Source organism: Pseudomonas sp. ASL9, from assembly GCF_056680335.1.
On sequence record NZ_CM155277.1, the window covers coordinates 3,875,295 to 3,931,559 of the forward strand.

At 57.7% G+C, this 56,265-nt stretch carries 56 protein-coding genes and 1 other RNA gene (2 of these 57 running past the window's edge); 45 read left to right on the forward strand and 12 right to left on the reverse strand.

The annotated features are described in order from the left end of the window. The 4 genes in view from lptA to AC1ME2_RS17960 are tightly spaced (at most 11 nt apart) and all read right to left on the reverse strand, a layout consistent with a single transcriptional unit that may run on beyond the window. Positions 1-90, reverse strand: the beginning of a protein-coding gene (gene lptA, locus AC1ME2_RS17945; protein WP_480435644.1) for a lipopolysaccharide transport periplasmic protein LptA. 453 nt of this gene lie to the left of the window's left edge; the window shows 90 of its 543 coding nt (coding positions 1-90); its start codon is at positions 88-90; its stop codon lies beyond the left edge, outside the window. Further along, entirely contained in the window at positions 77-649 is a 573-nt protein-coding gene (gene lptC / locus AC1ME2_RS17950; protein WP_480435645.1) for an LPS export ABC transporter periplasmic protein LptC, read from the reverse strand. Before lptC ends, lptA begins: the two co-directional genes overlap by 14 nt. Before the next feature lie 9 nt (positions 650-658). After that, on the reverse strand, positions 659-1,183 hold the full coding sequence (locus AC1ME2_RS17955) for a KdsC family phosphatase (protein WP_480442197.1): 525 nt from the start codon (positions 1,181-1,183) through the stop codon (positions 659-661). A gap of 11 nt (positions 1,184-1,194) precedes the next feature. Next, complete coding sequence (locus AC1ME2_RS17960) at positions 1,195-2,169, reverse strand: KpsF/GutQ family sugar-phosphate isomerase (RefSeq protein ID WP_480435647.1); 975 nt, start codon at positions 2,167-2,169, stop codon at positions 1,195-1,197. A gap of 316 nt (positions 2,170-2,485) precedes the next feature. Between AC1ME2_RS17960 and AC1ME2_RS17965 the strand changes: the two genes are divergently transcribed. The 10 genes from AC1ME2_RS17965 to hisC all read left to right on the forward strand — a co-directional run bounded on the left by AC1ME2_RS17965 (position 2,486) and on the right by hisC (position 10,430). Then, positions 2,486-3,295, forward strand: coding sequence for an ATP-binding cassette domain-containing protein (locus tag AC1ME2_RS17965; protein ID WP_480435648.1), 810 nt, complete (start codon positions 2,486-2,488; stop codon positions 3,293-3,295). Continuing rightward, positions 3,295-4,092, forward strand: a complete 798-nt coding sequence (gene mlaE / locus AC1ME2_RS17970) for a lipid asymmetry maintenance ABC transporter permease subunit MlaE (RefSeq protein ID WP_480442198.1) — start codon at positions 3,295-3,297, stop codon at positions 4,090-4,092. The genes AC1ME2_RS17965 and mlaE overlap by 1 nt, the downstream gene beginning before the upstream one ends. Further along, complete coding sequence (gene mlaD / locus AC1ME2_RS17975; RefSeq protein ID WP_480435650.1) at positions 4,092-4,559, forward strand: outer membrane lipid asymmetry maintenance protein MlaD; 468 nt, start codon at positions 4,092-4,094, stop codon at positions 4,557-4,559. The genes mlaE and mlaD overlap by 1 nt, the downstream gene beginning before the upstream one ends. An 11-nt stretch (positions 4,560-4,570) precedes the next feature. Next, positions 4,571-5,224 carry an MlaC/ttg2D family ABC transporter substrate-binding protein gene (locus AC1ME2_RS17980; RefSeq protein WP_480435652.1) on the forward strand — a complete coding sequence of 218 codons (654 nt, stop codon included), beginning with the start codon at positions 4,571-4,573 and terminating at the stop codon, positions 5,222-5,224. Then, positions 5,217-5,525: an STAS domain-containing protein gene (locus AC1ME2_RS17985; protein ID WP_480435653.1), complete on the forward strand. Its 309-nt coding sequence runs from the start codon at positions 5,217-5,219 to the stop codon at positions 5,523-5,525. Before AC1ME2_RS17980 ends, AC1ME2_RS17985 begins: the two co-directional genes overlap by 8 nt. A 109-nt stretch (positions 5,526-5,634) precedes the next feature. Beyond that, positions 5,635-5,874 (forward strand): BolA family protein, encoded by a 240-nt coding sequence (locus AC1ME2_RS17990; protein WP_480435654.1) that lies wholly within the window; start codon positions 5,635-5,637, stop codon positions 5,872-5,874. Between the two features lie 22 nt (positions 5,875-5,896). Next, on the forward strand, positions 5,897-7,162 hold the full coding sequence (murA, locus tag AC1ME2_RS17995; RefSeq protein WP_480435655.1) for a UDP-N-acetylglucosamine 1-carboxyvinyltransferase: 1,266 nt from the start codon (positions 5,897-5,899) through the stop codon (positions 7,160-7,162). A 107-nt stretch (positions 7,163-7,269) separates the two neighbouring features. After that, positions 7,270-7,905, forward strand: a complete 636-nt coding sequence (gene hisG / locus AC1ME2_RS18000) for an ATP phosphoribosyltransferase (RefSeq protein ID WP_480435657.1) — start codon at positions 7,270-7,272, stop codon at positions 7,903-7,905. A 141-nt stretch (positions 7,906-8,046) separates the two neighbouring features. Beyond that, complete coding sequence (gene hisD, locus AC1ME2_RS18005) at positions 8,047-9,381, forward strand: histidinol dehydrogenase (RefSeq protein WP_480435659.1); 1,335 nt, start codon at positions 8,047-8,049, stop codon at positions 9,379-9,381. Beyond that, entirely contained in the window at positions 9,378-10,430 is a 1,053-nt protein-coding gene (gene hisC / locus AC1ME2_RS18010) for a histidinol-phosphate transaminase (protein ID WP_480435660.1), read from the forward strand. The genes hisD and hisC overlap by 4 nt, the downstream gene beginning before the upstream one ends. 90 nt (positions 10,431-10,520) lie before the next feature. Here hisC and algW read toward each other — a convergent pair whose 3' ends face one another. Beyond that, a complete protein-coding gene (gene algW, locus AC1ME2_RS18015) occupies positions 10,521-11,678 on the reverse strand; it encodes a Do family serine endopeptidase AlgW (RefSeq protein WP_480435662.1) in 1,158 nt (385 codons plus the stop codon). Between the two features lie 114 nt (positions 11,679-11,792). On the opposite strand from algW, the gene AC1ME2_RS18020 reads away from it, so the two are divergent. From AC1ME2_RS18020 to cysN, 3 genes are all read left to right on the forward strand, one after another. After that, on the forward strand, positions 11,793-12,551 hold the full coding sequence (locus AC1ME2_RS18020) for a Nif3-like dinuclear metal center hexameric protein (protein WP_480435663.1): 759 nt from the start codon (positions 11,793-11,795) through the stop codon (positions 12,549-12,551). Between the two features lie 135 nt (positions 12,552-12,686). Further along, positions 12,687-13,604, forward strand: coding sequence for a sulfate adenylyltransferase subunit CysD (gene cysD, locus AC1ME2_RS18025; protein ID WP_480435664.1), 918 nt, complete (start codon positions 12,687-12,689; stop codon positions 13,602-13,604). A 14-nt stretch (positions 13,605-13,618) separates the two neighbouring features. Further along, positions 13,619-15,514, forward strand: coding sequence for a sulfate adenylyltransferase subunit CysN (gene cysN, locus AC1ME2_RS18030; RefSeq protein ID WP_480435665.1), 1,896 nt, complete (start codon positions 13,619-13,621; stop codon positions 15,512-15,514). Positions 15,515-15,828: 314 nt separating this feature from the next. Here the strand turns inward: cysN and AC1ME2_RS18035 are convergent, their stop codons facing one another. Then, positions 15,829-16,263, reverse strand: a complete 435-nt coding sequence (locus tag AC1ME2_RS18035; RefSeq protein WP_480435667.1) for a Z-ring associated ZapG family protein — start codon at positions 16,261-16,263, stop codon at positions 15,829-15,831. A gap of 139 nt (positions 16,264-16,402) precedes the next feature. On the opposite strand from AC1ME2_RS18035, the gene AC1ME2_RS18040 reads away from it, so the two are divergent. The 3 genes from AC1ME2_RS18040 (at position 16,403) to zapE (ending at position 19,598) form a co-directional block, all read left to right on the forward strand. Further along, entirely contained in the window at positions 16,403-17,038 is a 636-nt protein-coding gene (locus AC1ME2_RS18040; protein ID WP_480435668.1) for an alpha/beta hydrolase, read from the forward strand. A gap of 54 nt (positions 17,039-17,092) precedes the next feature. Further along, positions 17,093-18,436: a tryptophan--tRNA ligase gene (locus tag AC1ME2_RS18045; protein WP_480435670.1), complete on the forward strand. Its 1,344-nt coding sequence runs from the start codon at positions 17,093-17,095 to the stop codon at positions 18,434-18,436. 67 nt (positions 18,437-18,503) lie between these two features. After that, positions 18,504-19,598: a cell division protein ZapE gene (zapE, locus tag AC1ME2_RS18050; RefSeq protein ID WP_480435672.1), complete on the forward strand. Its 1,095-nt coding sequence runs from the start codon at positions 18,504-18,506 to the stop codon at positions 19,596-19,598. 86 nt (positions 19,599-19,684) lie between these two features. Here zapE and AC1ME2_RS18055 read toward each other — a convergent pair whose 3' ends face one another. Next, positions 19,685-20,605 (reverse strand): GlxA family transcriptional regulator, encoded by a 921-nt coding sequence (locus AC1ME2_RS18055; RefSeq protein ID WP_480442200.1) that lies wholly within the window; start codon positions 20,603-20,605, stop codon positions 19,685-19,687. Between the two features lie 220 nt (positions 20,606-20,825). Between AC1ME2_RS18055 and AC1ME2_RS18060 the strand changes: the two genes are divergently transcribed. Then, a complete protein-coding gene (locus AC1ME2_RS18060; RefSeq protein WP_480435673.1) occupies positions 20,826-21,962 on the forward strand; it encodes an acyl-CoA dehydrogenase family protein in 1,137 nt (378 codons plus the stop codon). 42 nt (positions 21,963-22,004) lie between these two features. Here AC1ME2_RS18060 and AC1ME2_RS18065 read toward each other — a convergent pair whose 3' ends face one another. Then, positions 22,005-23,042 (reverse strand): NADP(H)-dependent aldo-keto reductase, encoded by a 1,038-nt coding sequence (locus AC1ME2_RS18065; RefSeq protein WP_480435675.1) that lies wholly within the window; start codon positions 23,040-23,042, stop codon positions 22,005-22,007. A gap of 249 nt (positions 23,043-23,291) precedes the next feature. Between AC1ME2_RS18065 and rplM the strand changes: the two genes are divergently transcribed. From rplM to AC1ME2_RS18100, 7 genes are all read left to right on the forward strand, one after another. Continuing rightward, on the forward strand, positions 23,292-23,720 hold the full coding sequence (gene rplM, locus AC1ME2_RS18070) for a 50S ribosomal protein L13 (RefSeq protein ID WP_480435676.1): 429 nt from the start codon (positions 23,292-23,294) through the stop codon (positions 23,718-23,720). 14 nt (positions 23,721-23,734) lie between these two features. Next, complete coding sequence (gene rpsI / locus AC1ME2_RS18075; RefSeq protein ID WP_480435677.1) at positions 23,735-24,127, forward strand: 30S ribosomal protein S9; 393 nt, start codon at positions 23,735-23,737, stop codon at positions 24,125-24,127. 255 nt (positions 24,128-24,382) lie between these two features. Continuing rightward, complete coding sequence (gene petA, locus AC1ME2_RS18080; protein ID WP_480435678.1) at positions 24,383-24,979, forward strand: ubiquinol-cytochrome c reductase iron-sulfur subunit; 597 nt, start codon at positions 24,383-24,385, stop codon at positions 24,977-24,979. Beyond that, positions 24,976-26,187: a cytochrome b gene (locus tag AC1ME2_RS18085; protein ID WP_480435679.1), complete on the forward strand. Its 1,212-nt coding sequence runs from the start codon at positions 24,976-24,978 to the stop codon at positions 26,185-26,187. The genes petA and AC1ME2_RS18085 overlap by 4 nt, the downstream gene beginning before the upstream one ends. Next, positions 26,187-26,966, forward strand: coding sequence for a cytochrome c1 (locus tag AC1ME2_RS18090; protein ID WP_480435680.1), 780 nt, complete (start codon positions 26,187-26,189; stop codon positions 26,964-26,966). Before AC1ME2_RS18085 ends, AC1ME2_RS18090 begins: the two co-directional genes overlap by 1 nt. Positions 26,967-27,198: 232 nt before the next feature. Next, positions 27,199-27,816 carry a glutathione S-transferase N-terminal domain-containing protein gene (locus AC1ME2_RS18095; protein ID WP_480435681.1) on the forward strand — a complete coding sequence of 206 codons (618 nt, stop codon included), beginning with the start codon at positions 27,199-27,201 and terminating at the stop codon, positions 27,814-27,816. Positions 27,817-27,833: 17 nt separating this feature from the next. Next, a complete protein-coding gene (locus AC1ME2_RS18100) occupies positions 27,834-28,247 on the forward strand; it encodes a ClpXP protease specificity-enhancing factor (protein ID WP_480435682.1) in 414 nt (137 codons plus the stop codon). A gap of 316 nt (positions 28,248-28,563) precedes the next feature. Here AC1ME2_RS18100 and AC1ME2_RS18105 read toward each other — a convergent pair whose 3' ends face one another. The 4 genes from AC1ME2_RS18105 to AC1ME2_RS18120 form a co-directional block, all read right to left on the reverse strand. Further along, positions 28,564-29,142, reverse strand: coding sequence for a BON domain-containing protein (locus AC1ME2_RS18105; protein WP_480435683.1), 579 nt, complete (start codon positions 29,140-29,142; stop codon positions 28,564-28,566). Further along, positions 29,139-29,732: a phosphoheptose isomerase gene (locus tag AC1ME2_RS18110; protein ID WP_480435685.1), complete on the reverse strand. Its 594-nt coding sequence runs from the start codon at positions 29,730-29,732 to the stop codon at positions 29,139-29,141. The genes AC1ME2_RS18105 and AC1ME2_RS18110 overlap by 4 nt, the downstream gene beginning before the upstream one ends. Positions 29,733-29,894: 162 nt before the next feature. Continuing rightward, the gene (locus tag AC1ME2_RS18115; RefSeq protein WP_480435687.1) at positions 29,895-30,266 is read right to left on the reverse strand and encodes a YraN family protein; all 372 of its coding nucleotides are present in this window, start codon (positions 30,264-30,266) and stop codon (positions 29,895-29,897) included. Continuing rightward, a complete protein-coding gene (locus tag AC1ME2_RS18120; RefSeq protein WP_480435688.1) occupies positions 30,266-32,080 on the reverse strand; it encodes a penicillin-binding protein activator in 1,815 nt (604 codons plus the stop codon). Before AC1ME2_RS18120 ends, AC1ME2_RS18115 begins: the two co-directional genes overlap by 1 nt. 261 nt (positions 32,081-32,341) lie before the next feature. On the opposite strand from AC1ME2_RS18120, the gene rsmI reads away from it, so the two are divergent. From rsmI to AC1ME2_RS18225, 21 genes are all read left to right on the forward strand, one after another. Next, on the forward strand, positions 32,342-33,214 hold the full coding sequence (rsmI, locus tag AC1ME2_RS18125; protein ID WP_480435689.1) for a 16S rRNA (cytidine(1402)-2'-O)-methyltransferase: 873 nt from the start codon (positions 32,342-32,344) through the stop codon (positions 33,212-33,214). A gap of 86 nt (positions 33,215-33,300) precedes the next feature. Continuing rightward, an RNA gene (gene rnpB, locus AC1ME2_RS18130) (RNase P RNA component class A) lies at positions 33,301-33,658 on the forward strand. Positions 33,659-33,963: 305 nt separating this feature from the next. Next, the gene (gene mraZ, locus AC1ME2_RS18135; RefSeq protein WP_480435690.1) at positions 33,964-34,419 is read left to right on the forward strand and encodes a division/cell wall cluster transcriptional repressor MraZ; all 456 of its coding nucleotides are present in this window, start codon (positions 33,964-33,966) and stop codon (positions 34,417-34,419) included. Positions 34,420-34,421: 2 nt separating this feature from the next. Next, positions 34,422-35,363 carry a 16S rRNA (cytosine(1402)-N(4))-methyltransferase RsmH gene (rsmH, locus tag AC1ME2_RS18140; protein ID WP_480435691.1) on the forward strand — a complete coding sequence of 314 codons (942 nt, stop codon included), beginning with the start codon at positions 34,422-34,424 and terminating at the stop codon, positions 35,361-35,363. After that, positions 35,360-35,653 (forward strand): cell division protein FtsL, encoded by a 294-nt coding sequence (gene ftsL, locus AC1ME2_RS18145; RefSeq protein WP_480435692.1) that lies wholly within the window; start codon positions 35,360-35,362, stop codon positions 35,651-35,653. The genes rsmH and ftsL overlap by 4 nt, the downstream gene beginning before the upstream one ends. Next, positions 35,653-37,389 carry a peptidoglycan D,D-transpeptidase FtsI family protein gene (locus tag AC1ME2_RS18150; RefSeq protein ID WP_480442202.1) on the forward strand — a complete coding sequence of 579 codons (1,737 nt, stop codon included), beginning with the start codon at positions 35,653-35,655 and terminating at the stop codon, positions 37,387-37,389. The genes ftsL and AC1ME2_RS18150 overlap by 1 nt, the downstream gene beginning before the upstream one ends. Beyond that, the gene (locus AC1ME2_RS18155) at positions 37,389-38,852 is read left to right on the forward strand and encodes a UDP-N-acetylmuramoyl-L-alanyl-D-glutamate--2,6-diaminopimelate ligase (RefSeq protein ID WP_480435693.1); all 1,464 of its coding nucleotides are present in this window, start codon (positions 37,389-37,391) and stop codon (positions 38,850-38,852) included. The genes AC1ME2_RS18150 and AC1ME2_RS18155 overlap by 1 nt, the downstream gene beginning before the upstream one ends. Then, entirely contained in the window at positions 38,845-40,212 is a 1,368-nt protein-coding gene (locus AC1ME2_RS18160; protein ID WP_480435694.1) for a UDP-N-acetylmuramoyl-tripeptide--D-alanyl-D-alanine ligase, read from the forward strand. Before AC1ME2_RS18155 ends, AC1ME2_RS18160 begins: the two co-directional genes overlap by 8 nt. Further along, on the forward strand, positions 40,212-41,294 hold the full coding sequence (gene mraY, locus AC1ME2_RS18165) for a phospho-N-acetylmuramoyl-pentapeptide-transferase (protein ID WP_480435695.1): 1,083 nt from the start codon (positions 40,212-40,214) through the stop codon (positions 41,292-41,294). Before AC1ME2_RS18160 ends, mraY begins: the two co-directional genes overlap by 1 nt. A gap of 5 nt (positions 41,295-41,299) precedes the next feature. Next, positions 41,300-42,646 carry a UDP-N-acetylmuramoyl-L-alanine--D-glutamate ligase gene (gene murD / locus AC1ME2_RS18170; protein ID WP_480435697.1) on the forward strand — a complete coding sequence of 449 codons (1,347 nt, stop codon included), beginning with the start codon at positions 41,300-41,302 and terminating at the stop codon, positions 42,644-42,646. Next, the gene (ftsW, locus tag AC1ME2_RS18175) at positions 42,646-43,857 is read left to right on the forward strand and encodes a putative lipid II flippase FtsW (RefSeq protein WP_480442203.1); all 1,212 of its coding nucleotides are present in this window, start codon (positions 42,646-42,648) and stop codon (positions 43,855-43,857) included. The genes murD and ftsW overlap by 1 nt, the downstream gene beginning before the upstream one ends. Further along, complete coding sequence (murG, locus tag AC1ME2_RS18180) at positions 43,847-44,917, forward strand: undecaprenyldiphospho-muramoylpentapeptide beta-N-acetylglucosaminyltransferase (RefSeq protein ID WP_480435698.1); 1,071 nt, start codon at positions 43,847-43,849, stop codon at positions 44,915-44,917. Before ftsW ends, murG begins: the two co-directional genes overlap by 11 nt. After that, positions 44,910-46,370, forward strand: coding sequence for a UDP-N-acetylmuramate--L-alanine ligase (murC, locus tag AC1ME2_RS18185; RefSeq protein ID WP_480435699.1), 1,461 nt, complete (start codon positions 44,910-44,912; stop codon positions 46,368-46,370). Before murG ends, murC begins: the two co-directional genes overlap by 8 nt. Further along, complete coding sequence (locus AC1ME2_RS18190) at positions 46,367-47,326, forward strand: D-alanine--D-alanine ligase (protein WP_480435700.1); 960 nt, start codon at positions 46,367-46,369, stop codon at positions 47,324-47,326. Before murC ends, AC1ME2_RS18190 begins: the two co-directional genes overlap by 4 nt. A gap of 4 nt (positions 47,327-47,330) precedes the next feature. Further along, entirely contained in the window at positions 47,331-48,197 is an 867-nt protein-coding gene (locus AC1ME2_RS18195; RefSeq protein WP_480435702.1) for a cell division protein FtsQ/DivIB, read from the forward strand. 14 nt (positions 48,198-48,211) lie between these two features. Next, complete coding sequence (ftsA, locus tag AC1ME2_RS18200) at positions 48,212-49,465, forward strand: cell division protein FtsA (RefSeq protein ID WP_480435703.1); 1,254 nt, start codon at positions 48,212-48,214, stop codon at positions 49,463-49,465. A 66-nt stretch (positions 49,466-49,531) separates the two neighbouring features. Continuing rightward, on the forward strand, positions 49,532-50,719 hold the full coding sequence (gene ftsZ, locus AC1ME2_RS18205) for a cell division protein FtsZ (protein ID WP_480435705.1): 1,188 nt from the start codon (positions 49,532-49,534) through the stop codon (positions 50,717-50,719). A gap of 112 nt (positions 50,720-50,831) precedes the next feature. Beyond that, positions 50,832-51,743 carry a UDP-3-O-acyl-N-acetylglucosamine deacetylase gene (gene lpxC, locus AC1ME2_RS18210; protein WP_480435706.1) on the forward strand — a complete coding sequence of 304 codons (912 nt, stop codon included), beginning with the start codon at positions 50,832-50,834 and terminating at the stop codon, positions 51,741-51,743. 199 nt (positions 51,744-51,942) lie between these two features. Then, positions 51,943-53,955, forward strand: coding sequence for a type VI secretion system tip protein TssI/VgrG (gene tssI / locus AC1ME2_RS18215; RefSeq protein ID WP_480435708.1), 2,013 nt, complete (start codon positions 51,943-51,945; stop codon positions 53,953-53,955). Further along, complete coding sequence (locus AC1ME2_RS18220) at positions 53,952-54,845, forward strand: DUF4123 domain-containing protein (protein WP_480435709.1); 894 nt, start codon at positions 53,952-53,954, stop codon at positions 54,843-54,845. Before tssI ends, AC1ME2_RS18220 begins: the two co-directional genes overlap by 4 nt. Then, positions 54,842-56,265, forward strand: the 5' portion of a protein-coding gene (locus tag AC1ME2_RS18225; protein ID WP_480435710.1) for a toxin VasX. 1,543 nt of this gene lie beyond the right edge of the window; the window shows 1,424 of its 2,967 coding nt (coding positions 1-1,424); it begins with the start codon at positions 54,842-54,844; its stop codon lies beyond the right edge, outside the window. The genes AC1ME2_RS18220 and AC1ME2_RS18225 overlap by 4 nt, the downstream gene beginning before the upstream one ends.

Consider the following 56,265-nt stretch of genomic DNA (forward strand, 5'->3'; position numbering starts at 1 on the left):
ATCGCGATCCGTCGGCAAAGCCCAGGCGCTCAAGCTTCCCAGTGCGGCGCCCAAACCGAGCAAAAAAGGGAGGGTTTTAACGAGCCTCATACTGTCCTCTTACGTTGGACAGCAGGTGCATCCTGCCGTCGTTCAAATACGCTTTCATACCCGTACCAGTGGATACGCCGCCGAAACCGTCGATTCTAACGGCTTGCTCGGTCTGCGCATATTGCTTCTGTGGGAATACAGTCATTCGGCTGCTGGTAATAATGGTCGTCCGGTTCTTTTCGTCAGTACGCGCCACGCGCACCGAGTCGATCAGCTCAACCTGAGTGCCGCCGGGCGAGACTTCCCCCTTCTTGCTCTGGACGTGCCAGGGGAATAGGGCGCCACGATACAGTTGCAGGTCCGGATTGGTCAGCAACGTGATATCAGAGGTCTGAAGGTGCTCGACCTTATCGGCGGTCATGTCGTACTGAAGTTTGCCGTCCGGCAGGAACTGAAGGCTGTGGGCGTTCATCGCGTAAAAATCGATGGTGCCTGCGTCAACAGGGGCTACCCGTTGTTCCAGGAAGGTTTCAGGTTTGATATTCCAGTAGCCTGCCGCCGCCACCAGCAGCGCAAGCACACCCAGAATCAAAAAACGGCGAATTTTTTTGCTCAGCATAAATGACTTCTATAAGTAGGCGGCGTGGGCCGCTTCAAGGCTGCCTTGAGCGCTCATGATCAACTCGCAAAATTCGCGAGCTGCTCCTTCGCCACCGCGAGCCTGAGTAATGCCGTGGGCATGTTGCCGGACAAAACTGGCCGCATTAGCGACCGCCATGCCAAGTCCGACGCGCCGGATGACGGGCAAGTCTGGCAGATCGTCACCCAGATAGGCGACTTGTTCATAGCTTAAGTGGAGTTGAGCGAGTAATTCGTCGAGAACGACCAATTTGTCTTCGCGGCCCTGATACAGGTGCTGAATGCCCAGGTTGTGCGCGCGGCGCTCTACCACGGGGGTTCTGCGCCCGCTGATGATGGCGGTGTGCACGCCTGATGCGATCAGCATCTTGATGCCTTGCCCGTCGAGCGTATTAAATGTTTTGAACTCGCTGCCGTCTTCGAGAAAGTACAGGCGCCCGTCAGTCAGCACGCCATCGACGTCGAAGATGGCCAGTTTGATGTTCTTGCCGCGTTGCAGCAGATCCTTCGGCATCGCATTGTTCATTACATAACTCCCGCACGCAGCAGATCTTGCAGGTTAAAGGCGCCGATAGGGTGGTCGTTTTCGTCGACCACGATCAACGCACCAATTTTGTGATCCTCCATGATCTTCAATGCCTCGGCCGCGAGCATTTCAGGGCGGGCGGTCTTGCCGTGGAGTGTCATTACTTCGTCGATGGTCGCCTGGCGGATATCAATGTCGCGGTCCAGGGTCCGACGTAAATCGCCGTCGGTAAAGATCCCGGCCAAGCGGCCATCGGCCTCCAGAACGGCGGTCATGCCCAAGCCTTTGTGGGTCATTTCCATTAGCGAGTCGCGCAGTAGCGTGCCGCGCTGAACCTTGGGCAACTCTTCACCGGTGTGCATGACGTGTTCGACTTTAAGCAGCAAGCGTCGGCCGAGGGCGCCGCCCGGATGGGAGAAGGCAAAGTCTTCTGCTGTAAATCCACGCGCTTCGAGCAAGGCGACGGCCAGCGCGTCACCCATCACCAGGGCTGCGGTGGTCGAGGATGTCGGGGCCAGGTTCAGCGGACAAGCCTCTTGCTTGACATGGACATTGAGATTGATCTCTGCGGCCTTGGCCAGCGGGGAGTCAGGGTTGCCAGTCAGGCTGATCATCTTGATGCCCAAGCGCTTGATCAATGGCAGCAAGGTGACGATTTCGGCAGTCGAGCCCGAGTTGGAGATGGCCAGAATGATGTCGTCGCGGGTGATCATGCCCATATCACCATGGCTCGCTTCAGCCGGGTGGACAAAGAAGGCGGTGGTGCCAGTGCTTGCCAACGTTGCGGCAATCTTGTTGCCGATGTGCCCGGACTTGCCCATGCCGACCACTACAATCCGGCCTGTGCTGGCCAGAATCATCTCGCAAGCGCGTACAAAATCCGCGTCGATATGGGCAAGCAAGCCTTCTACGGCTTCTATTTCGAGGCGAATGGTGCGTTGTGCTGTTTGAATCAGGTCGCTGGATGGGCTCATGTCAGAAATGGGTCAGCCTGATGAAAAGGCGGCGATTATAGCGGTAATGACCAATTCCCTCACGCTTGATCGTCCGACTGTGTCTTGTGCCTAAAGTCGGTCTGGCACCCGCGGACAGATTGTGGGCCTTGTAGGACGTTTCCCAATTGCTCGAACTATCTGTCTCACGCCTTAACGAAAGAGGTTTATCCCGTGGGACGCGCGTGCTGGCAGTGGTATAGTTCGCCGCCAGTTTGGCCCCCCCGGGCAGTTACAGTGCGTGTCTTGCAGCATAGACGTGGCGTCTGAGTGTGGGGTTATATCGCAAGGAGTCTAGATGAGCGCCGATAACGCTTACGCGGTCGAGCTGAAGGGTGTCACCTTCAAGCGCGGTACGCGCAGCATCTTCAATAATGTTGATATTCGTATTCCGCGGGGCAAGGTCACCGGCATCATGGGGCCTTCCGGCAGCGGCAAGACTACATTGCTGCGTTTGATGGGTGCGCAACTGCGTCCCAGCAAAGGCGAAGTATGGGTCAACGGTCAGAACCTACCGACATTGTCGCGCAGTGACCTGTTCGATGCGCGCAAGCAAATGGGCGTGCTGTTTCAGAGCGGCGCTTTGTTCACGGATCTGGATGTATTCGAGAACGTGGCCTTTCCGCTTCGTGTGCACACCCAGTTACCGGATGAAATGATACGCGACATCGTTCTGCTCAAGTTGCAGGCGGTCGGGCTGCGTGGTGCCGTCGATTTGATGCCCGATGAGTTGTCTGGCGGCATGAAGCGCCGTGTGGCACTGGCTCGGGCAATTGCCCTCGATCCACAAATTCTTATGTATGACGAGCCTTTCGTTGGTCAGGACCCGATTGCCATGGGGGTACTGGTGCGCTTGATTCGGTTGCTCAACGATGCGCTGGGGATCACCAGTATTGTGGTTTCCCATGACTTGGCTGAAACAGCGAGTATCGCTGATTACCTGTATGTAGTGGGTGATGGTGAGGTATTGGGGCAGGGGACCCCCGAGGAGCTAATGAAATCGGACAACCCTCGCATTCACCAATTCATGACCGGCGAGCCTGATGGCCCCGTGCCATTTCACTATCCCGCACCGGATTATCGCGACGAACTATTGGGGAAGCGATGATGCGCAGAAAGTCACTACTGGAACGTATTCGTCTGTTCGGGCGCGGTGCGATAGACACCGTTGCACTGTTCGGGCGCTCAGGTCTGTTTCTGGTTCATGCCTTGTTCGGTCGCGGCGGTATTGGCGGCAGTTTTCAGTTGTTGGTTCGGCAATTGCACTCAATTGGCGTCATGTCCCTGCTGATTATTGTGGTCTCGGGGGGCTTCATCGGCATGGTGTTGGCGCTTCAAGGCTTCAACATCCTGACTAAGTATGGTTCGGAGCAGGCAGTCGGGCAGATGGTTGCGTTGACCCTGTTGCGTGAATTAGGGCCTGTGGTTGCTGCTCTGTTGTTCGCCGGGCGCGCAGGATCTGCGTTGACCGCTGAAATCGGCAACATGAAATCCACTGAGCAATTGTCCAGCCTGGAAATGATTGGCGTCGACCCGCTCAAGTACATTATCGCGCCGCGTTTGTGGGCCGGATTCATTTCGCTGCCGGTGCTGACGGTGATCTTCAGTGTGGTGGGGATTTGGGGCGGTTCTTGGGTCGCGATCGACTGGCTGGGCGTTTACGAAGGATCGTTCTGGGCAAACATGCAAAACAGCGTGTCCTTTAACGACGATGTGCTCAATGGTGTTATTAAAAGCGTAATCTTTGCTTTTGTGGTTACCTGGATCGCTGTTTTCCAGGGTTACGATTGTGAGCCCACTTCGGAAGGGATCAGTCGTGCCACCACTAAAACAGTGGTGTATGCCTCGTTGGCCGTATTAGGCCTGGACTTTATTCTGACTGCCTTGATGTTTGGAGATTTTTGATGCAAAACCGCACCCTGGAAACCGGTGTCGGCCTGTTCCTGCTGGCCGGGATCTTGGCTTTGCTGTTGCTGGCCTTGCGGGTCAGTGGTTTGAGCGTAAGCGCGGCCAACGACAGCTATAAACTTTATGCCTACTTCGACAATATTGCCGGTTTGACTGTCAGAGCCAAGGTGACCATGGCGGGTGTGGCCATCGGCAAGGTCACGGCAATCGATCTGGATCACGATAACTTTACCGGTCGGGTGACAATGGAAATTCAGAAACGGGTGGACAATCTGCCATCGGACTCCACTGCTTCCATCCTTACCGCCGGTTTGCTGGGCGAAAAATACATCGGCATCAGCGTGGGCGGGGAACAAGCCGTGCTCAAGGATGGCGGTACGATTCACGATACCCAGTCCTCGCTGGTGCTGGAGGATTTGATCGGCAAATTCCTGCTCAATACTGTAAGTAAAGACGCCAAATGAGGAGCTTATCCATGATCTCTATCTTGCGCCGTGGTCTGTTGATATTACTGGCTGCGCTTCCGTTGGTGGTCAACGCGGCGGGCCCGTCCGCCCATGATCTGGTGGATCGCACGACCAAAGAGCTGCTGAGTGATCTTGCGGCCAATAAAGAGCAATACAAAACCAACCCGAGCGCTTTTTACGACGCGTTGAACCGCATCGTTGGCCCGGTAGTGGATGCCGAGGGCATCTCGAAAAGCATCATGACGGTGAAGTACTCACGCAAAGCGACGCCCGAGCAGATGCTGCGCTTCCAGGACAACTTCAAGCGTAGCCTGATGCAGTTCTATGGCAACGCGCTGCTGGAGTACAACAATCAGGGGATTACAGTCGCCGCCGCCAAGGCTGAAGACGACACCCGTACCAGCGTCGATATGCAGGTCAAAGGCAACAACGGCGCCCTGTACCCTGTGACCTACACGCTCGAGAAGATCAACGGCGACTGGAAAGTACGCAACGTCATCATCAACGGGATCAACATTGGCAAGCTGTTCCGTGACCAGTTCGCTGACGCCATGCAGCAAAATGGCAATGACCTTGATAAGACCATCAATGGTTGGGCGGGCGAAGTTGCCAAGGTCAAGGGTGCTGTCGACCAAGCAGCCGAGAAGCCTGCCAATGAGTGAGTCAGGTGTTCGTCTTGGCGCTGCAGGTGAGTTGTACCTGAGTGGCGTGCTCGACTTCCGCACCGGGCCGGCCTTGCGCAAGCAAGGTCAGGCCCTGATCAAGGCCTGCGATGCGCCGGCCTTGATTTTGGACTGCTCCGCTGTGGAAAAATCCAGCAGCGTTGGCTTGGCGTTACTGCTAGCGTTCATGCGCGACGCCAAGGCGGCCAAAAAAAGTGTCAGTGTCCAGTCGCTGCCGGAGGATATGCGCCAAATCGCCCAAGTGTCCGGTGTGATTGAGTTGCTGGAGCAGCCTCAATAGTTATAAAACAGAGCTTTCCGTCCGAGTCTGGAAATCCGGGGTTCGCAGCGGGGGGGCTTTTTTGTATGATGGCCGACCCGCGCGCGTAGGGCGCCGATCGAGGTTAAGCATGCAGGCTGTAGAAGTTAAAAGCTTCCTTGAAGGAAAGCTGCCAGAAATCCAGGTGGAAGTTGAGGGTGAAGGCTGCAATTTTCAGCTGAATGTGATCAGTGATGAGTTGGCTACCCTTAGCCCGGTCAAGCGTCAGCAGCAGATTTATGCCCATTTGAACCCTTGGATCGCCGACGGCAGCATCCATGCGATCACTATGAAATTCTTCAGCCGCGCTGCATGGGCCGAGCGCACCTGAACCAATTGGCGTCGAGATTCTAATGGATAAACTGATTATTACTGGCGGCATTCGTCTTGATGGCGAAATCCGCATTTCCGGGGCGAAGAACTCTGCCCTGCCGATTCTTGCTGCAACGTTGCTGGCCGATGGGCCTGTGACGGTGTGCAACCTGCCTCACCTGCATGACATCACCACCATGATCGAGCTGTTCGGGCGCATGGGCATTGAGCCTGTGATCGACGAAAAGCTCAGCGTTGAAATTGACGCACGCACCATCAAGACCCTGATTGCCCCGTACGAATTGGTGAAAACCATGCGTGCATCGATCCTGGTGCTGGGTCCGATGGTTGCTCGTTTCGGTGAAGCGGAAGTTGCATTGCCTGGCGGTTGCGCCATCGGCTCACGTCCTGTCGATCTGCACATTCGTGGTCTTGAAGCCATGGGCGCGACCATTGACGTCGAAGGCGGCTACATCAAAGCCAAGGCGCCAGAAGGCGGCCTGCGTGGCGCGAACTTCTTCTTCGATACCGTGAGTGTGACCGGCACCGAAAACATCATGATGGCGGCGAGTCTGGCCAACGGCCGTAGCGTGTTGCAAAACGCTGCCCGTGAGCCGGAAGTGGTCGATCTGGCCAATTGCCTGATCGCCATGGGCGCGCAAATTACCGGCGCCGGCACTGACACCATCACCATCGATGGCGTTAAACGTTTGCACGGTGCCACCTATAAGGTGATGCCTGACCGTATCGAGACCGGCACTTACCTGGTGGCCGCAGCGGCTACAGGTGGTCGCGTCAAGCTCAAGGATACCGATCCGACTATCCTGGAAGCTGTTTTGCTCAAGCTTCAGGAAGCTGGCGCTGAAGTCACTACTGGCGCTGACTGGATCGAACTGAACATGCACGGCAAGCGGCCTAAAGCCGTGAACCTGCGCACCGCCCCGTACCCGGCGTTCCCGACCGATATGCAAGCGCAGTTCGTTGCGCTGAACGCTATCGCTGAAGGCACCGGTGCCGTGATTGAAACCGTGTTCGAAAACCGTTTCATGCACGTCTATGAGATGCAACGCATGGGCGCACAGATCCTGGTTGAAGGTAATACCGCTGTCGTGACCGGTGTTGATCTGCTCAAAGGCGCGCCAGTGATGGCGACTGACCTGCGTGCTTCGGCCAGCTTGGTGATCGCCGCACTGGTTGCCCATGGCGACACGTTGATCGATCGCATTTACCACATCGACCGTGGTTATGAATGCATCGAAGAAAAACTGCAGATGCTCGGCGCCAAGATCCGTCGCGTTCCGGGCTAGTGCCTGTGTAATGACCGTTCTGCACCAATGTCCTGGACCTGAATGGGTTCAGTACAGGACACGTGAGGCACACGGATGTGCCCGATTGCTAAGGACTTACGTTTCCCATGTTAACCATCGCATTGTCCAAGGGCCGCATCCTTGATGACACCCTGCCGCTTCTCGCTGAAGCAGGCATCGTGCCGACCGAGAATCCGGACAAGAGCCGCAAGCTGATTATCCCCACGACTCAGGCAGATGTACGCCTGCTGATCGTGCGCGCCACCGATGTGCCAACGTATGTCGAACATGGTGCCGCCGATTTGGGCGTTGCCGGTAAAGATGTGCTGATGGAATACGGCGGCCAGGGCCTGTACGAGCCACTGGACCTGCAAATTGCCCAGTGCCGCCTGATGACTGCCGGAGCCATTGGCGCGATCGAGCCAAAGGGCCGTCTGCGCGTGGCAACCAAGTTCGTCAACGTTGCCAAGCGTTACTACGCTGAGCAAGGCCGTCAGGTCGACATCATCAAGCTTTATGGCTCGATGGAGCTCGCACCCCTGATCGGTTTGGCCGACAAAATCATCGACGTGGTCGACACCGGCAACACGCTGCGTGCCAATGGCCTGGAAGCCCAGGAGCTGATTGCAACTATCAGTTCCCGTCTGGTTGTGAACAAGGCTTCGATGAAAATGCAGCACGCACGCATTCAGGCGCTGATCGATGCGCTGCGTAAAGCCGTTGAGTCGCGACACCGCAACTGACCCACCTGCGCGACGTTAAGTCGCGCCCATCTATCCGTGTCATAGCCAAATTTCTCAGGTGCCCGCGCGGATGGCTTGGTAGCTTAGGGCGATCACGCCCACCCGGCACCTGAGCAAATCGCCAATTATTGAGGCCTCGCTATGACCACTTCCACTGCAATACGCCGACTTGATGCCGCTGACTCAGACTTTGCACGGCATCTGGATCATCTGCTGAGCTGGGAAAGTGTGTCTGACGACTCGGTCAATGAACGCGTTCTCGACATTATCAAGGCGGTGCGTGAGCGCGGTGATGCGGCGCTGGTGGAGTTCACTCAGCGTTTCGACGGCCTTGAAGTCGCCTCCATGGCGGAGCTGATTCTGCCCCGCGAGCGCCTGGAACTGGCCCTGACCCGCATCACTGCGGCGCAACGCGAAGCGCTGGAAAAGGCCGCCCACCGGGTGCGTATCTACCACGAAAGGCAAAAACAGGACTCCTGGACCTACACCGAAGCCGACGGCACGGTGCTGGGCCAGAAGGTCACGCCCCTGGACCGTGCGGGTCTGTACGTGCCCGGTGGCAAGGCGTCTTATCCGTCTTCCGTGTTGATGAATGCGATTCCGGCCAAAGTGGCTGGCGTAGCTGAAGTGGTCATGGTTGTGCCAACGCCTCGTGGCGAACTGAATGAGCTGGTACTCGCGGCAGCGTGCATCGCGGGCGTCGATCGGGTGTTTACCATCGGCGGCGCTCAGGCAGTGGCCGCGCTGGCCTATGGCACCGAAAGCGTACCTAAGGTCGATAAAGTCGTCGGCCCCGGCAACATCTATGTCGCCACCGCCAAGCGTCATGTCTTCGGCCAGGTGGGTATCGACATGATCGCCGGCCCTTCGGAGATTCTGGTGGTATGCGATGGCCTGACCGATCCAGACTGGATTGCCATGGACCTGTTCTCCCAAGCCGAGCACGACGAAGACGCCCAGGCGATCCTGATCAGCCCGGACGCCGAGTTCCTCGACAAAGTGGCGGCGAGCATCGCGAGGTTAATGCCGACCATGGAGCGCGCCGAGATCATCAATACCTCGATCACCAGCCGTGGGGCCCTTATCAAAGTGGCCGACATGCAGCAAGCCATTGACGTGGCCAACCGCATTGCGCCTGAACACCTTGAGTTGTCGGTGGCCGACCCCGAAGCCTGGTTGCCGCAGATTCGCCACGCGGGTGCGATCTTCATGGGGCGTCACACCAGCGAAGCACTGGGCGATTATTGCGCCGGTCCGAACCACGTATTGCCAACCTCAGGCACTGCGCGGTTCTCGTCGCCATTGGGTGTCTACGACTTCCAGAAACGTTCGTCGATTATTTATTGCTCAGAGCAAGGTGCCTCCGAGTTGGGCAAGACTGCCTCGGTACTGGCGCGCGGTGAGTCACTGACCGCCCACGCCCGCAGCGCCGAATACCGGATTGCCGACAATAAAGAACAGGGAAAAAAAGCATGAGCAAATTCTGGAGTCCTTTCGTCGGCGATCTGGTGCCTTATGTGCCGGGCGAGCAGCCGAAGCTGACCAAGTTGGTCAAGCTCAACACCAATGAAAACCCTTACGGCCCTTCGCCAAAAGCATTGGCGGCGATGCGCGCCGAGCTGTGCGACGACCTGCGCCTGTACCCGGACCCGAACAGCGACCTGCTTAAGCAGGCGGTGGCCAAGTATTACGGCGTGCAGGGCAAACAAGTGTTTCTCGGCAATGGGTCTGATGAGGTGCTTGCTCACGCATTCAATGCGTTTTTCAAGCACGATCTACCGCTGCTGTTCCCGGACATCAGCTACAGCTTCTATCCGGTGTATTGCGGTTTGTACGGCATCGACTTCACCGTAGTGCCGCTGGACGAGCAGTTCCAGATCCGTATCGAAGATTACGCACGGCCTAACAGCGGCATCATCTTTCCTAATCCGAATGCACCGACCGGTTGCCTGTTGGCGCTGGACGTCATAGAGCAATTGCTCAAGGCCAATACCGAATCGGTGGTGGTGGTCGACGAGGCATACATCGACTTTGGCGGCGAAACCGCTATCAGTCTGGTGGATCGTTACCCGAACCTGCTGGTTACCCAAACCTTGTCCAAGTCGCGTTCGCTGGCGGGGCTGCGGGTGGGCTTGGCGGTGGGGCATCCTGACCTGATCGAGGCATTGGAGCGGGTCAAGAACAGCTTTAACTCTTATCCACTGGATCGTCTGGCGATTGTCGGCGCGACAGCGGCGTTTGAAGACCGTGAGTATTTCGAGACCACCTGCAAGGCAGTCATCGACAGCCGTGACGCGTTGGTCGAGCAGTTGAAGAGCAAAGGCTTCGATGTGTTGCCCTCGGCGGCTAACTTCATCTTCGCTCGCCACCCGCAGCATGATGCAGCGGATCTGGCAGCGAGGTTGAGGGAGCAGGGCGTCATCGTCAGGCACTTCAAGCAGGAGCGTATCGCGCAGTTCCTGCGGATCAGCATCGGTACGCCAGAGCAGAATCAGGCATTGCTGGATGGGTTAGGCGGTCTCTGATTTTAGAAAGAAACCGTGCAGCCGCTGTGGGAGCGAATTCATTCGCGAATGAATTTACTCCCACAGCATAGCTATAGCTGACCTATCAGATCATTGTTCTTCGACGGGTGTTGAGAGCGGCGGCGGACGCAAACCGACTTCTGCGGTGAGTTTGAGTTCTTTGCCGTTGCGCATGACATCGATCGCAATCTTGTCGCTCGGCTTGGTGCGCGCTACCTGGTTCATTGAGCGGCGACCATCGCCAGCCGGTTCGCCGTCGATGCTTAGAATCACGTCGCCCAGTTGCAGGCCGGCTTTTTGCGCGGGCCCATCGCGGAAAATACCGGCCACCACGATGCCAGGACGGTCTTTCAGGCCGAACGACTCAGCCAGTTCCTGGGTCAGCGGCTGAACTTCAATCCCCAGCCAGCCGCGAATCACTTGACCGTGCTCAATGATTGCCTTCATCACCTCAAGCGCCAGTTTGGTCGGGATCGCAAAGCCGATGCCTTGCGAGCCGCCGGACTTGGAGAAAATCGCCGTGTTGATCCCGGTCAGATTGCCGGCGGCATCCACCAGCGCACCGCCGGAGTTGCCAGGGTTGATCGCGGCATCGGTCTGAATGAAGTCTTCGTACGTATTGAGGCCCAACTGGTTACGCCCGGTGGCGCTGATAATGCCCATGGTCACGGTCTGGCCGACGCCAAACGGGTTGCCGATGGCCAGCGCTACGTCGCCGATGCGGATATTGTCTGAAAGGGCGATGGTGATCGCGGGCAGATTTTTCAGGTCGATTTTCAGGACCGCCAGATCGGTTTCTGGATCGCTACCGATTACCCGGGCCAATGTTTCACGGCCATCCTTGAGCGCCACAACGATTTGATCAGCACCGGCGGTCACGTGGTTGTTGGTTAGCAGGTAGCCTTCGGGGCTCATGATCACCGCTGAACCGAGGCTCGACTCCATCCGCTTTTGTTTGGGCAGGTTGTCGCCAAAGAAGCGCCGGAACTGAGGGTCTTCGAACAACGGATGGTTGGACTTGTTGACGACTTTGGTGGTGTACAGGTTGGCCACGGCGGGCGCGGCGATGATGACTGCATCGGCATAGGACACCGGGCCCGGCTGTACCGTGGACGACTGCGGCGCTTGTTGTAGATTGACGTCTTGGCTGGGCAACCCCACCCATTGCGGGTAGCGCTGAATAACCAGCAGAGCGATGAGCACACCAGCCAGCAAGGGCCAGCCGAAGAAACGCAGTGCCTTGAGCATTGAACAAAGTCCTGATGATTGCCAAACGCAGCAGCTTTTTGCCTGGGCTGCGCCATAATGGCGGGCATTATACGAGTACCGAGCAGCGCTGAACTGCATATTTAGGAGTCTTTTATGGCTGTTGCCCTGAGCACCCTGGTCGAGGAAGCGGACCGTTATCTGAGCAGTTCGCGGATCCAGGATTACTGCCCCAACGGTTTGCAGATAGAAGGCCGCCCGCAAGTGATGCGCATCGTCAGTGGCGTCACCGCCAGCCAGGCCTTGCTTGATGCTGCGGTCGAGGCTCAGGCGGATCTGATTCTTGTTCATCACGGCTATTTCTGGAAGGGTGAGAACCCTTGCATTACTGGCATAAAGCAGCGTCGTCTGAAGACCTTGCTCAAACATGACATCAGCCTGTTGGCTTACCACTTGCCGCTGGATCTGCACCCTGAGGTCGGTAATAACGTGCAACTGGCTCGCCAGTTGGACATCACCGTCGAAGGCCCGCTGGACCCGGATAATCTACGTGTCGTCGGGCTGGTCGGTTCGCTGGCCGAGCCCATGACGCCACGCGACTTTGCCCGGCGAGTGCAGGAGGCGCTGGGTCGGGAGCCGCTGTTGATCGAAGGCAGCAAGATGATTCGTCGCGTCGGGTGGTGCACCGGGGGTGGTCAGGGTTATATCGATCAAGGGGTGCTGGCCGGTGTCGATCTGTACCTCAGTGGCGAGGCATCGGAGCAAACGTTCCATAGCGCACGGGAAAACGACATCAGTTTTATCGCCGCGGGTCACCACGCGACCGAGCGCTATGGTGTTCAAGCGCTGGGTGATTATCTGGCGCGACGCTTTGCACTGGAGCATCTGTTCATAGATTGTCCTAATCCGATTTGAAGACCCAAACGAGGCGATCTATTCATATATCGTTTCGATCTAGCTGGCCCCCTGAATAGAAGCAGGCCCTGTGCTAGAGTGCCCGGCTCGAACACGGCCCGCTGGCCGTCCATCCGTACGTTTTCGTGAGTAGCTATGGTCGACAAACTGACGCATCTGAAACAGCTGGAGGCGGAAAGCATCCACATCATCCGCGAGGTCGCCGCCGAGTTTGATAACCCGGTGATGCTGTACTCCGTCGGTAAAGACTCCGCCGTCATGCTGCACTTGGCGCGCAAGGCGTTCTTCCCGGGCAAATTGCCGTTTCCGGTGATGCACGTCGATACCCGGTGGAAGTTCAAGGAGATGTATAGCTTTCGCGACCGCATGGTCGAAGAACTGGGTCTGGATCTGATCGTGCACGTCAACCCAGACGGCGTGGCGCAGGGGATCGGCCCGCTGACCCATGGCAGCTCCAAGCATACCGACATCATGAAGACCGAAGGCCTCAAGCAGGCCCTCGACAAGTACGGCTTCGATGCCGCGTTTGGTGGTGCTCGCCGCGATGAAGAGAAGTCCCGCGCCAAAGAGCGTGTGTATTCCTTTCGTGACAGCAAACACCGTTGGGACCCGAAGAATCAGCGTCCCGAGCTGTGGAACGTCTACAACGGCAAGGTCAACAAGGGCGAGTCGATCCGCGTGTTCCCGTTGTCGAACTGGACCGAGCTGGACATCTGGCAGTACATCTACCTCGAAGGCATCCCGATCGTACCGCTGTATTTCGCGGCCGAGCGTGATGTGATCGAGATGAATGGCACCCTGATCATGATCGACGACGAGCGCCTCTTGAATCACCTCAGCGATGAGGACAAGGCACGCATCGTCAAGAAGAAGGTGCGTTTCCGTACACTCGGCGACTACCCGTTAACGGGCGCGGTTGAGTCAGAGGCAACCAGCCTCACGGACATCATTCAGGAAATGCTCCTGACGCGAACGTCCGAGCGCCAGGGCCGAGTCATCGATCACGATGGCGCCGGTTCCATGGAAGACAAGAAACGTCAGGGCTATTTCTAAACAGGGTGTCTCACATGTCGCATCAATCAGAATTGATCAGCGAGGACATCCTCGCCTATCTGGGCCAGCACGAACGCAAGGAACTGCTGCGCTTTCTCACCTGCGGTAACGTCGACGACGGCAAAAGCACGCTGATCGGCCGCCTGCTGCATGACTCCAAGATGATCTACGAAGATCACCTGGAAGCCATTACCCGCGACTCGAAAAAAGTAGGCACCACTGGCGATGATATCGACCTGGCGTTGCTGGTAGACGGCCTGCAAGCCGAGCGGGAGCAGGGCATCACCATCGATGTCGCTTATCGCTATTTTTCCACCGCCAAACGCAAATTCATCATTGCCGATACCCCGGGCCATGAGCAGTACACTCGCAACATGGCCACCGGCGCTTCGACCTGTGACCTGGCGATCATTCTGGTGGACGCCCGTTATGGTGTGCAGACCCAGACCCGCCGCCACAGCTTCATCGCTTCGCTGTTGGGCATCAAACACATCGTCGTCGCCATCAACAAGATGGACCTGAAGAACTTCGATGAAGGCGTTTTCGAGTCGATCAAGGCAGATTACCAGAGCTTTGCCGATGGCATCGCGCTCAAGCCGACCACCATGCATTTCGTCCCGATGTCCGCGCTCAAAGGCGACAACGTGGTCAATCACAGCGAGCGCTCGCCGTGGTACACCGGCCAGACGTTGATGGAAATTCTCGAGACCGTAGAGTTTGCCGCCGATCGCAACTTCACCGACCTGCGTTTTCCGGTGCAGTACGTCAACCGTCCGAACCTGAACTTCCGTGGTTTCGCCGGTACCCTGGCCAGCGGCATCGTGCACAAAGGCGATGAGATCATCGTGTTGCCGTCCGGCAAGACCAGCCGGGTGAAGTCCATCGTCACCTTCGATGGCGAACTGGAACACGCCGGTCCAGGCCAGGCCGTGACCCTGACCATGGAAGACGAAGTCGACATCTCCCGTGGCGACCTGCTGGTGCATGCGGACAGCATTCCGCAGATCACCGACAGCTTCGACGCGATGATGGTGTGGATGGCTGAAGAGCCGATGCTGCCGGGCAAGAAATACGACATCAAGCGCGCTACCAGCTACGTGCAGGGCTCTGTTGCCAGCATCACCTACAGGGTCGACGTCAACACCTTGGCCGAAGGCCCGGCCAGCGCACTGCAGTTGAACGAAATCGGTCGGGTCAAGATCAGTCTCGACAGCGCGATTGCGCTGGATGGCTATGACAGCAACCGCACCACGGGCTCTTTCATCGTCATCGATCGTTTGACCAACGGCACCGTCGCCGCCGGTATGATCATCGCCCGCCCAGTCGTTATCGGTGGTAGCCACCACGACCACAAGGCTCACGTCGCCACTGAAGAGCGTGTGCGCCGTTTCGGTCAGCAGCCTGCCACGGTATTGTTCAGCGGCTTGTCCGGCGCTGGCAAAAGCACCCTGGCCTATGCCGTGGAGCGAAAACTGTTCGACATGGGCCGTGCGGTCTACGTGCTTGACGGCCAGAACCTGCGTCACGACCTGAACAAAGGTCTGCCGCAGGACCGTGCCGGGCGTACCGAAAACTGGCGACGTGCCGCGCACGTGGCGCGTCAGTTCAACGAAGCGGGCTTGCTGACACTGGCGGCATTCGTTGCGCCAGATGCCGAAGGTCGCGAGCAGGCTAAATCGCTGATTGGCGACGATCGCCTGATCACCGTTTACGTCCAGGCTTCGCCAGCGGTCTGCCGTGAGCGTGATCCTCAGGGCCTGTATGCCGCCAATGGCGACAACATCCCGGGTGAGTCCTTCCCGTATGACGTGCCATTGAATGCCGATCTGGTGATCGACACTCAGTCGCTGTCACTCGACGACAGCGTCAAGCAAGTCCTGGAACTGCTACGTAGCCGCGGCGCGATCTAATCGCTGTCCGCTGACAAAAACCCTGCGAAGGAGTGATTCTTCGCAGGGTTTTTTATTGCGTGTGAAAGATGCCGAAGCAGGCTCGGTCTCGATTCTGCCCGGAGGGCGTAGGAGCGAATTTATTCGCGATCGACTGCGCAGCGGTCGCGGCGCTGGCCTGGCTCGTCGCGGCGATCCTGCTGGTGACGTTCTGGATTTGGTTTCATGGGTAACGCCAGAACCCTGTAGCCGGCTTGCAACTGCGCGTCCCACCCAAACAAAAAAACCGCCGTTCAATCTGAACGGCGGGCTTTTTGTAGTGCGTGAAGCTCAGTTCATTTTTTCAAACCGTAATGCTCATCGAGCATGCCGGGGGCATTCGGGGTTTTGGGCGCGTAATCCTTAGGCGCTTCTGAGTTGCGAGGTGGTGTCAGGCGGTCGCGAGGCGCTTGTGCGGCATCGGAGTGCAGACTGGCCAGCAACCGTTGACGGGTCAGCTCATCCAGTGCCAGGCGGTTGGCGCCATCGGCGAGATGATCTTGTACTTCCTGGAAATTCTGCGAAAGCTTGTTCACCAGGGTCGCCGAGCTGTTGAAGTGGGTAACCACCTCGTTTTGGTAATTGTTGAAGCGCTCCTGAACATCATCCAGCTGGCGCTGGGTGCTGTTGGGGGCGGCGTTGGGCAGCAGACGTGCGACCAGGAAACCAATGACGACTCCGGCCACCAGGGCAAGCGTCGGCAACAACCAAACTAAGAGCGAGAGTTCCACGAGTCCTTCCTCTATAAACGGCTTTGCTTTACGTTAACGGCTCGAACCTGCGCTGTATACCGCGATACGCTCACGGATATGCAAGTCACAGACTATCAGCTAGACGAGTCGACCCATTTCGAGGTCACGGAGTTCATTCTTGCTCATCCGCGAAACCCCTGTATTGATTGATGGCCCGGTAGGCCAGCTTGAAGCCCTTTACCTCGATCTGGAGGACGCCCGCGGTATGGCACTGATCTGCCATCCTAACCCGGAGCAGGGTGGAACCATGCTCAATAAAGTTGTGTCGACGTTGCAGCGCACTGCACGCGACGCCGGCTTGATCACCCTGCGCTTCAATTACCGCGGGGTCGGCGCCAGCGCTGGTACGCACGATATGGGCTCCGGCGAAATCGACGATGCCGAGGCTGCAGCGCACTGGTTGCGTGAACAACATCCGGAACTGCCGATAACGTTGTTTGGGTTTTCCTTTGGTGGTTTTGTGGCTGCAAGCCTGGGCGGACGCCTAGAAGCCAAGGGTGAACAGCTGAGCCAGCTGTTCATGGTGGCGGTGGCGGTGGCGCGTCTTGGTGATCAGCATGTATTGCCGCAGAACTGCCCGCTGACCCTGATTCAGCCCGAAGCCGACGAAGTGATCGACCCGCAAGTCGTCTATGCCTGGTCCGACGCGCTTGAGCGTCCCCATGAGCTGCTGAAAGTGGCAGAATGTGGTCACTTTTTTCATGGCAAGCTGACCAACCTCAAAGAGCTGGTCCTGCCGCGCCTTTCGAATTGATTGCAGCCACAAGCGCCTGACTCCATAGGCGCCTAACCCTATAAGCGACTAGCCATGACCACTCGTATCCTGACCGGTATCACTACCTCCGGCACGCCACACCTTGGCAACTACGCCGGCGCCATCCGTCCGGCCATCGTCGCCAGCCGCCAGAGCGATGCCGATTCGTTCTATTTCCTGGCCGACTACCACGCGTTGATCAAATGCGATGACCCGCAGCGCATTCAACGCTCGCGCCTGGAAATCGCGGCAACCTGGCTGGCTGCTGGCCTGGACGTGAATCGGGTCACTTTTTATCGTCAGTCGGATATCCCGGAAATCCCGGAACTGACCTGGCTGTTGACCTGCGTCGCGGCCAAAGGCTTGCTCAACCGCGCCCATGCGTACAAGGCTTCGGTGGACAAAAACGTCGAAGCCGGTGAAGACCCGGACGCTGGCATCACCATGGGCTTGTACAGCTACCCGGTGCTGATGGCGGCCGACATCCTGATGTTCAACGCCCATAAAGTGCCGGTCGGTCGCGACCAGATTCAGCACGTCGAAATGGCGCGCGACATCGGTCAGCGTTTCAACCATCTGTTCGGCAAGGGCAGGGAGTTTTTTGTCATGCCCGAAGCCCTGATCGAGGAAAGCGTTGCCACGCTGCCCGGTCTGGATGGTCGCAAGATGTCTAAAAGTTACGACAACACCATCCCGTTGTTTAGTAATCCCAAGGACATGAAAGAGGCAATCTCGCGCATCGTCACTGACTCGCGAGCGCCGGGCGAAGCCAAGGATCCGGACAATTCGCATCTATTCACGCTCTATCAGGCCTTCGCAACGCCTGAGCAAGGCGCTGAGTTCCGTTCTGAGCTATTGCAGGGGTTGGGTTGGGGCGAAGCCAAGCAACGCCTATTCCAGCTGCTGGACGGCGAGCTGAGCGAGGCGCGTGAGCGCTATCACGGGTTTATGGCGCGGCCGGCCGATCTGGAAGACATTCTTCTGGTGGGCGCAGAAAAAGCGCGCAGTGTTGCGACGCCGTTCCTCGGCGAATTGCGTGAGGCGGTCGGCCTGCGTTCTTTCCGCAGCGTTGTACAAAGCGCGGACAGCGGTAAGAAAAAAGCAGCCAAAGGTGCGCGTTTCGTCAGTTTTCGTGAAGACGATGGCAGCTTCCGTTTCCGATTGTTGGCGGCCGATGGCGAGCAGTTGCTGTTGTCGCGCAACTTTGCCGATGGCAAGACGGCAGGTGCCGTCAGCAAGCAGCTACAGCAGGGTGGCGAGTTGGATCTGCGCAGCGAGAATGACGGTTTTAGCGTATGGCTTGAGGGTGCCTGTGTGGCGGACAGCCCGCAGTTCGCCGACAGCGCAGCACGTGACGCAGCCATCGAAAACCTGAAACTGGCGCTGACCCCGCAATAGGTCTGATTGCCATTTTCAAGGGCCGTCGCTACAGTGGCGGCCCGTTTTTGTTGCCTTGCTAGCGAATATGACTCCCCTAGAACGATATCAAGCTGATCTGAAACGCCCTGACTTCTTTCACGATGCTGCACAGGAAAACGCTGTGCGTCATTTGCAGCGCCTGTACGACGATTTGGTCGCCGCGCAGGAAAGCAAGCCGGGCATGTTCGGCAAACTGTTCGGCAAGAAAGAACAAGTGCCCGTCAAAGGCGTGTATTTCTGGGGTGGTGTTGGCCGGGGCAAGACGTACCTGGTTGATACCTTCTTCGAAGCGTTGCCATTCAAGGCCAAGGTCCGCACTCACTTCCACCGCTTCATGAAGCGCGTGCATGAAGAGATGAAAACCCTCAACGGCGAGAGAAATCCGCTGACCTTGATTGCCAAGCGCTTCTCCGATGAGGCGCGGGTGATCTGTTTCGATGAGTTTTTTGTGTCGGACATCACCGACGCGATGATTCTCGGGACCTTGATGGAAGAGCTGTTCAAAAACGGCGTAACCCTGGTCGCTACCTCGAACATCGTGCCAGACGGCCTGTACAAGGACGGTTTGCAGCGCGCACGCTTTTTGCCCGCCATCGCCCTGATCAAGCTGAACACCGAGATCGTCAATGTCGACAGCGGTGTGGATTATCGTCTGCGTCATTTGGAGCAGGCCGAGCTTTTCCATTTTCCGCTCGATGCCGCCGCCGAGGAGAGCTTGCGCAAAAGTTTCCGCGCCTTGACCCCGGAATGTGTCATGGCGACCGAAGGCGACGTGTTGATGATCGAGAACCGCGAAATTCGCGCGATGCTGACATGCGACGACGTGGCCTGGTTTGATTTTCGGGAGCTGTGCGATGGCCCTCGCAGCCAGAACGACTACATTGAGCTCGGTAAAATTTTCCATGCCGTGTTGGTCAGCGGCGTCATGCAGATGAGTGTCACCACCGACGATATCGCCAGGCGCTTTATCAGCATGGTCGACGAATTCTACGACCGCAACGTCAAGCTGATCATCTCCGCCGAGGTGGAGCTCAAGGACCTGTACGCCGGTGGTCGCCTGAACTTCGAGTTCCAGCGCACCCTCAGCCGCCTGCTGGAAATGCAGTCCCACGAGTTCCTGTCGCGACCGCACAAGCCCTAAAGCAACCGCTTCGCAGGCAAGCCTGCTCCCACAGTGGATCGCGGTCACCTGTGGGGGCAGGCTTGCCTGCGAATCGCTTCACGCGATCAAGCCGCTTGCAAAAACTGTTGTCGATACTGGTTCGGTGACAGTTCGGTGTGCTGGCGGAAGAGCCGGGCAAAGAAGCTGGCGTCGTCGTAGCCCACGTCGTAACTGATGGTCTTGATGCTTTTGCGGGTACCGGAGAGCAGGCCCTTGGCGGTTTCGATGCGCAGCCGTTGCAGGTAATGCAGGGGCTTGTCGCCAGTGGCGGTCTGGAAGCGGCGCATGAAGTTACGGATGCTCATGCCGTGTTCGCGGGCGACGTCCTCGAAGCGGAATTTGTCAGCGAAATGCTCTTCGAGCCACTGCTGAATCTGCAAAATGATCACATCCTGATGCAGTTTTTGCCCGCCGAAACCCATTCGCCCCGGCGAATAATTGCGTTGCACCTCGTAAAGAATGTCACGGGCTACCGCTTGGGCGACATTGGCCCCGCAGAAGCGCTCGATGAGGTAGATGTAAAGGTCGCAGGCAGAGATCGTGCCGCCGGCGCAATACACATTGTCAGCGTCGGTCAGGTGCTTCTCCTGATTGAGCAGTACCGCGGGGAAGCGCTCGCCGAACTCATTGAAGAAACGCCAGTAAGTGGTCGCCTCCTTGCCGTCAAGCAGGCCTGCCTGTGCCAACCAGAACACGCCGCTGGCTTCGCCGCACAACACGGCGCCCTTGGCGTGTTGCTCGCGCAGCCATGGCAGCACTTGTGGGTAACGCTGGCAGAGTGCATCGAAGTCATCCCAGAACGCGGGCAGGATGATTACCTCACTCTGCTCCAGCCCGCCATCCACAGGCAGAATCACGTCGCTGAAACTGCGGACCGGGAGCCCGTCCGGGCTGACGATGCGGGTTTCGAAGGTTGTCTTGAGGCCTTGGCCGAGCTGTTTTCCGTAACGCAGGCTGGCAAGGTGGAAAAAGTCTTTGGCTTGCATCAGGGTCGACGCGAACACCCCTTCAATGGCCAGGATGCTGACGCGCCGCAGCGGCGCGGAGGGTTGGATAGACATAATTCTTTTGTTCTTATATGGGAAAGTGGTCAAGCAACGGCTGGATCGTCTTATTTTTTGGCGGATGTGTCCAGTGTCCTCGCGCAGGTCATGGGCTTAGGCTCTGGAGGCCCATCCGGGCTTACCCAATTTTTGCAGGTGCCGCATGATTCCTAGAACCCTGTTCAGTTCCGAGCACGAACTCTTCCGTAGCAGCGTGCGTAAATTCCTCGAGCGGGAGGCCGTGCCTTTTCATGCGCAATGGGAAAAACAGGGTTACATCGACCGCACGCTCTGGAACAAGGCGGGGGAGCAGGGGATGTTGTGCTCGCATCTGCCGGAGGAATATGGCGGCATGGCGGCTGATTTTCTTTACAGCACCGTGGTGATCGAGGAAGTTGGTCGGCTGGGCTTGACCGGCATTGGTTTTTCCTTGCATTCGGACATCGTTGCGCCGTACATCCTGCATTACGGCAGCGAAGCGTTGAAGCTCAAGTACCTGCCCAAGCTGGTGTCGGGCGAGATGGTGACCGCGATCGCGATGACCGAGCCGGGTGCGGGGTCTGACCTGCAAGGTGTGAAAACAACCGCTGTGCTGGACGGTGATGGGTACGTGATCAACGGCTCGAAAACGTTTATCACCAACGGTTTTCTGGCTGATTTGATCATCGTGGTGGCCAAGACCGACCCCAAGGCGGGCGCCAAAGGCATCAGTTTGTTCCTGGTTGAGGCTGATACACCGGGCTTCGCCAAAGGTAAGCGTCTGGAAAAAGTCGGGATGAAGGCGCAGGACACGTCCGAGCTGTTCTTTCAGGACGTGCGTGTGCCCAAGGAGAACCTCTTGGGGCAGGCCGGTATGGGATTCGCCTACCTGATGCAGGAATTGCCGCAGGAACGTCTCACCGTCGCCATAGGGGCCCTGGCGTCGGCTGAGGCGGCATTGGAGTGGACGTTGGCATACACCCGCGAGCGCAAAGCGTTCGGCAAGGCGATTGCCGAGTTTCAAAACACCCGTTTCAAACTCGCCGAGATTGCGACAGAAGTGCAGATCGGCCGCGTGTTCGTTGATCGTTGTCTGGAGCTGCATCTGCAAGGCGCGCTGGACGTGCCGACAGCCGCGATGGCGAAATATTGGTGCACGGACCTGCAATGCAAGGTGCTCGACGAGTGCGTGCAACTGCATGGTGGTTACGGCTTCATGTGGGAATACCCGATTGCCCGGGCCTGGGCAGATGCCCGGGTGCAGCGGATTTACGCCGGGACCAACGAAATCATGAAAGAGATTATTGCCCGGGCGTTGTAGGGCCGCTGCGTCAAGCCATTCGCGGTGGATCAGGAGAGCGATTTACGGCGCCGGGTTCGGGTGATCCTTGTGGATCTCATCGATAGCCGCCAGCACTTCATCGGAAAGATTCAGTTCGGCACTGGCGATATTGCTGTCCAGCTGTTCGAGGGTGGTCGCGCCGATGATGTTGCTGGTGACAAACGATTGGCGAGTGACGAAGGCCAGGGCCATTTGCGCCGGGTCCAGACCGTGCTCGCGCGCCAGAGCAACGTAACGGCTGCACGTTGCTTCCGATTGCAGGTTGAAATAGCGGGTAAAGCGGCTGTAAAGACTCAGGCGGCTTTTGGGTGGTCGTGCGCCGTTTTCGTATTTGCCTGACAGCATGCCGAAGGCCAGTGGCGAGTACGCCAGCAGGCCGCATTGCTCGCGAATGGCGATTTCTGCAAGGCCAATTTCGAACGTGCGATTGAGCAGGTTGTAAGGGTTCTGGATCGACACCGCCCGTGGCAGGCCGAGGCTGTCAGCCAATTGCAGAAACTTCATCGTGCCCCACGGCGTTTCGTTGGACAGGCCTATGTGGCGGATTTTGCCCGCCTTGACCTGCTCGTCGAGTGCGTCGAGCGTTTCTTCCAGGGGCGTGAAGTCATCTTCCTTGTGCGTGTAGCCCAATTGCCCGAAAAAGTTGGTGCTGCGCTCGGGCCAGTGAAGCTGGTACAGGTCGATGTAGTCGGTCTGCAGGCGCTTGAGGCTGGCATCCACGGCGGCAACGATGTGCTCACGATTGTGTTTGAGGATGCCGTCACGGATGTAATCAATGCCGTTCCCGGGTCCGGCGATCTTGCTGGCCAGAATCCAGTCGGCGCGATCACCCCTGGTTTTGAAGTAGTTACCGATGAACCGCTCAGTGGTGGCGTAGGTGTCGGCTTTTGGCGGTACCGGGTACATTTCCGCCGTATCGATAAAGTTGATCCCGGCAGCTTTGGCCCTTTCGATCTGCGCAAAGGCCTCTGGCTCGCTGTTCTGCTCGCCCCAGGTCATGGTGCCCAGGCACAGGGTGCTGACGTTCAGGTCGGTTCGGCCGAGTCGGCGGTAATCCATATTTTTCTCCCTTAATTGAGGTGAATCATAAAAGCAGGTTGAAATTTTTTTCGCAATCTGCATAATTCCGCAGCTCTTTGCAGTGGAAGTGATGCGCCGTCTGCCGAAGAATCTTGCCGTATTACGGACGCGCCGACCCGAGCCCCCGACAGCGTCTGTTTCCGGCTGCCTTTGACCTTGTCAAAGTACGCACTATTCAGTAAGATCCGCCGTCTAATTTATCAGGGCGGCCCCTGAGGCTATTAAAGAATGAAGACTTTTACTGCTAAACCGGAAACAGTTCAGCGCGACTGGTTCGTCGTCGACGCTGCTGGTCAGACTCTGGGTCGTCTGGCGACCGAGATCGCGAGCCGTCTGCGTGGCAAGCACAAACCGGAATACACTCCGCACGTCGATACCGGCGATTACATCGTCGTTATCAACGCTGAGCAAATCCGCGTTACCGGTGCCAAAGCCACCGACAAGATCTACTACTCACACTCCGGTTTTCCGGGCGGGATCAAGTCGATCAACTTTGAAAAGCTGATCGCCAAAGCCCCTGAACGCGTGATCGAGACCGCGGTTAAAGGCATGCTGCCTAAAAACCCGCTGGGTCGCGACATGTATCGTAAGCTGAAAGTCTATGCGGGCGCTGTACACCCTCATACTGCTCAGCAGCCCCAAGAACTGAAGTTTTAACGGAATAGTTCATTATGTCGGCGACTCAAAATTACGGCACTGGCCGTCGCAAGACCGCAACCGCACGCGTTTTCCTGCGTCCAGGTACCGGTAATATCTCCATCAACAACCGTACCCTCGAAGGGTTCTTCGGTCGCGAAACTGCCCGTATGGTAGTTCGTCAGCCGTTGGAACTGACCGAGATGACCGAGAAGTTCGACATCTACGTCACCGTTATCGGTGGCGGTGTAAGTGGTCAAGCTGGCGCAATCCGCCACGGTATCACTCGCGCTCTGATGCAGTACGACGAAACCCTGCGCGGCGCTCTGCGCAAAGCAGGCTTCGTAACTCGCGATGCTCGTGAAGTTGAACGTAAGAAAGTGGGTCTGCGTAAAGCGCGTAAGCGTCCTCAGTACTCGAAGCGTTAATTCGCTGCTACGTTCAAGAGCGCCCAGCTTCCTTTCGGAACTGGGCGTTTTTTATGGGCGTTTATTTAAGGTGTGACAACTTGCCACATCAGTAGGCGCCGCGTGTTATAAGGCTTCAGCCCGTTTCAGGATGGTAATTACCTTGTCAATCTAGGGGCTTTTCATTACCATTCGGCAAAATTTTTACACAGTTCAGAATTTTACTTAGTAGATGCCTGATTAAACAGGCCACAGAGCTGATGGGAGAGGAACGGAATGAGCAATGACGGCGTGAATGCAGGCCGGCGTCGCTTCCTCGTAGCAGCCACGTCCGTCGTGGGTGCTGCAGGAGCGGTGGGGGCTGCGGTCCCGTTCGTGGGGTCATGGTTTCCTAGTGCCAAGGCGAAAGCCGCAGGTGCACCGGTAAAGGTGAATATCAGCAAGGTCGAAGCAGGTCAGCAGATGATTGCTGAGTGGCGAGGTCAGCCGGTATTTATCGTCCGTCGTACCGAAGAGATATTGGGAAACCTGAAGAAGATCGAGGGGCAACTGTCCGATCCAAACTCCAAGAACTCAGTACAACCGACCTATGTAGATCCAGAAATGCGTTCGATCAAGCCAGAGATTCTTCTGCTGGTCGGAATTTGTACGCACTTAGGTTGTTCGCCGACATTCCGTCCTGAAGTCGCACCCGCTGACTTGGGCAAGGATTGGGTGGGTGGTTATTTCTGTCCATGTCATGGCTCTCATTACGATCTGGCAGGGCGCGTCTACAAATCGCAACCAGCCCCTTTGAACTTGCCAGTGCCGCCGCATTCCTATGAGTCGGACAATATTATTGTCATTGGCATCGATCAGGAGAAAGCGTCATGAGTAAGTTCATGGACTGGGTAGATGCGCGCTTTCCCGCCACAAAAATGTGGGAAGACCATCTCAGCAAGTATTACGCGCCAAAAAACTTCAACTTTTTCTACTTTTTCGGCTCGCTGGCATTGCTGGTGTTGGTCAATCAGATCGTTACGGGTGTCTGGCTGACCATGAGCTACACGCCTTCTGCTGAAGAGGCGTTTGCTTCCGTCGAATACATCATGCGTGACGTGGAATACGGCTCGATCCTGCGCCTGCTTCACTCCACGGGCGCCTCTGCCTTCTTTATCGTGGTCTATCTGCACATGTTCCGTGGCTTGCTCTACGGTTCGTATCAGAAGCCTCGGGAGTTGGTATGGGTCTTCGGCATGCTGATCTACCTGGCGTTGATGGCTGAAGCCTTCATGGGTTATCTGTTGCCTTGGGGTCAGATGTCCTACTGGGGTGCCCAGGTGATTATCTCGCTGTTCGGTGCGATCCCTGTGATCGGCGGCGACCTGACTCAGTGGATTCGTGGTGACTACCTGATTTCCGGGATTACCCTGAACCGCTTCTTTGCCCTGCATGTGGTCGCTTTGCCGATCGTCATTCTGGGTCTGGTGGTGTTGCACGTCCTGGCGCTGCACGAAGTCGGTTCGAACAACCCGGATGGCGTCGACATCAAGAAACACAAAGACGAAAACGGTATACCGCTGGACGGCATTGCCTTCCATCCGTACTACACCGTGAAAGATATCGTCGGCGTTGTGGTGTTCCTGTTCATCTTCTGCTCGATCGTGTTCTTCTTCCCTGAGATGGGTGGCTACTTCCTCGAGAAGCCTAACTTCGAAGTGGCGAACGCCTTCAAGACCCCAGAGCACATTGCTCCGGTTTGGTACTTCACGCCGTTCTACGCGATCCTGCGTGCGATTCCAGACAAGCTGATGGGCGTTATCGCCATGGGTGGTGCGATTGCCGTACTGTTCGTGTTGCCGTGGCTCGACCGTAGCCCGGTCAAGTCCATGCGCTACAAAGGCTGGCTGAGCAAGATCTGGTTGGTGGTGTTCTGTGTGTCCTTCGTGATTCTGGGTGTGTTGGGTGTTCTGCCGCCAACCCCAGAGCGCACGTTGCTGTCGCAGGTCTGTACATTCCTGTACTTCGCCTACTTCATTCTGATGCCGTTCTATACCCGGCTCGAGAAGACCAAACCGGTTCCAGAAAGGGTGACTGGCTGATGAAAAAGCTATTTGCTGTATTGATGTTTGCTCTTCTGCCTACTTTGTCCTTCGCGGCCGAACACGGTCCTGAGTTGGAAAAAGTCAATATTGACGTGGCCGACAAGGCCGCGATGCAGGATGGGGCGCGTACCTTCGCCAACTACTGCATGGGCTGTCACAGTGCCAAATTCCAGCGCTATGAACGCGTTGCGGACGATCTGGGCATTCCTCACGAACTGATGCTGGAGAAGCTGGTTCTCACGGGTGCCAAAATTGGCGACCACATGAGTATCGGTATGCAGCCTGCTGATGCGAAAGCCTGGTTCGGTGCGGCACCGCCTGATCTGACCCTGGTTGCTCGTGTTCGTGGTACTGACTGGCTCTACGGCTACCTGCGTTCGTTCTACGAAGATCCGTCGCGTCCTTGGGGCGTGAACAACAAGGTTTTCCCGAACGTCGGCATGCCAAACGTTCTGGTGGGCCTGCAGGGTCGCCAGGTTGTCGGTTGCAAGCAAGTGCAAGTGGTCGATGGAGGCAAGAAGCAATACGATTCGCTCACTGGCACTCCGTTGACTCACGAAGCCTGTGATCAGCTGACTGTGTTGCCGAAAACCGGTACGCTGAACGAAGAGCAGTTCGATGAGAAGGTCAAGAACCTGGTGACCTTCCTCGCCTACTCGGCGAATCCGGTGAAGCTGGAACATCAGCGCATCGGTACGTATGTACTGCTTTACCTGGCCTTCTTCTTCGTATTCGCTTATCTGCTCAAACGCGAATACTGGAAAGATGTCCATTGATCAAGTTGTAATCCCTGCTGTTGACGATGCGCGCCCTAGGGCGCCTCTTAAAGATAACGAGCGAGGGGGCAGGTAGGGCGAGGGCGGTCAGGTTGGGTCATTCATGTTCAATGGATGAGTCGCCGGGCCGCCTTCAACGGCCACCTGTCCCTGCGTAGTCGATATCGGAGGTGCCCTTTGGGCGCGCTCGTTTTTCTGCTTCTGAAAACTTTAACAAGCGAGGAGGACCGCCATGGGCGTGACCAACCGGTTGGCCTGTTACTCCGACCCCGCCGACCACTATTCTCACCGGGTGCGCATTGTGCTCGCCGAGAAAGGCGTCAGCGCTGAGATCATTGATGTCGTAGCGGGTCGTCACCCGCCAAGACTGATCGAGGTGAATCCGTATGGCAGCGTGCCAACCCTGGTCGATCGTGACCTGGCGTTGTACGAGTCGACGGTGGTGATGGAATATCTGGATGAGCGTTATCCCCACCCACCTTTGTTGCCGGTCTATCCGGTGGCCCGTGCCAATAGCCGTCTGCTGATTCATCGCATTCAGCGTGATTGGTGTGGTCTGGTGGATTTGATTCTGGATTCGCGCAGCAAAGAACCCGCTCGTGTTCAGGCGCGTAAAGAGCTGCGAGAAAGCCTTACGGGCGTCTCTCCACTGTTCGCCGACAAACCTTTTTTCCTCAGCGAAGATCAAAGTCTGGTCGATTGCTGTCTATTACCCATACTCTGGCGTCTTCCAGTCTTGGGTATAGAATTGCCGCGGCAAGCCAAGCCGCTGCTTGATTACATGGAGCGCCAATTTGCACGTGAGGCTTTCCAGACAAGTCTGTCTGGTACTGAACGTGATATGCGCTAAGGCTTAAGGAGCCGTTGATGAACTCCAGTCGCCCCTATCTGGTTCGCGCTTTGTATGAGTGGATCGTGGATAACGATTGCACCCCGCATATGCTGGTCAATGCGGAATACCCGTCTGTGCAGGTCCCTCAGGGCTTCGCCAATGATGGTCAGATTGTGTTGAACGTGTCGCCCAGTGCAGTGCGTCATCTGCACATGGATAACGACGCTGTCAGTTTCGAAGGCCGCTTCGGTGGCGTGCCGCATACGCTGTACGTGCCTATAGCTGCGATCCTGGGTGTTTACGCTCGGGAGAATGGTCAAGGCATGGTTTTCGATCTGGAGCCTTCCCTGGAGGGCGAAGAAGTCACCGAGCCGGATGACGACGGTCCACCACCGGGTAGCGAGCCACCGCGACCTACCGGCAGGCCCAGCCTGAAAGTGGTCAAGTAATCTGGAGCAGTCTGCGCCCATGATCCGTGGGAGCTGGCTTGCCTGCGAATAGCTTGGCGCGGTGTATCTGATACAGCGCAAACAAAAACGCCGACAGCGATGTCGGCGTTTTTTTTTTAGATTGATAAAGTCATCTTCTGTCAGTTAATTCCCACTGTTATCTCGGAAAACCCCTTCAACTCCTGTCGATCTCAACTACTTCTCTTCCGGGGGGGGCCCCCTAGTTTCGAGGTTTATGTATCGAAAGGTAAGCAGTGAAGCCTGCTCCCACAGTAATTTTCGATCATGTGGCAGGCTTGCCTGCGAAGCTTTTTGATTAATCGATGTACTCAAACAGCTTGACGATCTTCTGCACGCCCGACACGCCCTGTACCAGGTTGGTTGCGCGGGTGGCTTCCTGTTGAGTCACCAGGCCCAGCAGGTAGACGATGCCATTTTCAGTCACGACTTTGATGCGCGAGCCTGGGATGGTGTTGTCAGTCAGCATTTGCGTCTTGATCTTGGTGGTCAGCCAGGCGTCGTTGTTACGAGCCAGGATCGAGGAGGGCGGCATGACTTGAAGTTCATTGTTGACCTTCTTGACGCGCTGCACAGAGCCCGCGGCTTGTTCGGCAAGGCTTTTCAGCTCTGCGCGTGGTGTCTGGCCAGCGAGCAATACAATGCCGTTAAAGCTGGTCACGATGATGTGTGAGCCTTCATCGAGATCGGGGTTGGCCTTGGCAACGTTGACCGCGACCTTGGTTTCGATCAGGGAATCATCAATCTTGCTGCCGAAAGTCCGAGTACCACGATCATCCTGGATCGGGGTGTCGCGGGTTGCAGTCAGGAACGAGCTGCATCCGCTGATGCTCAGGCATAGTGTCAGAGTCAGTAGGCTGAGGCGATTAGGGGTCATTCTTCACTCCCGAACAGTTGGCTGTCGATCAAGTCACAAAGGCAATGGATCGTCAGTAGGTGGACTTCTTGAATGCGTGCGGTGACTTTGGCCGGAACGCGGATCTCCACGTCCTCGGGCAGCAGCAACGAGGCCATGCCACCACCGTCGCGGCCGGTCAAGGCTATGACAATCATTTCACGATCATGTGCGGCCTGGATGGCCTGAATAATGTTTGCCGAGTTGCCGCTGGTGGAAATCGCCAGCAGGACATCGCCCGGTTGACCCAGTGCGCGGATCTGTTTGGAGAAGATCTCGTTGTAACTGTAGTCGTTGGCGATGGACGTAATGGTCGAGCTGTCGGTGGTCAGCGCAATCGCCGGCAGGCTTGGGCGTTCACGCTCGAAGCGATTGAGCAGCTCCGAGGAGAAATGCTGTGCGTCACCTGCCGAGCCGCCGTTGCCACAGGAAAGCATTTTGCCCTCGTTGAGCAGGGCGTTGACCATGACCTGGCTGGCTTGCTCGATATAGGGTGCAAGAACTTCCATCGCCTGCTGCTTGGTATCGATGCTGGCTTGGAAAAGCTGGCGAATTCGGGATTGCATGTCCATCAGTGTGACCTTAAGTAGGGCGGCTGGTCGGGCGCGGTCTGAGTAGTCTCAGAGGCTTCCCGGCACAAAAAATGTGCAGCCCGCAAAGCAAAGGGCAAAATCGGTGTGGGGTGATCCCTTTAAAACAGAGCGTTCAAAGGGCGACAAGTCCGGCCCTCGGAATCAACTATCAAATGCGTTCTTGAGCCAGTTCAACGAAGGCGCAGTGCCGGGATCGCCATTGATGGCGACCACATCGAAACGGCATGGAGAATCCGCCCAGTGCGACTCTTTTTGCAGAAAAAACTGCGCGGCGAGAATGAGTTTTTCGCGCTTGCGAAAATCCACGCTTTCCAGCGCTCCACCCCAGCCTGCGTGGCGTCGATAGCGAACTTCGACGAATACTACTGTATCGCCGTCGAGCATGACCAGATCAAGCTCGCCTCGTTTGCATAACCAGTTTTGCGTGATCAGACACAGGCCCTGTTGTTGCAGATGCCTCAGGGCGTAGGCTTCGGCCTCACGCCCTGCTTGTTGTCGAGGGTTGCTCGACATTAACGCGGGGTATCCGGCAGGCGCTGAATCTTGCCGCCGGTGAACTCGGCCCATGGCAATTGCCGCTCGATACGTTGGCCTGAACCCATGCTCAGGCTGCCGGTCAAGCCGTCGATGCGGCTGTCAGGCAGGGTTTTAAGCTGTGCCAGGCGCGGTGCCAGACGATAAGCGTCGATCCCCATGGCGTACAGCCGACCAAGACTGCCCGCTGCTTGTGGCCACTGCGCGGTGACTTGCTGGCGCAGTGGGTCGCTGGTGCTGAGCAACCACGGCGTTTCACAGAAGCGAATGCCTTCGAGGTCCAGATACTGTGCTTGATCGCCGCTGTTGGTGAACAAGTGCGACGTGGCGTACACCGGAACATCGCCTGCGTATTGGAATACCAGGGTTGGCTTGATCTGCTGCGCTTGCTGAGGTGTTGCTGCGAGGAAGATGAAGTCGATGTCCTGACGACGCGTCGGTTGTGCGGCTATTTTTGTGCCGACGGTGTTTTGCACGCTTTTGGCGCGGCCTTCACTGTTTCGCAGTTGGAACAAATCAGCAATTTGCTGGGCCAGGGCGACTGGCTGGTCAACATGCTCAGCACCGATAAACGTACCGCCGGCTGCTTGCCAGCTTTGGCGGAAAGCATCCAGAACGCGGTCGCCCCATTCGCCTTTAGGCACCATGGCTGCGGCACTGCGCTTGCCATCGGCCCAGGCACGACGAGCAACTTCACGGGCTTCGTCTTCAGCAGCAAGGCCGAATTGGAACAGCTGTGGCGGTCCATCTCGCCCCGCGTCGCTGTAATTCAGCGCCAGCGTGGTGATAGGCAGTTGTGGGCGGCTGCTCAGTTGTTTGACAAGCGGCTTTTCCAGCGGGCCGATCACCAGTTGCACGCCGGATGCTTTGGCCTGGCGGTAGAAATCATCGAGTGAGGTCAGGTGCGAGCTGTCGAACACTTGGATGGTTGGTGGTTTTTGACCCGCCTGCTGCGCCTGATAGTGCGCAGCCATGAAGCCTTCGCGCAGGGCGTGGGCAACGGAAGCCAGTGGACCATCTTGCGGTAGCAGAAGGGCGATTTTGGTCAATGGTTCGCTGGTCAGTGCCCTCAGTTGTGCCAATGGGGCGGGCAGTTGCAGGGCGGCTGGGTGTTGTGGGTTTTGCGCTTTCCAGGTGTCGATGGCGGCCTGTTGTTGCTCCAGGGTGCCTCCGCCTTTCACGGCGCGGGCCAAACTCAGCCAGCCACCAAGGTCATTATTGCTTGTGCTTTGTAACTGTTCAGGAGGCAAGGCGGCAACCAGTGCCCAGATCGCTTCGTGGTTAGCGCTGGCTTCAGTGCCCTTGAGCAAAGGTGCAATAAATACCCGCTCACTGGCGGCAGGCATTATTTGACCGTCAGCTTCCAGTGCGCGCGCCTGGACCAGTCCTGTGCGTGTCTGCTGCTCGACCGGTAACTCACCCAAGCGTTGCAAGCTTGGATGGCTCAGTGCTGCCAATGCTGCCTTGGGCTGGTTGCGGCCCAAAGCCAGTTCGGCGGACAGCGTGCTGGCATACACTTGTTGCGCGGGTTTGAGCTGATCAAGAGGTACTTGCTCGAGAATGCGCCCGGCGCGACCTGCGTCGTGTTGCTGATAGGCCTTGTCGGCTGCACTGAGTCTCAGCAGTGCCGCTTTATCGGGCGACTTGGCGGCAGCGGCTTGTTCGAGCAATTGCTCGATGCTGGCGTCAGGCGTGCGTGGAAGTTCGCCAAGACTTGACGAAGGCGAGCTGGCACAAGCTGCTAATAGGGCAGCAAGGCAGAGGGCAGAGAACAGCCGCAGGCAAGCGATCATGTAAGTGTTCCTGATACTCGAGCAAATTAGCGGGGAATTGTACCCAAGCACTGGCCGGGGCGCGACGTTCGTGGCGTTAAAGCGATCATATTGGTTGCTGGGCAGGCAAATCCGGGTGAATCCAGCCTTTTTTCGTGCGGTTCACCCCTCGCGACAACGGAAACAAATGCTTTTTTCAGTGCTGACCTTCGTCGGCTACCCGTCGGTTCAGGCCGTAATCTGTACAATGCGGATTTTTCGCTAACACAAGAGGTGTGCGCTTTGACTGCTCCAGGTGCTTTGAATTCCGCTGCTGGCTCGCTTTATGTTGTTGCCACGCCTATCGGTAACCTGGATGACATGAGCGTGCGTGCGCTGAAAGTGTTGCGCGATGTGGCGCTGATTGCCGCTGAAGATACTCGTCACTCGTTACGGTTGATGCAGCATTTTGGTATTGCCACGCCGTTGGCTGCCTGTCACGAGCACAATGAGCGCGAGGAGGGGAGTCGATTTATCACGCGGCTGCTGGCTGGCGATGACATCGCCCTTATCTCCGATGCAGGGACGCCGCTTATCTCTGATCCAGGTTATCACCTGGTGCGTCAGGCGCGAGCTGCTGGCATTGCGGTGGTGCCGGTGCCGGGCGCCTGTGCGTTGATTGCTGCGTTGTCAGCGGCGGGTCTGCCCTCGGACCGCTTTATCTTCGAAGGCTTCTTGCCCGCCAAGGCGGTAGGGCGGCGAGCACGACTCGAGCTGCTAAAAGAAGAGCCGCGCACCCTTATTTTTTATGAGGCGCCGCACCGGATCCTGGAATGCCTGCAGGACCTGGAGCTGGTGTTCGGTCCTGAGCGTCCGGCGTTGTTGGCGCGCGAACTGACCAAAACCTTCGAAACTCTCAAAGGACTGCCTTTGGCTGAGCTTCGCGCTTTTGTCGAAGCTGACAGTAATCAGCAGCGCGGTGAGTGCGTGGTGCTGGTAGCAGGCTGGACGTTGCCCGAAGACGAGGATGTCATCGGTACCGAAGCTCGGCGCATTCTGGATTTGCTGCTGGAGGAAATGCCGCTCAAGCGCGCTGCGGCATTGGCGGCGGAAATCACCGGAGTGCGCAAGAATTTGCTTTATCAGGTAGCGCTGGAGAAACAAAAAAATGCATAAAGGATCTTCCTCGACCTGACAGTCAAAGTGCGCCGGACTTATTAAAGCTTGTTCTTGAGCGTCCGTGCCGCTAATCTTGGCGGCGGAGAGTCGATTGGACAGTCGCTGCCTCCTATTGTTCCGCAATAGGGGGGGGAGGAAAGTCCGGGCTCCATAGGGCAGAGTGCCAGGTAACGCCTGGGAGGCGCGAGCCTACGGAAAGTGCCACAGAAAATAACCGCCTAAGCACTTCGGTGCCGGTAAGGGTGAAAAGGTGCGGTAAGAGCGCACCGCACGTCTGGCAACAGTTCGTGGCTAGGTAAACCCCACTCGGAGCAAGACCAAATAGGGTTCCAAGGCGTGGCCCGCGCTGGAACCGGGTAGGTTGCTAAAGACGTCCAGTGATGGCCGTCGTAGAGGAATGACTGTCCACGACAGAACCCGGCTTACAGATCGACTCTCCACCTTTTCCCCTCCCTGCTTTTTCGTAGCAGAAGCAATTTGTAATATCAAAAAAGTCTTACTCTTGATAAATCACTTTAACTTCGAACCTTAGCATTCTGAGTTGGTTCGATTTTGTTCGTCAAAATAACTGATAAATTGTTCCTTCTCCTGTTTTTCCCCTCCTAAATCTTCGATCTGTAAGGGCTTTCCTTAGGACCGCGCCTTGACGGTGTGGTGGGCGCATTCTTATAGTGTGCACAAGTGGCGGAAAGTGGCGTGAAGTGGGTTTTTTCGGCGTAAAAAGTTAATATCTGGAGGTCGCGCCTGTGTTTCGTGGTGCTAATGCAATCAATCTCGACGCAAAAGGTCGTCTCGCGATGCCGAGCCGGTACCGCGACGAGCTGGATTCGCGTAGCGCCGGGCAGTTGATCGTGACAATTGATGCCGTTAGCCCCTGCTTATGTTTGTACCCACTGTCCGAGTGGGAGTTGATTGAAGCCAAATTGCGTGACCTACCCACATTTCGTGAAGAGAACCGTCGCTTACAACGGTTATTGATCGGTAATGCGGTTGATTTAGAGCTTGATGGTAGCGGCCGTTTTCTGGTCCCGCCGCGCCTTCGCGATTATGCCAAGTTGGATAAACGCGTGATGTTAGTTGGCCAGCTTAATAAGTTTCAACTGTGGGACGAGGACGCCTGGAACGCTCTTGCTGAAGCGGATCTGGCGGCCATTCAACAACCTGGCGCTATGCCTGATGAACTGCGTGATTTGATCCTGTGACTATGACTAGTGGCTTTAAACACATCACCGTACTGCTTGATGAAGCTGTAGAGGCTCTCGCGGTGCGTACCGATGGCTGCTATCTGGATGGCACGTTCGGGCGTGGTGGACACAGCCGTTTGATATTGCAGCACCTTGGTCCGGGCGGCCGCTTGCTGGGGTTCGATAAAGATCCTCTAGCCATTGCCACCGGGCAAGCGCTGGCGGCCGAAGACGGCCGCTTTTCTATTGTGCAGCGCAGCTTTGCCGAGCTGGGTTCCGAAGTCGAAAGTCGTGGTCTGGCCGGCAAGGTCAACGGCGTTTTGCTCGACCTTGGCGTCTCTTCGCCACAATTGGACGACCCTGAGCGCGGTTTCAGTTTCATGAATGACGGTCCGCTGGACATGCGCATGGACCCGAGCCGTGGCATCAGTGCTGCCGACTTCATCGCCACCGCATCGGCAGAAGAAATTGCCCGCGTATTCAAGGAGTATGGCGAGGAGCGTTTTGCCAAGCGTATGGCGAATGCCGTGGTTCAGCGCCGCGAGACTCAGCGTTTCGAGCGCACAGGTGACCTTGCGGAAGTACTCAAGGTTGCCAATCCGGCATGGGAAAAAGGCAAGAATCCAGCGACCCGTGCGTTCCAGGGGCTGCGTATTCATGTCAACAACGAGCTGGGCGATCTCGAAGCTGGGCTTGAGGCGGCACTTGAGGTGCTTGAAGTCGGTGGCCGGTTGGTTGTGATCAGCTTCCACTCGCTGGAAGATCGCATCGTCAAGCTGTTCATGCGCAAGCTCGCCAAAGGCGAAGCCGACAAAATGCCTCGCGACCTGCCGATCCGTTTTCAGGCATTTGATCCAAAAATCAAAATTCATGGCAAGGCGCAGTTCGCCTCCGACACTGAAACCAAAGCCAACCCGCGCTCGCGCAGCGCCGTCATGCGTGTGGCGGAGAAGCTCCGGTGAGCCGGCTTTTCCTCAAGCCTCTGCCCAGCGGCAGCTTCATCATGCTGTTGCTGTTCATCGCGGTCCTGGTTTCGGCAATTGGAGTGTCTTACAGCGCACACTGGAACCGGCAGTTGCTCAACTCCTTGTATTCCGAGCTAAGCGTACGCGACAAGGCGCAGGCAGAATGGGGCCGCCTGATTCTTGAGCAAAGCACCTGGACCGCGCACAGTCGCATTGAAACGCTGGCCACCGAACAACTGAAAATGCGTATCCCCAGTGCCGCTGAAGTACGGATGGTGGCGCCATGATGAAGCTCGAAGGCGCCCTCTATCCCTGGCGTTTTCGCGTGGTGGTGGGGCTGCTTGCGATCATGGTGGGTGCAATCTGCTGGCGCATCGTCGACCTGCAGGTGGTCGACCATGACTTCTTGAAAGGTCAGGGCGATGCCCGCAGTGTTCGGCACATCCCGATCCCGGCTCACCGTGGCTTGATTACCGACCGCAACGGCGAGCCATTGGCTGTCAGTACGCCCGTGACGACGCTGTGGGCCAACCCTAAAGAGATGCAACTGGCCAAAGAGAAATGGCCTGCGCTTGCCGCCGCTCTGGGCCAAGACCCAAAACTGCTCAGCGACCGCCTGGATGCGCAGGCCGGTAAAGAATTCATCTACCTGGTTCGCGGCCTGACGCCGGAACAAGGTCAAGTCGTGCTCGACCTGAAAGTCCCTGGTGTCTACGGCATCGAAGAGTTCCGGCGCTTCTACCCTGCGGGCGATGTCACCGCACACATGGTGGGCTTCACTGACCTGGACGACCATGGTCGCGAAGGGGTCGAGCTGGCCTATGACGACTGGCTGGCTGGCGTACCGGGTAAGCGACAGGTCATCAAGGACCGCCGCGGACGACTGATCAAGGACGTCCAGGTCACAAAAAACGCCAAGGCCGGGAAGACCTTGGCTTTGTCTATTGATCTGCGCCTGCAATACCTGGCCACCCGTGAGTTGCGCAACGCCATTCAGGAAAACGATGCCAAGGCCGGTAGCCTGGTGATCATGGACGTGAAGACTGGCGAAGTATTGGCCATGGTCAACTCACCGACCTACAACCCAAACAACCGTCGCACCATGGTGCCAGCCGCGATGCGTAACCGCGCCATCATCGACGTATTCGAACCAGGCTCGACCATGAAGCCGATTTCCATGACCGCTGCTCTGGACAGCGGCCGCTGGAAGCCTACCGACAAAGTAGAGGTGTATCCGGGCACGCTGCAGATTGGTAAATACACCATCCGTGACGTTACCAAGACCGAGGGTCCGATCCTCGATTTGACCGGGATCCTGATCAACTCCAGTAACGTCGGTATGAGCAAGGTGGCTTTCGACGTCGGCGGCGAAGCGATTTTCCATGCGATGCAGCGAGTCGGGCTGGGTCAATACACCGGTCTGGGTTTCCCGGGCGAGCGCGTCGGCAATCTGCCTAATTACCGTGAGTGGCGCAAAGCCGAAACCGCGACCTTGTCCTATGGCTACGGTCTGTCGGTTACCGCGTTGCAACTGGTGCATGCTTATTCCGCACTGGCCAACAACGGCCGTATCGTGCCGCTGACCATCCTGAAAACCGATACGCCTCCAGAGGCTACACAGGCGATTCCCGAAGCGACTGCAAAAACGGTACAGGGCATGTTGCAACAAGTGATCGAGGACCCGCGTGGCGTATTCCGCGCCCGGGTGCCGTCTTACCATGTGGCCGGCAAGAGTGGTACAGCACGTAAAACAGCGGTGGGCACCAAGGGGTACGCCGAAAACGCCTATCGCTCTCTGTTCGCTGGCTTTGGTCCAATGAGCAATCCGCGCTACGCGATTGTCGTGGTCATCGACGAGCCCGGCAAAGCCGGCTATTTCGGTGGTCTGGTGTCGGCGCCGGTATTTAGCAAGGTGATGTCCGGCACGCTGCGGCTGATGAACATTACCCCGGATAACCTGGCGCCAACGCCAACACAGGAACAAGTCAATGCTGCGCCTGTTGTTAAAGGAGGGCGTGGTTAATGCCTTTTAGCCTGAACAAGATTTTTGCCCATGCCGACCGCGATCTGTTGATCCGCGAGTTGACCCTCGACAGCCGTAATGTTCGGGCAGGGGATCTGTTTCTGGCCGTGCCAGGCGGCAAGCTCGACGGTCGCGCGCATATCGCCGATGCACTCAAGCGGGGCGCAGCCGCGGTTGCCTATGAAGTTGAAGGCGCAACCGTATTACCTATTACCGACGCGCCGTTGATTCCGGTCAAGGGCCTGGCCGCACAGCTATCGGACATCGCCGGGCGCTTTTATGGCGACCCGAGCCGCAGTTTGAACCTGGTAGGCGTCACCGGCACCAATGGCAAAACCAGTGTCACCCAGTTGGTCGCGCAAGCGCTGGATCAGCTTGGGCAGCATTGCGGGATTGTTGGCACCTTGGGCACCGGATTCTACGGTGCGCTGCAAAGTGGTCGCCACACCACGCCCGATCCGATCGCTGTGCAGGCGACGCTGGCCGACCTGAAGAAAGCTGGCGCTCGTGCGGTGGCGATGGAAGTGTCGTCCCATGGTCTGGATCAAGGTCGTGCGACCGCTCTGGCGTTCGACGTCGCAGTGCTGACCAACTTGTCCCGTGATCATCTGGACTACCACGGCACGATGGAAGCCTACGCCGCCGCCAAGGCAAAATTGTTTGCCTGGCCCGATCTGCGTTGCCGGGTGATCAATCTGGATGACGACTTCGGTCGGCGACTGGCCAAAGAAAAACACGAGTCGCGCCTGATCAGCTACAGCCTGATCGATTCCAGCGCCTACCTGTACTGCCGCGATGCGCACTTCGATGACGATGGGGTGCGTGCCACGCTGGTCACCGCACAAGGTGAGCACAATCTGCGCAGCAGCCTGTTGGGCCGTTTCAACTTGAGTAACGTTCTGGCAGCGGTCGGGGCTTTGCTGGGGCTGGATTATCCGCTGGATGAAATTTTGAACGTGCTGCCGAAGCTGGAAGGTCCGGTCGGTCGCATGCAGCGTCTGGGCGGTGGCACGCAGCCGTTGGTCGTGGTCGATTACGCACACACGCCTGACGCCCTGGAAAAAGTCCTCGAAGCATTGCGCCCGCACGCCAAGGGCCGGTTGATGTGCCTGTTCGGTTGCGGCGGTGATCGTGATCGCGGCAAGCGTCCTTTGATGGCTGAAGTGGTTGAGCGGCTGGCGGATACGGTGCTGGTCACCGATGACAATCCACGGTCCGAGGTGCCTGCACAGATTTTTGAGGACATCCGTCATGGGTTTGTCGCTGTCGACAAAGTCAGCTTCGTCGCCGGTCGCGGGCAGGCCATTGCACAGCTGATTGGCAGTGCCAGTGCGGCAGACGTGATCGTGCTGGCAGGCAAGGGGCACGAGGACTATCAGGAAATCGATGGTCAGCGTCATGCCTTCTCTGATCTGGAAGAAGCCACTAAAGCCTTGGCTGCATGGGAGGTGGCACATGCTTAAGCCGCTGACATTCAGTGACTTGGTCGCGCCACTCAATGGCCGGCTGGTCAACGCCGATTGCAGCTTTACCGGTGTCAGCATCGACAGCCGTGCCATTGCTCCGGGCCAACTGTTTATTGCGCTGACCGGGCCGCATTTCAACGGCCACGATTATCTCGACGAAGTCGCTGGCAAAGGCGCAGTCGGGGCGTTGGTCGAGCGAGAGGTTGCAGGCGCTACGCTGCCGCAACTGGTCGTCGCTGATACCCGTCATGCGTTGGCGCAGCTCGGTGCCCTGAATCGCCGTGCGTTCGACAAGCCGCTGGCCGCAATCACGGGCTCCAGCGGCAAGACCACCGTCAAGGAAATGCTCGCGAGCATTTTGCGTACGCGCGGGTCGGTATTGGCCACGCGCGGCAATTTGAACAACGACCTGGGGGTTCCGCTGACCCTGCTCGAACTGGCACCTGAACATGCGGCGGCAGTGATCGAGCTGGGCGCTTCTCGTGTTGGCGAAATTGCCTACACCGTCAGACTGACCAAACCCCATGTTGCGGTGATCACCAATGCCGGGACTGCCCACGTTGGCGAGTTTGGCGGGCTGGAAAAAATCGTCCAGGCCAAAGGTGAAATTCTTGAAGGCCTCGACGCCACAGGCATCGCGGTACTCAATCGTGACGACAAGGCCTTTGCCATCTGGCAAGCCCGGGCTAACGGGCGTCAGGTCGTGAGCTTCGCCTTGAGCGACGACGCTGCCGATTTCTACTCGCGTGACCTGACCCGTGATGCTCGCGGGTGTCAGGGGTTCACGTTGCACGGTCCGTCTGGCACTGCGTCTGTCCAGCTCAATTTGCTGGGCACACACAATGTCGCCAATGCCCTGGCGGCAGCGGCGGCGGCGCATGCACTGGGTGTTTCGCTGGAAGGTATCGTCGACGGGTTGGATGCAGTGCAGCCGGTTAAAGGGCGTGCGGTCGCGCAATTGGCCACTAATGGCATCCGCGTAATTGATGACACATACAACGCCAACCCCACCTCAATGTGTGCTGCCGTTGATATACTTGTCGGCTTTTCTGGGCGCACCGTCTTGGTGCTCGGGGATATTGGCGAATTGGGCGAGTGGGCTGAACAAGGTCACCGCCAAGTGGGTGCATACGCTGCAGGCAAAATATCGGCGCTGTATGCGGTGGGGCCTTTGATGGCTCATGCCGTGAGCGCTTTTGGTCAGCATGCCCGCCACTTCGCCAACCAGACCGACCTGATCGCAGCGCTTGGCGCCGAGCAGGACACTAACACCACTATTTTGATCAAGGGCTCGCGCAGTGCTGCGATGGAAAACATCGTGGCGGCGTTGTGTGGTTCTAGCCGGGAGAAACATTAATGCTGCTGTTGCTGGCGGAGTATCTACAACAGTTCTACAAAGGCTTCGCGGTCTTCCAATACTTGACCCTGCGCGGGATTCTCGGCGTGCTCACCGCATTGTCGCTGTCTTTGTGCCTGGGCCCATGGATGATTCGCACCTTGCAGAATCGCCAGATTGGTCAGTCGGTACGTAATGACGGTCCGCAATCTCACTTGTCCAAGTCGGGTACACCGACCATGGGCGGCGCGCTGATTCTTTCAGCGATTACCATCAGCACCCTGCTGTGGGCTGACCTGACTAACCGTTATGTCTGGGTCGTGTTGATCGTCACGTTGTTGTTCGGTGGCATTGGTTGGGTCGACGATTACCGCAAAGTGATCGAGAAAAACTCCAAGGGGCTGCCTAGCCGCTGGAAATACTTCTGGCAGTCGGTGTTCGGCCTCGGCGCGGCGATCTTTCTTTATACGACTGCACCAAGCCTGGTTGAAATCACCTTGATCGTGCCAATGTTCAAAGACGCCAGTATCCCGCTTGGCATTGGCTTCGTGGTCTTGACCTACTTCGTGATCGTCGGATCGAGCAACGCGGTCAACCTGACCGACGGCCTCGACGGCCTGGCGATCCTGCCGACGGTGATGGTCGGCGGCGCATTGGGCATCTTTTGCTACCTGTCGGGTAACGTAAAATTCGCTGAATACCTGCTTATCCCTTATGTACCGGGCGCGGGTGAACTGATCGTGTTCTGCGGCGCGTTGATCGGTGCGGGCCTGGGCTTTCTCTGGTTCAACACCTACCCGGCTCAAGTCTTCATGGGCGACGTCGGTGCTCTGGCACTGGGCGCGGCACTGGGCACCATCGCGGTGATCGTTCGTCAGGAAATCGTCCTGTTCATCATGGGCGGTGTATTTGTGATGGAAACCCTTTCGGTCGTCATCCAGGTCGCGTCCTTCAAGTTGACCGGTCGCCGTGTGTTCCGCATGGCACCGATTCACCACCACTTTGAACTCAAAGGCTGGCCCGAGCCGCGTGTGATCGTCCGTTTCTGGATCATCACCGTGATTCTGGTGCTGATCGGCCTTGCCACCCTGAAGCTGAGGTAAAACGAGTGTCTCTGATCGTTTCTGACCACTTCCGCATCATTGTCGGCCTCGGCAAGAGCGGCATGTCCCTGGTTCGCTTCCTGGCGAAGCAGGGCGTGTCGTTTGCTGTGGCTGATACGCGGGACAATCCGCCTGAGTTGGCGACGTTGCGTCAGGACTACCCGCAGATTGAAGTGCGTTGTGGCGAGCTGGACGTAGAGTTTCTCTGTCGCGCCGACGAGCTGTATGTCAGCCCCGGTCTGGCGTTGGCAACCCCTGCGTTGCAGCAGGCGGCAGCGCGCGGCGTGAAACTGTCGGGTGACATCGAGCTGTTCGCGCGTAACGCGAAAGCGCCCATCGTTGCAATTAGCGGTTCGAATGCGAAAAGCACGGTCACCACGTTGGTGGGCGAAATGGCGGCAGCAGCCGGCAAACGTGTTGCGGTCGGCGGCAATCTGGGCACCCCGGCGCTGGACCTGCTCGATGACTCAGTCGAGCTGTACGTGCTGGAACTCTCCAGCTTTCAGCTTGAAACCACCGACCAACTCGGCGCTGAAGTGGCAACCGTCTTGAACGTCAGCGAAGACCATATGGACCGTTACAGCGGTCTGCCGGCTTATCACTTGGCCAAGCACCGGATCTTCCGTGGCGCCCGGCAAGTCGTCGTCAATCGGCAGGACGCGCTATCGCGGCCGCTGATCGGCGAAGGTTTGCCGTGCTGGACCTTCGGCCTGAACACACCTGATTTCCACGGTTTTGGTTTGCGTGAAGAGAACGGCGAAAAATACCTCGCCTTCCAGTTCGACACTCTTATGCCAGTCCGTGAGCTGAAAGTTCGCGGCGGGCACAATCAGTCCAACGCCCTGGCTGCCCTGGCGCTTGGGCACGCAGTGGGCTTGCCGTTCGATGCCATGTTGAGCAGCCTGCGTACCTTCACGGGCCTTGCGCATCGCTGCCAATGGCTGCGTGATCGCGAAGGCGTCAGCTATTACGACGACTCTAAAGCGACCAATGTCGGTGCGGCGCTGGCTGCCATCGAAGGCCTGGGCGTTGATATCGCTGGCAAGTTGGTGTTGATCGCCGGTGGCGACGGCAAGGGTGCCGACTTCAGCGCCTTGCGTGCCCCGGTTATCGCTCATTGCCGCGTCGTCCTGTTGTTGGGCCGCGATGCCGAATTGCTGGCCCAGACCTTCGGCGATGCGCTGCCTTTAATTCGCGTGAAAACCCTGGAAGAAGCCGTGCAACGTGCTGCCGAATGGGCTCAGGACGGGGATGCGGTATTGCTGTCTCCCGCCTGCGCCAGCCTGGATATGTTCAAGAACTTTGAAGAGCGTGGGCGTGTGTTCGCTCAAGCCGTGGAGGCCTTGTCATGATTCTGGGTGTGATCAAGCCTTACCCATCGCCGCTGATCAGCGGTCGCGGCATCGATGTCGACTTCCCGATGCTGGCCGGTTGCCTCGCGCTGCTGGGCCTGGGTCTGGTGATGATCACGTCTGCCTCGTCGGAAGTGGCTGCGGTGCAGTCCGGCAACCCGCTGTACATGATGATTCGTCACCTGGTGTATCTGGTCATCGGCCTGGGCGCCTGCGGCGTGACCATGATGATCCCGGTCTCTACCTGGCAACGTCTGGGCTGGCTGATGCTGATCGGTGCCTTCGGCTTGTTGGTCATCGTGTTGGTGCCGGGGCTGGGTCGAGAGGTCAACGGTTCGATGCGCTGGATCGGCTTCGGGATGTTCAACGTCCAGCCTTCGGAAATTGCCAAAGTCTTTGTGGTGATTTTTCTCGGCGGTTACCTGGTGCGTCGTCAGCAGGAAGTGCGTGAAAGCTGGATGGGCTTCTTCAAGCCGTTCATCGTTTTGCTGCCCATGGCAGGTTTGCTGCTGATGGAGCCTGACTTCGGCGCCACCGTGGTGATGATGGGCGCCGCTGCAGCGATGCTGTTCCTGGGCGGGGTCGGTCTGTTCCGCTTCACCCTGATGGTGGTGTTGGCGGTGGGCGCGGTGTTCGTGCTGGTTCAAGCGCAGCCGTATCGTATGGCGCGTCTGATTACCTTCACCGACCCCTGGTCCGATCAGTTTGGCTCCGGTTATCAACTGACCCAGGCCCTGATTGCGTTCGGCCGTGGTGAGTGGTTCGGCGTCGGTCTGGGCAACAGCGTGCAGAAACAGTTTTATTTGCCAGAAGCGCACACCGACTTCGTATTCGCCGTGCTTGCGGAAGAGTTGGGCGTGGTCGGCTCGCTGCTCACGGTGGCGCTGTTCGTATTCGTCAGTATCCGGGCCATGTACATCGGTATGTGGGCCGAGAGAGCCAAGCAGTATTTTGCCGCGTATGTGGCCTATGGCCTGGCTTTCCTGTGGATTGGTCAGTTCCTGATCAACATTGGCGTGAACGTCGGGCTGTTGCCGACCAAAGGTCTGACGTTGCCATTCCTCAGTTATGGCGGCAGTTCGTTGGTGATCTGCTGTGCAAGCCTGGGCTTGTTGTTGCGCATCGAGTGGGAAGCGCGGACCAATACCGGCAGTGAAGAAACGGAATTCAATGAAAGCGATTTTGCCGAGGAGCCGACCCATGGGCGCTAATGTGCTGATCATGGCGGGGGGCACCGGCGGGCACGTTTTCCCGGCGCTGGCCTGCGCACGCGAGTTTCAGGCGCGTGGTTACAGCGTGCACTGGCTCGGTACGCCGCGTGGCATCGAGAACGAACTGGTCCCGCAAGCAGGCTTGCCGCTGCATTTGATCAACGTGACCGGTCTGCGAGGCAAGGGTGTACTTGCACTGTTCAAGGCGCCTTTCGTGTTGCTCAAGGCGTTGCTGCAGGCACGCAAGATCGTTCGTCAGTTGCAGCCTGTCTGTGTGCTGGGCTTCGGTGGTTTTGTCACCGGCCCCGGCGGCTTGGCGGCGAAGCTGGCGGGTGTGCCGCTGATCATTCATGAGCAGAACGCCGTCGCCGGTACCGCCAATCGCAGTCTGGCGCCGTTTGCCACCCGCGTGTGCGAAGCCTTCCCGAACACATTTTCGGCTTCTGAAAAACGCTGTACCACAGGCAACCCGGTACGCACCGAGCTGTTCCTCGAAACGCCGCGTCAGGCCTTGGCCGGTCGCAAGGCCCGTCTGTTGATCCTCGGCGGAAGCCTGGGCGCCGAACCGCTGAATAAACTGCTGCCCGCTGCATTGGCAGAGGTGCCACTGGCGTTGCGACCTGAAGTGTTCCATCAGGCCGGCAAGAATCACGACCAGATCACCGCAGAGCGCTATCGCGCTGCCGATGTCGAGGCGCAAGTAGCGCCCTTCATCAAAGACATGGCCCAAGCCTATGGCTGGGCCGACCTGGTGGTTTGTCGCTCAGGCGCGCTGACCGTCAGTGAGCTGGCGGCGGCTGGCCTGCCCTCGCTGTTGGTGCCGTTGCCTCACGCGATCGATGACCACCAGTCCCGCAATGCCGACTATTTGGCCCACGAAGGCGCAGCCTTCGTCATGCCACAAGCGACTACTGGCGTAGCCGAAATGGCCGCACGCCTGAAAGAGGTTTTGATGCAGCCCGAACAATTGAACAGCATGGCCCGCACGGCTCGTCTACTGGCCAAACCCGATGCAACGCGCACCGTGGTCGATATCTGTCTGGAGGTGGCCCATGGTTGAGAATAAAAGAGCAATGCCTCAGCCGGAAATGCGCCGTATCCGTCGCATCCACTTTGTCGGTATCGGCGGTGTGGGCATGTGTGGCATTGCCGAGGTGTTGCTTAACCTGGGCTATGAAGTGTCTGGCTCGGACCTGAAGTCTTCACCGGTGACTGAGCGTCTTGAATCGTTCGGCGCGAAAATCTTTATCGGCCATCGTGCCGAGAACACCGCGACCGCTGATGTACTGGTGGTCTCAAGTGCTGTCAATACTTCCAACCCGGAAGTCGCTACCGCTCTGGAACGTCGTATTCCTGTGGTGCCACGTGCCGAAATGCTGGCCGAACTGATGCGCTATCGCCACGGTATCGCGGTCGCGGGCACGCATGGCAAAACCACCACCACCAGCTTGATCGCTTCGGTATTCGCGGCCGGAGGCCTGGACCCGACGTTCGTCATCGGTGGTCGTCTGAACGCTGCCGGAACCAACGCTCAGTTAGGCACCAGTCGTTACCTGATCGCTGAAGCGGATGAAAGCGACGCCAGCTTCCTGCACTTGCAGCCGTTGGTGGCCGTGGTCACCAACATTGATGCTGACCACATGGCTACTTACGAGGGTGACTTCAACAAACTGAAGAAAACCTTCGTCGAGTTCCTGCACAACTTGCCGTTCTATGGGCTGGCCGTTGTGTGCATCGATGATCCTGTGGTGCGTGAAATTCTGCCGCTGATCAAACGCCCGACGCTGACCTATGGCTTCAGCGAAGAAGCCGATGTGCGTGCCATCAATGTGCGCCAGGACGGCATGCTGACTTACTTCACCGTGCTGCGTCGTGACCGCGAGCCGCTGGATGTTTCCGTGAACATGCCGGGCAACCACAACGTCCTCAACTCGTTGGCGACCATCGCCATCTCTACCGATGAAGGCGTCAGCGACGAGGCCATCGTCCAGGGCCTGTCGGGATTCCAGGGCGTCGGGCGGCGCTTCCAGATCTATGGCGAGCTGCCGGTTGAAGGCGGCAATGTGATGCTGGTCGATGACTATGGTCATCACCCACGGGAAGTGGCAGCGGTGATCAGTGCTATCCGTGGCGGCTGGCCTGATCGTCGTCTGGTCATGGTTTACCAGCCCCACCGTTTCAGCCGTACCCGCGATCTTTACGATGACTTCGTGCAGGTGCTGACCGAGGCCAGCGTATTGCTGTTGATGGAAGTCTATCCGGCCGGGGAGGAACCGATTCCTGGTGCTGACAGCCGTAACCTGTGTCACAGCATCCGTCAGCGCGGTCAGCTGGACCCGATCTACATCGAGCGTGGCGTCGAGTTGGCTCCGCTGGTCAAGCCACTGTTGCGTGCCGGCGATATTCTGCTGTGCCAAGGTGCCGGAGATATCGGTGGCCTCGCCCCTAAACTATTGAAAAGCCCGCTGTTTGCAGGCGCTATCGTGGCCCCGACCGAGGGGAAACTGAAATGACTACGACCCTGCAATCCTCCTTGCGCTGCACGCTTGAGCCACACGTCTTTGGCCGTGTTGCGGTACTGTTCGGCGGTAAAAGTGCTGAGCGAGAAGTGTCGCTGAAGTCCGGCCAGGCGGTGCTCGAAGCCCTGCAAGGCGCGGGTGTCGACGCGTTCGGCATTGATGTGGGTGACGACTTTTTACAGCGGTTGGTCAGCGAAAAAATCGACCGTGCTTTTATTGTTCTGCATGGACGTGGTGGCGAAGACGGCAGCATGCAAGGCTTGCTGGAGTGTCTGGAAATTCCTTACACCGGCAGCGGTGTACTGGCTTCTGCGTTGGCAATGGACAAGTTGCGGACCAAGCAAGTCTGGCAAAGTCTGGGTCTTTCGACACCCCGGCATGCAGTGTTGAACACTGAGGCCGATTGTATTTCTGCGGCAATGGAACTGGGCTTCCCTTTAATCGTCAAACCCGCCCATGAAGGTTCAAGTATCGGTATGGCCAAGGTGACCAGCGTCGACGAATTAATCGCCGCATGGAAAGCTGCCAGCACCTACGATTCACAAGTTTTGGTCGAGCAATGGATCCAGGGTCCGGAGTTCACGATCGCTACGTTGCGTGACCAGATATTACCGCCCATCGGCTTGGGCACTCCCCACAGCTTCTACGACTACGACGCCAAGTACCTGGCTTCCGATACTCAGTACCGGATTCCTTGCGGGCTCGATGACGTCAAAGAACAAGAGCTTAAAGAACTCACCGCACGTGCTTGCGATGCCATTGGCATTGCTGGCTGGGCGCGGGCGGATGTTATGCAGGATGCCGACGGCAAGTTCTGGTTGTTGGAAGTGAACACCGTCCCTGGCATGACCGATCACAGTCTGGTCCCAATGGCAGCACGTGCAGCGGGCCTTGATTTCCAGCAGTTGGTGTTGGCGATTCTGGCCGACAGTGTAGAGGCGCGAGGTTAATCCCATGCAAGGCGCGATGCTACGTCATCAGCAACCCGTCCCCGGCCGCAAGCCGGTACCACGTGGTGCTAGTCGGATGGTGGCCAAAGAGCCGCTGTCGATGCGCCTGCCTAAAGCTAACTTCGGTTTTTTCAAGCGTCTGTTCTGGCCGGTGATGTTGGTCATTCTGGGCTTCGGTACCTACGAAGCCGCGCAGCGTTTGCTGCCGTATGCCGACCGGCCGATTACGCGGATCAACGTGCAGGGTGATTTGAGCTACATCAGCCAGCAAGCAGTTCAGCAGCGTATTGCGCCCTATGTGGCCGCAAGCTTCTTCACAATCGATCTGGCAGGGATGCGCACCGAGCTGGAAAAAATGCCATGGATTGCCCATGCCGAGGTCAGGCGTGTCTGGCCTGATCAGGTGGTCATTCGTCTGGAAGAGCAATTGCCAGTGGCGCGCTGGGGGGAGGAGGCGCTGTTGAACAACCAGGGCCAAGCGTTTACCCCGCGTGAGCTGGCCAATTACGAGCATCTACCTCAACTGTTCGGCCCGCAGCGGGCTCAGCAGCAAGTGATGCAGCAGTATCAAGTGTTGAGCCAGATGTTACGGCCGTTGGGTTTTTCCATCGTACGTCTGGAGTTACGTGAACGTGGCAGTTGGTTTTTGACCACGGGTGCAGGCAGTGCGGGCCCGGGTATCGAGCTGTTACTGGGACGCGATCACCTGGTGGAAAAAATGCGCCGCTTTATTGCCATTTATGAAAAAACGCTTAAAGAACAGATCACGAATATTGCGCGCATCGACCTACGTTATTCCAACGGCCTTGCCGTGGGATGGCGTGAGCAGGTAGCGCCTACGACGGACAAACCCGCCGTCGCGAAGAATTGATAAGAGGCAGGACCATGGCAAACGTGCAAAGCGGGAAAATGATCGTCGGCTTGGATATCGGCACCTCCAAAGTGGTGGCGCTGGTGGGCGAAGTCGGGGCGGATGGCACCCTGGAAATCGTCGGCATCGGCACGCACCCTTCCCGCGGCCTGAAGAAGGGCGTGGTGGTGAATATCGAGTCCACCGTGCAATCGATCCAGCGCGCCGTTGAAGAAGCTCAGCTGATGGCCGGTTGCCGTATCCACTCGGCCTTCGTGGGTGTAGCAGGCAATCACATTCGCAGCCTGAACTCCCACGGCATCGTGGCGATCCGTGATCGTGAAGTCAGCATGGCGGATCTGGAGCGTGTACTCGACGCTGCCCAGGCCGTGGCGATTCCGGCGGATCAGCGGGTGCTTCACACCCTGCCGCAGGACTACGTGATCGATAACCAGGAAGGTGTGCGTGAGCCTTTGGGGATGTCGGGCGTGCGCCTGGAAGCCAAGGTCCATGTGGTGACTTGCGCCGTCAATGCCGCACAGAACATTGAAAAATGCGTGCGCCGCTGCGGTCTGGAAGTCGATGATATCATTCTGGAACAGCTTGCTTCGGCCTACTCGGTGCTGACCGATGACGAGAAAGAACTGGGCGTTTGCCTGGTCGACATCGGTGGCGGCACCACGGACATCGCCATCTTCACTGAAGGTGCGATTCGTCATACCGCAGTGATCCCGATTGCGGGCGATCAAGTCACCAACGACATCGCCATGGCCTTGCGTACGCCGACGCAGTACGCCGAAGAGATCAAGATTCGTTACGCCTGTGCCCTGGCCAAACTGGCCGGTGCTGGCGAAACCATCAAGGTGCCAAGCGTCGGCGACCGTCCTCCGCGCGAGCTCTCCCGTCAGGCCTTGGCCGAAGTGGTCGAGCCGCGTTACGACGAGCTGTTCACTCTGATCCAGGCCGAAGTGCGCCGCAGCGGTTATGAAGATTTGATCCCGGCCGGCATCGTGCTGACCGGTGGGACTTCGAAAATGGAAGGCGCCATCGAACTGGCCGAAGAAATCTTCCATATGCCGGTACGCCTCGGCGTGCCGCACGGCGTCAAAGGGCTCTCGGACGTCATCCGCAACCCAATCTATTCCACTGGTGTGGGGCTATTGCTGTATGGACTGCAGAAGCAATCCGACGGTATTTCGTTGTCCGGCATCAGTAGCAGCGGCTATAGCGATGAACCTAAAACACCGGTATTCGAGCGCCTCAAGCGCTGGGTGCAAGGCAATTTCTAAGTTTCAAAGCAGTAGTAGTGGTAGGCAGTAGGCGAAAAAACTAGAGAAAATGAAAGGAGAGGGAAAATGTTCGAACTCGTAGACAATGTCCCGCAAAGCCCGGTAATCAAGGTTATCGGTGTGGGTGGTGGTGGTGGTAACGCTGTTAACCATATGGTTAAGAGCAACATCGAAGGCGTGGAATTCATCTGCGCTAACACCGACGCACAAGCGCTGAAAAGCATCAGCGCACGGACTATCCTGCAATTGGGCACGGGTGTGACCAAGGGCTTGGGTGCTGGCGCCAATCCTGAAGTAGGTCGTCAGGCGGCACTGGAAGACCGTGAGCGCATTGCTGAAGTACTCCAGGGCACCAACATGGTGTTCATCACGACGGGCATGGGCGGCGGTACCGGTACCGGTGCTGCACCGATCATTGCCGAAGTGGCCAAGGAAATGGGGATTCTCACCGTTGCGGTGGTCACTCGTCCGTTCCCGTTCGAAGGCCGAAAGCGCATGCAGATCGCCGATGAAGGCATCCGTCTGCTGTCGGAAAGCGTCGACTCGTTGATCACCATTCCCAACGAGAAGCTGCTGACGATCCTCGGCAAAGACGCGAGCCTGTTGTCGGCTTTCGCCAAGGCTGACGATGTGCTGGCAGGTGCCGTTCGCGGTATCTCCGACATCATCAAACGTCCGGGCATGATCAACGTCGACTTCGCTGACGTACGCACCGTGATGAGCGAAATGGGTATGGCGATGATGGGCACTGGCTGCGCCACCGGTCCGAACCGTGCACGTGAAGCGACTGAGGCAGCCATCCGTAACCCGCTGCTCGAAGACGTCAACCTGCAAGGTGCTCGCGGCATTTTGGTCAACATCACAGCCGGTCCTGACCTGTCCCTGGGTGAGTACTCGGACGTGGGTAGCATCATCGAAGCGTTCGCTTCCGAGCACGCCATGGTCAAGGTCGGTACTGTTATCGATCCGGACATGCGTGACGAGTTGCACGTGACCGTGGTTGCCACGGGCCTGGGCGCGAAGATCGAGAAACCTGTGAAGGTCATCGATAACAGCCTGCAGACCACGCACCATGCAGCGGTGCAACCTTCTTCTCGCCAGGAAATGCCGTCGGTGAATTACCGCGATCTGGACCGTCCGACCGTGATGCGTAATCAGGCTCACGCCGGTGCAGCAGCGGCTGCGAAGATGAATCCGCATGATGACCTGGATTATCTGGACATCCCGGCTTTCCTGCGTCGTCAGGCTGATTGATGAAATGTATCAGGGGTATTAGGGTGATTGGTATTCAGCAAAGGCCGGTTCTGCTATTATCGCCAGCCTTTGTTGATACCAGTTCGCAACTTGCGCTGAAGCGGCCAATGCCATGATAAAACAACGCACCCTGAAAAATATTATCCGTGCCACAGGTGTCGGCCTGCACTCGGGGGAAAAGGTTTACCTGACCCTCAAACCCGCACCTGTGAATACCGGCATCGTGTTTTGTCGTGCCGACCTCGACCCTATGGTGCAGATCCCTGCCCGTGCGGAAAACGTCGGTGACACCACCCTGTCGACCACATTGGTCAGCGGGGACACCAAGGTGGACACGGTAGAGCACTTGCTTTCGGCCATGGCTGGCCTGGGCATCGATAACGCCTACGTCGAACTCTCTGCCTCCGAAGTTCCAATCATGGATGGTAGCGCAGGACCCTTCGTATTCCTGATTCAATCTGCCGGCCTGGAAGAACAGGACGCAGCCAAGAAATTCATCCGTATCCTGAAAGAAGTCACAGTGGAAGAGGACGGCAAAACTGCCACTTTCCTGCCTTTCGAAGGGTTCAAGGTGAGTTTCGAGATCGACTTCGACCACCCTGTTTTCCGTAACCGTACACAAAGTGCAACCGTGGATTTTTCCAGCACTTCTTTCGTTAAAGAAGTCAGCCGCGCACGTACCTTTGGGTTCATGAGTGATATCGAGTACCTGCGCAAGCACAACCTCGCACTCGGCGGTAGCGTAGAAAATGCCATTGTGGTCGATAAAGACGGCGTGCTTAACGAAGATGGCCTGCGGTACGAGGACGAATTCGTCAAACACAAAATTCTGGATGCAATCGGCGACCTTTACCTGCTGGGCAATAGCTTGATAGGCGAGTTCCGAGGCTTCAAATCCGGGCATGCACTGAACAACGTCCTTCTTCGCGCATTGATTGCGCAGACAGACGCTTGGGAAATCGTGACCTTCGAAGACGCCAGCACCGCACCGATCTCTTACATGCGTCCTGTTGCGGCCGTGTAATTAGTACTCTCTTTCCTTTTATGTTTTAAGGCCACCTTCGGGTGGCCTTTTTTTATGGTTTTTTGATGATTGCCGGGGGATGCAAGAACAATCCCACTAAATTGCGCGACGTCTCCTACTAGGTTTGTCGGCGGTACGGGATACCTTTGGTCGGCTCATCTACCCAAAATTACCGTTCACTCCGACAGGAAGAACGGCGATGTCCATTACCCCAACGTTCACGCTCAGCATCAAAGGGAACCAGGACCACGAGTTGCTCGTTTTAGCCTTTTCGGGCGAAGAAGCCATCAGCGAGTGCTTCGAAATTACCGTCGATGTGGTCACCGAACGACCGCCCCGCGAGCTGGAAAGCCTGCTGCATAAAGAAGCCTACCTGGCCTTTGGCGATCAGGGGCTGCACGGCCATCTCTACTCCATCCAGAAAGGCAAAGTGGGCACCCGGCTGAGCCATTACCAACTGGTCATGGTGCCGTTTCTGAGCTATTTGCAGCACTCAAGCAATCGGCGGATTTTCCAGAACCTGACCACTGAAGCCATCATCCGCGACGTACTCGAAGGGCATGGCTTGCTGAACGGCTTGCACGTGCACTTCAACATCGGCCCGGAGAAGCCGGTCCCGCATGAGTATTGCGTTCAGTACGAAGAATCCGACCTGCACTTTGTCAGCCGTTTGTGCGAGGCCGAAGGCTACTTCTATTACTTCAAGCACACCCCGGAAGGGCACCAACTGATCTTCGCCGATCAGGAAACCGAGTTCTATCACGCGGGCAATCCCACCGTGGCGATGCCGTTTCGACCGATCAACGGCATGGCTTCCGAGCATCCGGTGATCCAGGCGTTCGGCGTCTGCCTGAGCGCCCGTTCCAGCCGTGTCACCCACCGCGATTACGACTTCAAAAACGCGCACATCTCGCTAGAAGAGGACCGGGACTCCAAGGTATTTCCCAACCTTGAGGCGTACATCTACCCCGGAGAATTTGATACCGCGCACGAAGGACAGGTGCGAACGCGACGGGCACTGGAGCGACTTCGCGGCGATGCTGAACTGGCCCAAGGTCAGAGCAACCAGCCTGCATTGCGCAGTGGTACGCCGTTACAGCTAGAAGAGCACCCGGAGCCGGGTTGGAACGTGGTCTGGCTGCCGACGTGGGTTTTTCATGATGGCAGGGCCCCCCACGTGCTTGAAGAGTACGCGGTCAGTGACGAGCCGGTGGCGCTCGGTCGAATCACTCAGGGTTACCGCAATGAGTTCATCGCCCTCCGGGAGGCGGTGCAGTTTCGACCGCCCCTCAAGCATCCGATCCCGAAGATTCAAGGCATGCAAACCGCCGTGGTGACCGGCCCAGCCCAAGAGGAAATCCACTGCGATCAATACGGGCGGGTAAAAGTCCGTTTTCACTGGGACCGCAGCGAAGAAAGCGAGAGCACCAGTTGCTGGGTGCGGGTGGCCTCCAGTTGGGCCGGTGCCGGGTATGGCGCCGTTACCATTCCGCGCGTGGGCATGGAAGTATTGGTGGCCTTTGAAGAAGGGCATGCCTGCAAGCCGATTGTGGTCGGGTGCCTGAGCAATAACACCAAGGCGGTGCCCTACAGCCTGCCTGAAAACAAAACTAAAACCGTTTTACGCAGTAAAAGCACCGGGGGAAATTCAGGCTTCAACGAGTTACAGCTTGAAGATAAAAGCGGGGCGGAACGGATCTACCTCCGCGCCCAGCGCGACATGGAGCAGTTGATCCAGAACGACAGCCGAATCGAAATCGGCAACGAACGTCTGGAAACCATCAAAGGCAACAGCACCACTGTGCTCAAGGCCGAGGAAAACGCCACTGTCACCGGTGCTCGCAAGGTGCAGTTGCTCGCCGACGATCATCTTCAAGTTGCAGGCGGCAGCCACACCCGCGTCGGTGGCGACTTATTGATGTCTGCCGGCCAAGAAATCCATATCACCGGCGACAACATCGTCATCGATGGCGGCCTCACCTTAAGTTTGTCGGTCAACGGCCAACACATCGTCATCAATCCGGCGGGGATTTTCAGCAGCACGCCGATTCAGGTCGGTGGCGCGCCAGTGCCAGGCACGCCCGCGATGCCGTTGGCGCCCGGCGAGGTGCCTGTGTTGGTGCGCGACGTTCTGCCGGGCGATCAGAAACATAACCTGGTCGTTGAGCATCGATCGCGCTGCGTGCTCTGTGAAGAGGCTGCGAAAGCATGAATACGCTCACTGCACTTTCTCAGGACCTGCCTCAGGACCTGCCTTGGGATCAGGGACAGGCCGTGCTGCTGCTCGATGGCGCAGCGGTACCCGACTTACCCCTCAGGCTGGCGGCGTGCGCGCCCGGCATCCTCAAAATCCCGCTGTACAAGGAAACGCGTTTCAACGCCATCAGCGATATTTCCCCCTTGTTGGTGGCCATCGGGCAGCCCGACGATCCGGCGTTTCAGTTCTACCTCGAACATGCCGCGCAGGAGTGGGGCTCGTTGCTGTTCACCCGAGAACCGCTTAATCGACTGACGAAGCATCTGCGCAAACTGCTGACAGTACACGTCGTTGAGGGGCCCGAGGTGATGTTGCGTCTGGCTGATCCAGCGGTGGCGCACGCCTTGATCGGCGCGCAAGGCCGCGACGAGCGTTTGTTCGGGCCGATTCATACCTGGGTTATTCCTGACCGCGTCACGGGAGGTTGGCATCGGCACACGCGTGCGCTGACGACGCCTGCCGACTTGCCAAAGCGGTATGAGTTGAGCACCGAACAGAATGCCGCGCTGGATGCCGTCGACTTGCGTCGAGCCACACTGGAGCTCGATGCGCACCTGCTAGCGTATTTTCCCGACTGCCGTGTCAGGCCGTTGCCGGAGCGTTGGCCTGCGCTCGACCGACAGGTCCGCACCGCCTACGCGCAGGGGTTCACCAGCCAGTCCGACCTGACGTATTACGCCAACATTTTCGCGTGGCTGGGATCGTCGCCCCTGGAACAACACCCACAGATTGCGCGGCTGCTGAGCACCCCCTCGGCTCAGACACCCAGTGTTCGCATCGCCGCAGCCGCCCAACTGGCAAGCGCCTGGGCTTCGGCCCACTCGGCAGACAAGGACCGCCCATGACCCAAAATCGCCGCAAAGACCCCAACCTCGCTGCCGCCGCCGAATCCAAAAGCGATGTCCTCGGCTACGGCATGTGCCCCTTGCGCCAGCCCAAGGTGCAGTTACTTCCGTTGCGTTACGGTCTGGTCGAGCGCGCTGATCCGGCGACCGAATTGACGCTGCCTTATGCGCTGAAAAGCCGGCCGTTGGGCGTGCGCCTGTTGCGCGACGGCTGGCTGTACATCATCGACAGCGCGACCCGCGAGCTGCACGAATACCGCGTTCTCGAAGGCGTCATCAGCGCGTTGCTCTGGCAAGGTGCCGAGGTCAGCAGCGACCAACGCGAACCGCAGAGCGCGGAACCGGCCTTGGTATTTGCCAGGAGCAGCACCCTGCATGTCAGTTTTGCCGACGTGCAATGGACCGCCGCCCAATGCAACCGGATGTTGAACGACGCCGACGAGCGCGCGCACTTCATGCAGGCTGTCGGGCTCGCCAACGTCAATTGCGAAACCGGTGGCAAGGACCTGCTCACCTTGCAGCAGACCGAGCGCTGGCTGGCTGAATTGGCTGAAGATGATGCGCTCCTGCCCGATGCCGACTTGCCGGCGAAGGAACGCATGCCTTATCTGTGGGAAACCCCCAAACGCTTTCGCGAGGCGCATGTCGGCGAATTACTAAAGCGCGTGCTGCCGCTTTACCAACACGACACACTGTGTCTGGTGGTGCACGACGATATCGGCGTATTGACCGATCTGGCCAACTATCAAGACGCGGTGGTCGGCTGGATCGAGGGGTGGGCCGAGGGTGGCGCGCAGCAGAACGCCAACGAGCGCGATTACTTGCTGGCCTGTTACATCGAATCCCTGACCCTGCTCAATGAAAGCAACCTGACGGGACTGGCCAATGCCAGTGATGATCCGGCGATCAAGGCCATGCTTCAGGACCTGGATGACCTGCCGTCACCACAGCGCAACCATGCCGGGCGCGCATTACTCGATCATTTGAATAACAGCGGACAGGCCGTTTCCAGTCAAAAAGCCGATCCCCCCGAGGCCTTGCTGGAGCAGCGTGAGGAAGCGCTTGATCAGTTTCGCAAGGAGCAAGGTTTTTTCGGCAGCCTCGCCTTGGGGTCGATCAAGGTCGTAATCCTTCAGGATGTTGACTGGCGCTATCACACTCGCCAGTTCATGCGGCCAGCGCCGGACGATTTTGTCGAGCGCCACCTCAAGGCGCTGGTCCAGTTGGGCAAAGAGCAGAACCAACGCATCAAGGACGTGCTCGCAGGTGCGAAAATCGGGCAGCGCGGCGTCAATGAGCTGATCGACCGCGCGGCCATGGATCACGTGCTGGCTGAGCACAGGGCAAATCTGGCGCGCTGGAATCCCTTGCTCGACCTCATCAGCGAAGACCGGGTGGCGTTGGTCGCTGCCGACCGCTT

Bases quoted from the DNA above. Each gene is read 5' to 3' on its own strand.
- AC1ME2_RS18150 (WP_480442202.1), top strand. From the start codon at position 35,653: ATGAAGCTCGAAGGCGCCCTCTATCCCTGGCGTTTTCGCGTGGTGGTG.
- AC1ME2_RS18120 (WP_480435688.1), bottom strand. From the start codon at position 32,080: ATGATCGCTTGCCTGCGGCTGTTCTCTGCCCTCTGCCTTGCTGCCCTA.
- ftsZ (WP_480435705.1), top strand. From the start codon at position 49,532: ATGTTCGAACTCGTAGACAATGTCCCGCAAAGCCCGGTAATCAAGGTT.
- hisD (WP_480435659.1), top strand. From the start codon at position 8,047: ATGACCACTTCCACTGCAATACGCCGACTTGATGCCGCTGACTCAGAC.
- mlaD (WP_480435650.1), top strand. From the start codon at position 4,092: ATGCAAAACCGCACCCTGGAAACCGGTGTCGGCCTGTTCCTGCTGGCC.
- AC1ME2_RS18065 (WP_480435675.1), bottom strand. From the start codon at position 23,042: ATGGATTACCGCCGACTCGGCCGAACCGACCTGAACGTCAGCACCCTG.
- AC1ME2_RS18190 (WP_480435700.1), top strand. From the start codon at position 46,367: ATGACTACGACCCTGCAATCCTCCTTGCGCTGCACGCTTGAGCCACAC.
- AC1ME2_RS18195 (WP_480435702.1), top strand. From the start codon at position 47,331: ATGCAAGGCGCGATGCTACGTCATCAGCAACCCGTCCCCGGCCGCAAG.
- hisG (WP_480435657.1), top strand. From the start codon at position 7,270: ATGTTAACCATCGCATTGTCCAAGGGCCGCATCCTTGATGACACCCTG.
- AC1ME2_RS18090 (WP_480435680.1), top strand. From the start codon at position 26,187: ATGAAAAAGCTATTTGCTGTATTGATGTTTGCTCTTCTGCCTACTTTG.
- AC1ME2_RS18095 (WP_480435681.1), top strand. From the start codon at position 27,199: ATGGGCGTGACCAACCGGTTGGCCTGTTACTCCGACCCCGCCGACCAC.
- lptC (WP_480435645.1), bottom strand. From the start codon at position 649: ATGCTGAGCAAAAAAATTCGCCGTTTTTTGATTCTGGGTGTGCTTGCG.
- AC1ME2_RS17965 (WP_480435648.1), top strand. From the start codon at position 2,486: ATGAGCGCCGATAACGCTTACGCGGTCGAGCTGAAGGGTGTCACCTTC.
- AC1ME2_RS18110 (WP_480435685.1), bottom strand. From the start codon at position 29,732: ATGGACATGCAATCCCGAATTCGCCAGCTTTTCCAAGCCAGCATCGAT.
- AC1ME2_RS18045 (WP_480435670.1), top strand. From the start codon at position 17,093: ATGACCACTCGTATCCTGACCGGTATCACTACCTCCGGCACGCCACAC.
- mlaE (WP_480442198.1), top strand. From the start codon at position 3,295: ATGCGCAGAAAGTCACTACTGGAACGTATTCGTCTGTTCGGGCGCGGT.
- rpsI (WP_480435677.1), top strand. From the start codon at position 23,735: ATGTCGGCGACTCAAAATTACGGCACTGGCCGTCGCAAGACCGCAACC.
- AC1ME2_RS17985 (WP_480435653.1), top strand. From the start codon at position 5,217: ATGAGTGAGTCAGGTGTTCGTCTTGGCGCTGCAGGTGAGTTGTACCTG.
- tssI (WP_480435708.1), top strand. From the start codon at position 51,943: ATGTCCATTACCCCAACGTTCACGCTCAGCATCAAAGGGAACCAGGAC.
- cysD (WP_480435664.1), top strand. From the start codon at position 12,687: ATGGTCGACAAACTGACGCATCTGAAACAGCTGGAGGCGGAAAGCATC.
- algW (WP_480435662.1), bottom strand. From the start codon at position 11,678: ATGCTCAAGGCACTGCGTTTCTTCGGCTGGCCCTTGCTGGCTGGTGTG.
- cysN (WP_480435665.1), top strand. From the start codon at position 13,619: ATGTCGCATCAATCAGAATTGATCAGCGAGGACATCCTCGCCTATCTG.
- zapE (WP_480435672.1), top strand. From the start codon at position 18,504: ATGACTCCCCTAGAACGATATCAAGCTGATCTGAAACGCCCTGACTTC.
- AC1ME2_RS18115 (WP_480435687.1), bottom strand. From the start codon at position 30,266: ATGTCGAGCAACCCTCGACAACAAGCAGGGCGTGAGGCCGAAGCCTAC.
- murC (WP_480435699.1), top strand. From the start codon at position 44,910: ATGGTTGAGAATAAAAGAGCAATGCCTCAGCCGGAAATGCGCCGTATC.
- AC1ME2_RS17990 (WP_480435654.1), top strand. From the start codon at position 5,635: ATGCAGGCTGTAGAAGTTAAAAGCTTCCTTGAAGGAAAGCTGCCAGAA.
- petA (WP_480435678.1), top strand. From the start codon at position 24,383: ATGAGCAATGACGGCGTGAATGCAGGCCGGCGTCGCTTCCTCGTAGCA.
- AC1ME2_RS18155 (WP_480435693.1), top strand. From the start codon at position 37,389: ATGCCTTTTAGCCTGAACAAGATTTTTGCCCATGCCGACCGCGATCTG.
- AC1ME2_RS18105 (WP_480435683.1), bottom strand. From the start codon at position 29,142: ATGACCCCTAATCGCCTCAGCCTACTGACTCTGACACTATGCCTGAGC.
- AC1ME2_RS18085 (WP_480435679.1), top strand. From the start codon at position 24,976: ATGAGTAAGTTCATGGACTGGGTAGATGCGCGCTTTCCCGCCACAAAA.
- lpxC (WP_480435706.1), top strand. From the start codon at position 50,832: ATGATAAAACAACGCACCCTGAAAAATATTATCCGTGCCACAGGTGTC.
- AC1ME2_RS18020 (WP_480435663.1), top strand. From the start codon at position 11,793: ATGGCTGTTGCCCTGAGCACCCTGGTCGAGGAAGCGGACCGTTATCTG.
- mraY (WP_480435695.1), top strand. From the start codon at position 40,212: ATGCTGCTGTTGCTGGCGGAGTATCTACAACAGTTCTACAAAGGCTTC.
- AC1ME2_RS18055 (WP_480442200.1), bottom strand. From the start codon at position 20,605: ATGCAAGCCAAAGACTTTTTCCACCTTGCCAGCCTGCGTTACGGAAAA.
- murA (WP_480435655.1), top strand. From the start codon at position 5,897: ATGGATAAACTGATTATTACTGGCGGCATTCGTCTTGATGGCGAAATC.
- AC1ME2_RS17980 (WP_480435652.1), top strand. From the start codon at position 4,571: ATGATCTCTATCTTGCGCCGTGGTCTGTTGATATTACTGGCTGCGCTT.
- ftsA (WP_480435703.1), top strand. From the start codon at position 48,212: ATGGCAAACGTGCAAAGCGGGAAAATGATCGTCGGCTTGGATATCGGC.
- AC1ME2_RS17960 (WP_480435647.1), bottom strand. From the start codon at position 2,169: ATGAGCCCATCCAGCGACCTGATTCAAACAGCACAACGCACCATTCGC.
- AC1ME2_RS18220 (WP_480435709.1), top strand. From the start codon at position 53,952: ATGAATACGCTCACTGCACTTTCTCAGGACCTGCCTCAGGACCTGCCT.
- hisC (WP_480435660.1), top strand. From the start codon at position 9,378: ATGAGCAAATTCTGGAGTCCTTTCGTCGGCGATCTGGTGCCTTATGTG.
- rplM (WP_480435676.1), top strand. From the start codon at position 23,292: ATGAAGACTTTTACTGCTAAACCGGAAACAGTTCAGCGCGACTGGTTC.
- AC1ME2_RS17955 (WP_480442197.1), bottom strand. From the start codon at position 1,183: ATGCCGAAGGATCTGCTGCAACGCGGCAAGAACATCAAACTGGCCATC.
- AC1ME2_RS18060 (WP_480435673.1), top strand. From the start codon at position 20,826: ATGATTCCTAGAACCCTGTTCAGTTCCGAGCACGAACTCTTCCGTAGC.
- AC1ME2_RS18100 (WP_480435682.1), top strand. From the start codon at position 27,834: ATGAACTCCAGTCGCCCCTATCTGGTTCGCGCTTTGTATGAGTGGATC.
- murG (WP_480435698.1), top strand. From the start codon at position 43,847: ATGGGCGCTAATGTGCTGATCATGGCGGGGGGCACCGGCGGGCACGTT.
- rsmH (WP_480435691.1), top strand. From the start codon at position 34,422: ATGACTAGTGGCTTTAAACACATCACCGTACTGCTTGATGAAGCTGTA.
- AC1ME2_RS18160 (WP_480435694.1), top strand. From the start codon at position 38,845: ATGCTTAAGCCGCTGACATTCAGTGACTTGGTCGCGCCACTCAATGGC.